61 protein-coding genes (1 of these 61 running past the window's edge) are annotated in these 54,755 nt (G+C 64.8%); 39 read left to right on the top strand and 22 right to left on the bottom strand.

What is annotated here, in order from left to right; all coding sequences use genetic code 11:
* The 3 genes in view from AB0P23_RS17880 to AB0P23_RS17870 are tightly spaced (at most 4 nt apart) and all read left to right on the top strand, a layout consistent with a single transcriptional unit that may run on beyond the window.
* Positions 1 to 455, top strand: the 3' portion of a protein-coding gene (locus tag AB0P23_RS17880) for an OsmC family protein (RefSeq protein WP_027498074.1). 58 nt of this gene lie to the left of the window's left edge; the window shows 455 of its 513 coding nt (coding positions 59–513); its start codon lies beyond the left edge, outside the window; the stop codon is at positions 453 to 455.
* A gap of 4 nt (positions 456 to 459) precedes the next feature.
* On the top strand, positions 460 to 1,758 hold the full coding sequence (locus AB0P23_RS17875) for an O-acetylhomoserine aminocarboxypropyltransferase/cysteine synthase family protein (protein ID WP_363798624.1): 1,299 nt from the start codon (positions 460 to 462) through the stop codon (positions 1,756 to 1,758).
* A complete protein-coding gene (locus tag AB0P23_RS17870) occupies positions 1,755 to 2,240 on the top strand; it encodes a CoA-binding protein (RefSeq protein ID WP_032400869.1) in 486 nt (161 codons plus the stop codon). The genes AB0P23_RS17875 and AB0P23_RS17870 overlap by 4 nt, the downstream gene beginning before the upstream one ends.
* Positions 2,241 to 2,243: 3 nt before the next feature.
* Here the strand turns inward: AB0P23_RS17870 and AB0P23_RS17865 are convergent, their stop codons facing one another.
* Positions 2,244 to 3,005, bottom strand: coding sequence for an SDR family oxidoreductase (locus tag AB0P23_RS17865; RefSeq protein WP_306905428.1), 762 nt, complete (start codon positions 3,003 to 3,005; stop codon positions 2,244 to 2,246).
* A 61-nt stretch (positions 3,006 to 3,066) separates the two neighbouring features.
* Between AB0P23_RS17865 and AB0P23_RS17860 the strand changes: the two genes are divergently transcribed.
* The 5 genes from AB0P23_RS17860 (at position 3,067) to AB0P23_RS17840 (ending at position 6,619) form a co-directional block, all read left to right on the top strand.
* Positions 3,067 to 3,651 (top strand): TetR/AcrR family transcriptional regulator, encoded by a 585-nt coding sequence (locus tag AB0P23_RS17860; RefSeq protein WP_032390519.1) that lies wholly within the window; start codon positions 3,067 to 3,069, stop codon positions 3,649 to 3,651.
* A gap of 140 nt (positions 3,652 to 3,791) precedes the next feature.
* Positions 3,792 to 4,223, top strand: a complete 432-nt coding sequence (locus tag AB0P23_RS17855) for a DUF1810 domain-containing protein (protein WP_032375462.1) — start codon at positions 3,792 to 3,794, stop codon at positions 4,221 to 4,223.
* A gap of 10 nt (positions 4,224 to 4,233) precedes the next feature.
* Positions 4,234 to 4,689: a 6,7-dimethyl-8-ribityllumazine synthase gene (locus AB0P23_RS17850; RefSeq protein ID WP_363798620.1), complete on the top strand. Its 456-nt coding sequence runs from the start codon at positions 4,234 to 4,236 to the stop codon at positions 4,687 to 4,689.
* Between the two features lie 13 nt (positions 4,690 to 4,702).
* A complete protein-coding gene (locus tag AB0P23_RS17845) occupies positions 4,703 to 5,080 on the top strand; it encodes a DUF4440 domain-containing protein (RefSeq protein ID WP_032375464.1) in 378 nt (125 codons plus the stop codon).
* A gap of 117 nt (positions 5,081 to 5,197) precedes the next feature.
* Positions 5,198 to 6,619, top strand: a complete 1,422-nt coding sequence (locus AB0P23_RS17840) for a DUF222 domain-containing protein (protein ID WP_363798617.1) — start codon at positions 5,198 to 5,200, stop codon at positions 6,617 to 6,619.
* A 110-nt stretch (positions 6,620 to 6,729) separates the two neighbouring features.
* Here AB0P23_RS17840 and dapD read toward each other — a convergent pair whose 3' ends face one another.
* A complete protein-coding gene (gene dapD / locus AB0P23_RS17835; RefSeq protein ID WP_032375480.1) occupies positions 6,730 to 7,683 on the bottom strand; it encodes a 2,3,4,5-tetrahydropyridine-2,6-dicarboxylate N-succinyltransferase in 954 nt (317 codons plus the stop codon).
* Positions 7,684 to 7,887: 204 nt separating this feature from the next.
* On the opposite strand from dapD, the gene AB0P23_RS17830 reads away from it, so the two are divergent.
* The 6 genes from AB0P23_RS17830 to AB0P23_RS17805 all read left to right on the top strand — a co-directional run bounded on the left by AB0P23_RS17830 (position 7,888) and on the right by AB0P23_RS17805 (position 13,325).
* Positions 7,888 to 8,031 (top strand): hypothetical protein, encoded by a 144-nt coding sequence (locus tag AB0P23_RS17830; RefSeq protein ID WP_155289653.1) that lies wholly within the window; start codon positions 7,888 to 7,890, stop codon positions 8,029 to 8,031.
* A gap of 45 nt (positions 8,032 to 8,076) precedes the next feature.
* Complete coding sequence (locus AB0P23_RS17825; RefSeq protein ID WP_032375482.1) at positions 8,077 to 9,021, top strand: NHL repeat containing protein; 945 nt, start codon at positions 8,077 to 8,079, stop codon at positions 9,019 to 9,021.
* Positions 9,022 to 9,031: 10 nt separating this feature from the next.
* A complete protein-coding gene (dapE, locus tag AB0P23_RS17820; protein WP_032365377.1) occupies positions 9,032 to 10,117 on the top strand; it encodes a succinyl-diaminopimelate desuccinylase in 1,086 nt (361 codons plus the stop codon).
* Positions 10,118 to 10,127: 10 nt separating this feature from the next.
* A complete protein-coding gene (locus AB0P23_RS17815) occupies positions 10,128 to 10,898 on the top strand; it encodes a TIGR00730 family Rossman fold protein (RefSeq protein ID WP_051365252.1) in 771 nt (256 codons plus the stop codon).
* Complete coding sequence (locus tag AB0P23_RS17810; protein ID WP_230074810.1) at positions 10,895 to 11,458, top strand: TIGR00730 family Rossman fold protein; 564 nt, start codon at positions 10,895 to 10,897, stop codon at positions 11,456 to 11,458. Before AB0P23_RS17815 ends, AB0P23_RS17810 begins: the two co-directional genes overlap by 4 nt.
* A gap of 91 nt (positions 11,459 to 11,549) precedes the next feature.
* Entirely contained in the window at positions 11,550 to 13,325 is a 1,776-nt protein-coding gene (locus AB0P23_RS17805) for a long-chain-acyl-CoA synthetase (protein WP_032400861.1), read from the top strand.
* On the opposite strand, the gene AB0P23_RS17800 is transcribed toward AB0P23_RS17805, so the two are convergent.
* Complete coding sequence (locus AB0P23_RS17800) at positions 13,315 to 13,959, bottom strand: TetR/AcrR family transcriptional regulator (protein ID WP_051365251.1); 645 nt, start codon at positions 13,957 to 13,959, stop codon at positions 13,315 to 13,317. The two genes, AB0P23_RS17805 and AB0P23_RS17800, sit on opposite strands and share 11 nt — an antisense overlap.
* A 54-nt stretch (positions 13,960 to 14,013) precedes the next feature.
* Between AB0P23_RS17800 and AB0P23_RS17795 the strand changes: the two genes are divergently transcribed.
* The 7 genes from AB0P23_RS17795 (at position 14,014) to AB0P23_RS17765 (ending at position 18,593) form a co-directional block, all read left to right on the top strand.
* A complete protein-coding gene (locus AB0P23_RS17795; protein WP_032375485.1) occupies positions 14,014 to 14,451 on the top strand; it encodes an ester cyclase in 438 nt (145 codons plus the stop codon).
* The gene (gene folP / locus AB0P23_RS17790) at positions 14,448 to 15,308 is read left to right on the top strand and encodes a dihydropteroate synthase (RefSeq protein WP_032375486.1); all 861 of its coding nucleotides are present in this window, start codon (positions 14,448 to 14,450) and stop codon (positions 15,306 to 15,308) included. Before AB0P23_RS17795 ends, folP begins: the two co-directional genes overlap by 4 nt.
* Positions 15,305 to 16,234 carry a glucosyl-3-phosphoglycerate synthase gene (locus AB0P23_RS17785; RefSeq protein WP_027498057.1) on the top strand — a complete coding sequence of 310 codons (930 nt, stop codon included), beginning with the start codon at positions 15,305 to 15,307 and terminating at the stop codon, positions 16,232 to 16,234. Before folP ends, AB0P23_RS17785 begins: the two co-directional genes overlap by 4 nt.
* A gap of 55 nt (positions 16,235 to 16,289) precedes the next feature.
* Positions 16,290 to 16,703: a DivIVA domain-containing protein gene (locus tag AB0P23_RS17780; RefSeq protein WP_052055088.1), complete on the top strand. Its 414-nt coding sequence runs from the start codon at positions 16,290 to 16,292 to the stop codon at positions 16,701 to 16,703.
* Between the two features lie 26 nt (positions 16,704 to 16,729).
* Complete coding sequence (locus AB0P23_RS17775) at positions 16,730 to 17,308, top strand: DNA-3-methyladenine glycosylase I (RefSeq protein ID WP_205913228.1); 579 nt, start codon at positions 16,730 to 16,732, stop codon at positions 17,306 to 17,308.
* A gap of 96 nt (positions 17,309 to 17,404) precedes the next feature.
* On the top strand, positions 17,405 to 17,572 hold the full coding sequence (locus tag AB0P23_RS17770; protein WP_008714277.1) for a DUF3117 domain-containing protein: 168 nt from the start codon (positions 17,405 to 17,407) through the stop codon (positions 17,570 to 17,572).
* 142 nt (positions 17,573 to 17,714) lie between these two features.
* Complete coding sequence (locus AB0P23_RS17765) at positions 17,715 to 18,593, top strand: putative RNA methyltransferase (RefSeq protein WP_032400860.1); 879 nt, start codon at positions 17,715 to 17,717, stop codon at positions 18,591 to 18,593.
* On the opposite strand, the gene glgA is transcribed toward AB0P23_RS17765, so the two are convergent.
* Positions 18,563 to 19,726, bottom strand: a complete 1,164-nt coding sequence (gene glgA, locus AB0P23_RS17760) for a glycogen synthase (RefSeq protein WP_027498054.1) — start codon at positions 19,724 to 19,726, stop codon at positions 18,563 to 18,565. The genes AB0P23_RS17765 and glgA overlap by 31 nt on opposite strands.
* A 76-nt stretch (positions 19,727 to 19,802) precedes the next feature.
* Between glgA and glgC the strand changes: the two genes are divergently transcribed.
* Positions 19,803 to 21,017 (top strand): glucose-1-phosphate adenylyltransferase, encoded by a 1,215-nt coding sequence (gene glgC, locus AB0P23_RS17755; RefSeq protein ID WP_027498053.1) that lies wholly within the window; start codon positions 19,803 to 19,805, stop codon positions 21,015 to 21,017.
* A gap of 57 nt (positions 21,018 to 21,074) precedes the next feature.
* Here the strand turns inward: glgC and AB0P23_RS17750 are convergent, their stop codons facing one another.
* Positions 21,075 to 21,686 carry an O-methyltransferase gene (locus AB0P23_RS17750; RefSeq protein ID WP_032365496.1) on the bottom strand — a complete coding sequence of 204 codons (612 nt, stop codon included), beginning with the start codon at positions 21,684 to 21,686 and terminating at the stop codon, positions 21,075 to 21,077.
* A gap of 257 nt (positions 21,687 to 21,943) precedes the next feature.
* On the opposite strand from AB0P23_RS17750, the gene sigE reads away from it, so the two are divergent.
* The 4 genes from sigE to tatB all read left to right on the top strand — a co-directional run bounded on the left by sigE (position 21,944) and on the right by tatB (position 24,968).
* A complete protein-coding gene (sigE, locus tag AB0P23_RS17745; RefSeq protein ID WP_174557314.1) occupies positions 21,944 to 22,552 on the top strand; it encodes an RNA polymerase sigma factor SigE in 609 nt (202 codons plus the stop codon).
* Positions 22,553 to 22,568: 16 nt separating this feature from the next.
* On the top strand, positions 22,569 to 22,895 hold the full coding sequence (locus tag AB0P23_RS17740) for a hypothetical protein (RefSeq protein WP_032365497.1): 327 nt from the start codon (positions 22,569 to 22,571) through the stop codon (positions 22,893 to 22,895).
* 84 nt (positions 22,896 to 22,979) lie between these two features.
* Positions 22,980 to 24,485, top strand: coding sequence for a trypsin-like peptidase domain-containing protein (locus tag AB0P23_RS17735; RefSeq protein WP_363798609.1), 1,506 nt, complete (start codon positions 22,980 to 22,982; stop codon positions 24,483 to 24,485).
* A gap of 18 nt (positions 24,486 to 24,503) precedes the next feature.
* A complete protein-coding gene (tatB, locus tag AB0P23_RS17730; protein ID WP_032390319.1) occupies positions 24,504 to 24,968 on the top strand; it encodes a Sec-independent protein translocase protein TatB in 465 nt (154 codons plus the stop codon).
* Positions 24,969 to 25,128: 160 nt separating this feature from the next.
* On the opposite strand, the gene AB0P23_RS17725 is transcribed toward tatB, so the two are convergent.
* The 6 genes from AB0P23_RS17725 to AB0P23_RS17700 all read right to left on the bottom strand — a co-directional run bounded on the left by AB0P23_RS17725 (position 25,129) and on the right by AB0P23_RS17700 (position 31,478).
* Complete coding sequence (locus AB0P23_RS17725; protein ID WP_045840754.1) at positions 25,129 to 25,902, bottom strand: amino acid ABC transporter ATP-binding protein; 774 nt, start codon at positions 25,900 to 25,902, stop codon at positions 25,129 to 25,131.
* Positions 25,899 to 27,356 carry an amino acid ABC transporter substrate-binding protein/permease gene (locus tag AB0P23_RS17720; protein ID WP_363798606.1) on the bottom strand — a complete coding sequence of 486 codons (1,458 nt, stop codon included), beginning with the start codon at positions 27,354 to 27,356 and terminating at the stop codon, positions 25,899 to 25,901. Before AB0P23_RS17720 ends, AB0P23_RS17725 begins: the two co-directional genes overlap by 4 nt.
* A gap of 91 nt (positions 27,357 to 27,447) precedes the next feature.
* On the bottom strand, positions 27,448 to 28,584 hold the full coding sequence (locus AB0P23_RS17715) for an Mrp/NBP35 family ATP-binding protein (protein ID WP_032365383.1): 1,137 nt from the start codon (positions 28,582 to 28,584) through the stop codon (positions 27,448 to 27,450).
* Positions 28,585 to 28,654: 70 nt separating this feature from the next.
* Positions 28,655 to 29,527, bottom strand: a complete 873-nt coding sequence (locus AB0P23_RS17710; RefSeq protein ID WP_032365384.1) for a murein transglycosylase — start codon at positions 29,525 to 29,527, stop codon at positions 28,655 to 28,657.
* A 125-nt stretch (positions 29,528 to 29,652) separates the two neighbouring features.
* Positions 29,653 to 30,183 (bottom strand): DUF1003 domain-containing protein, encoded by a 531-nt coding sequence (locus AB0P23_RS17705; protein ID WP_045840756.1) that lies wholly within the window; start codon positions 30,181 to 30,183, stop codon positions 29,653 to 29,655.
* 20 nt (positions 30,184 to 30,203) lie between these two features.
* Positions 30,204 to 31,478 (bottom strand): CBS domain-containing protein, encoded by a 1,275-nt coding sequence (locus AB0P23_RS17700; RefSeq protein WP_027498042.1) that lies wholly within the window; start codon positions 31,476 to 31,478, stop codon positions 30,204 to 30,206.
* A 60-nt stretch (positions 31,479 to 31,538) separates the two neighbouring features.
* On the opposite strand from AB0P23_RS17700, the gene AB0P23_RS17695 reads away from it, so the two are divergent.
* From AB0P23_RS17695 to ugpC, 6 genes are all read left to right on the top strand, one after another.
* The gene (locus tag AB0P23_RS17695; RefSeq protein ID WP_363798602.1) at positions 31,539 to 32,495 is read left to right on the top strand and encodes a CoA ester lyase; all 957 of its coding nucleotides are present in this window, start codon (positions 31,539 to 31,541) and stop codon (positions 32,493 to 32,495) included.
* 97 nt (positions 32,496 to 32,592) lie between these two features.
* On the top strand, positions 32,593 to 33,081 hold the full coding sequence (locus AB0P23_RS17690) for a general stress protein (protein ID WP_027498040.1): 489 nt from the start codon (positions 32,593 to 32,595) through the stop codon (positions 33,079 to 33,081).
* 196 nt (positions 33,082 to 33,277) lie between these two features.
* Positions 33,278 to 34,600, top strand: a complete 1,323-nt coding sequence (locus AB0P23_RS17685; protein WP_027498039.1) for an ABC transporter substrate-binding protein — start codon at positions 33,278 to 33,280, stop codon at positions 34,598 to 34,600.
* A complete protein-coding gene (locus AB0P23_RS17680; protein WP_027498038.1) occupies positions 34,597 to 35,541 on the top strand; it encodes a sugar ABC transporter permease in 945 nt (314 codons plus the stop codon). Before AB0P23_RS17685 ends, AB0P23_RS17680 begins: the two co-directional genes overlap by 4 nt.
* Positions 35,541 to 36,374, top strand: coding sequence for a carbohydrate ABC transporter permease (locus tag AB0P23_RS17675; protein WP_027498037.1), 834 nt, complete (start codon positions 35,541 to 35,543; stop codon positions 36,372 to 36,374). Before AB0P23_RS17680 ends, AB0P23_RS17675 begins: the two co-directional genes overlap by 1 nt.
* A 5-nt stretch (positions 36,375 to 36,379) precedes the next feature.
* Entirely contained in the window at positions 36,380 to 37,549 is a 1,170-nt protein-coding gene (ugpC, locus tag AB0P23_RS17670; RefSeq protein WP_032375493.1) for a sn-glycerol-3-phosphate ABC transporter ATP-binding protein UgpC, read from the top strand.
* 66 nt (positions 37,550 to 37,615) lie between these two features.
* On the opposite strand, the gene AB0P23_RS17665 is transcribed toward ugpC, so the two are convergent.
* The 3 genes from AB0P23_RS17665 to AB0P23_RS17655 form a co-directional block, all read right to left on the bottom strand.
* Positions 37,616 to 39,052: an MFS transporter gene (locus tag AB0P23_RS17665; RefSeq protein WP_051365247.1), complete on the bottom strand. Its 1,437-nt coding sequence runs from the start codon at positions 39,050 to 39,052 to the stop codon at positions 37,616 to 37,618.
* Positions 39,053 to 39,176: 124 nt separating this feature from the next.
* Entirely contained in the window at positions 39,177 to 40,040 is an 864-nt protein-coding gene (locus AB0P23_RS17660; protein ID WP_032371672.1) for a hypothetical protein, read from the bottom strand.
* Complete coding sequence (locus AB0P23_RS17655; RefSeq protein WP_027498034.1) at positions 40,030 to 40,746, bottom strand: metallophosphoesterase; 717 nt, start codon at positions 40,744 to 40,746, stop codon at positions 40,030 to 40,032. Before AB0P23_RS17655 ends, AB0P23_RS17660 begins: the two co-directional genes overlap by 11 nt.
* A 79-nt stretch (positions 40,747 to 40,825) precedes the next feature.
* Between AB0P23_RS17655 and AB0P23_RS17650 the strand changes: the two genes are divergently transcribed.
* On the top strand, positions 40,826 to 41,410 hold the full coding sequence (locus AB0P23_RS17650; protein WP_032375548.1) for a suppressor of fused domain protein: 585 nt from the start codon (positions 40,826 to 40,828) through the stop codon (positions 41,408 to 41,410).
* A gap of 88 nt (positions 41,411 to 41,498) precedes the next feature.
* Here AB0P23_RS17650 and AB0P23_RS17645 read toward each other — a convergent pair whose 3' ends face one another.
* A complete protein-coding gene (locus AB0P23_RS17645) occupies positions 41,499 to 42,587 on the bottom strand; it encodes a magnesium and cobalt transport protein CorA (protein ID WP_027498032.1) in 1,089 nt (362 codons plus the stop codon).
* 79 nt (positions 42,588 to 42,666) lie between these two features.
* Here AB0P23_RS17645 and AB0P23_RS17640 point away from each other — a divergent pair, with 79 nt between their 5' ends.
* From AB0P23_RS17640 to AB0P23_RS17625, 4 genes are all read left to right on the top strand, one after another.
* Positions 42,667 to 43,503, top strand: a complete 837-nt coding sequence (locus AB0P23_RS17640) for a PHP domain-containing protein (protein WP_032375495.1) — start codon at positions 42,667 to 42,669, stop codon at positions 43,501 to 43,503.
* Positions 43,500 to 44,114, top strand: a complete 615-nt coding sequence (locus tag AB0P23_RS17635; RefSeq protein WP_027498030.1) for a MarC family protein — start codon at positions 43,500 to 43,502, stop codon at positions 44,112 to 44,114. Before AB0P23_RS17640 ends, AB0P23_RS17635 begins: the two co-directional genes overlap by 4 nt.
* On the top strand, positions 44,111 to 44,404 hold the full coding sequence (locus tag AB0P23_RS17630; protein ID WP_045840758.1) for a hypothetical protein: 294 nt from the start codon (positions 44,111 to 44,113) through the stop codon (positions 44,402 to 44,404). Before AB0P23_RS17635 ends, AB0P23_RS17630 begins: the two co-directional genes overlap by 4 nt.
* A 245-nt stretch (positions 44,405 to 44,649) precedes the next feature.
* Complete coding sequence (locus tag AB0P23_RS17625; protein ID WP_032375496.1) at positions 44,650 to 45,849, top strand: NADP-dependent malic enzyme; 1,200 nt, start codon at positions 44,650 to 44,652, stop codon at positions 45,847 to 45,849.
* A 78-nt stretch (positions 45,850 to 45,927) separates the two neighbouring features.
* Here the strand turns inward: AB0P23_RS17625 and AB0P23_RS17620 are convergent, their stop codons facing one another.
* The 4 genes from AB0P23_RS17620 to AB0P23_RS17605 are packed head-to-tail and all read right to left on the bottom strand — an operon-like array spanning position 45,928 to position 49,401.
* The gene (locus tag AB0P23_RS17620) at positions 45,928 to 46,620 is read right to left on the bottom strand and encodes an ABC transporter permease (protein WP_027498027.1); all 693 of its coding nucleotides are present in this window, start codon (positions 46,618 to 46,620) and stop codon (positions 45,928 to 45,930) included.
* Positions 46,617 to 47,279 (bottom strand): ABC transporter permease, encoded by a 663-nt coding sequence (locus AB0P23_RS17615; RefSeq protein ID WP_032365390.1) that lies wholly within the window; start codon positions 47,277 to 47,279, stop codon positions 46,617 to 46,619. The genes AB0P23_RS17620 and AB0P23_RS17615 overlap by 4 nt, the downstream gene beginning before the upstream one ends.
* Positions 47,276 to 48,427: an ATP-binding cassette domain-containing protein gene (locus tag AB0P23_RS17610; protein ID WP_032390505.1), complete on the bottom strand. Its 1,152-nt coding sequence runs from the start codon at positions 48,425 to 48,427 to the stop codon at positions 47,276 to 47,278. Before AB0P23_RS17610 ends, AB0P23_RS17615 begins: the two co-directional genes overlap by 4 nt.
* On the bottom strand, positions 48,427 to 49,401 hold the full coding sequence (locus AB0P23_RS17605) for an ABC transporter substrate-binding protein (RefSeq protein WP_032371945.1): 975 nt from the start codon (positions 49,399 to 49,401) through the stop codon (positions 48,427 to 48,429). Before AB0P23_RS17605 ends, AB0P23_RS17610 begins: the two co-directional genes overlap by 1 nt.
* 210 nt (positions 49,402 to 49,611) lie before the next feature.
* Here AB0P23_RS17605 and AB0P23_RS17600 point away from each other — a divergent pair, with 210 nt between their 5' ends.
* Positions 49,612 to 50,505 (top strand): glycine betaine ABC transporter substrate-binding protein, encoded by an 894-nt coding sequence (locus AB0P23_RS17600; RefSeq protein ID WP_206497981.1) that lies wholly within the window; start codon positions 49,612 to 49,614, stop codon positions 50,503 to 50,505.
* Here the strand turns inward: AB0P23_RS17600 and AB0P23_RS17595 are convergent.
* From AB0P23_RS17595 to AB0P23_RS17585, 3 genes are read right to left on the bottom strand one after another with little or no spacing between them, the layout of a single operon-like run.
* Positions 50,461 to 51,417 carry an alpha/beta hydrolase gene (locus AB0P23_RS17595; protein WP_032375498.1) on the bottom strand — a complete coding sequence of 319 codons (957 nt, stop codon included), beginning with the start codon at positions 51,415 to 51,417 and terminating at the stop codon, positions 50,461 to 50,463. The genes AB0P23_RS17600 and AB0P23_RS17595 overlap by 45 nt on opposite strands.
* Before the next feature lie 12 nt (positions 51,418 to 51,429).
* The gene (locus tag AB0P23_RS17590; protein ID WP_032365394.1) at positions 51,430 to 52,263 is read right to left on the bottom strand and encodes an SDR family NAD(P)-dependent oxidoreductase; all 834 of its coding nucleotides are present in this window, start codon (positions 52,261 to 52,263) and stop codon (positions 51,430 to 51,432) included.
* Positions 52,260 to 53,828 (bottom strand): NAD(P)/FAD-dependent oxidoreductase, encoded by a 1,569-nt coding sequence (locus tag AB0P23_RS17585; protein ID WP_032375499.1) that lies wholly within the window; start codon positions 53,826 to 53,828, stop codon positions 52,260 to 52,262. The genes AB0P23_RS17590 and AB0P23_RS17585 overlap by 4 nt, the downstream gene beginning before the upstream one ends.
* Before the next feature lie 69 nt (positions 53,829 to 53,897).
* Between AB0P23_RS17585 and AB0P23_RS17580 the strand changes: the two genes are divergently transcribed.
* Entirely contained in the window at positions 53,898 to 54,545 is a 648-nt protein-coding gene (locus tag AB0P23_RS17580) for a TetR/AcrR family transcriptional regulator (protein WP_032375500.1), read from the top strand.
* Positions 54,546 to 54,755: the final 210 nt, after the last annotated feature.

The raw sequence follows: 54,755 nt of genomic DNA, 5'->3' as shown, positions 1-54,755 counted from the left end.
GCGCGGACGCGAAGAACGCTCACGCTGTATTCCGTGCCTCCGCCACCGCGCACGATGCCGTCGCCAGCACCGTCACACTCGGCAAGTTCAGCGTCGAGGTCGACGAGCCGCCGGCCCTCGGCGGTGAGAACACGGCCGCCAATCCCGTGGAGTACTACCTCGCGTCGCTGCTGTCCTGCCAGGTGGTCACCTACCGCGTCTGGGCCGAGAAGCTCGGTATCGTCGTCGACGACATCAAGGCGAAGGCCGAGGGCGACCTCGACGTACGTGGCTTCTTCGGGTTCGACGACGACGTGCGGCCGGGATTCGGTGAGGTGCGCGTCGTCGTGACGGTCACCGGGCCCGAGACCCGTGAGCGGTACGAGGAATTGCAGCAGGCCGTGGACGATCACTGCCCGGTACTGGATCTCACGCGTAACCCCACGCCGATCCACACCGTCCTCGAAACGGCCTGACGTCATGAGCGAGCGAACATTCGGCCTGCGTACCAGAGCAATTCACGCCGGCGCGCGGCCCGACTCGGCAACCGGTTCGCGTGCGGTGCCGATCTATCAAACGGCGAGCTACGTGTTCGAGGATTCTGCTGACGCAGGGGATCTGTTCGCTCTGCAGAAGTACGGCAACGTCTACAGCCGCATCGGTAATCCGACGGTCGCCGCCTTCGAGGAGCGCATCGCGAGCCTCGAAGGCGGCATCGGGGCGGTCGCGTTCGCCAGCGGGCTCGCGGCCGAGTTCGCGGTGTTCGCCGCGCTGGGCGGCACCGGTGATCACATCGTCGCGGCAGCCGGACTCTACGGCGGAACCGTGACGCAACTCGACGTCACACTGCGGCGCTTCGGCGTCGAGACCACCTTCGTTCCCGGCACGGACCCGGCCGATTATGCGGCGGCGGTAACAGATTCGACCAAGTTGATCTACGCGGAGGTCATCGGGAACCCCTCCGGTGAGATCGCCGATCTCGAGGGTCTCGCCGCGGTCGCGCACGATCATGGGATCCCGCTGGTGGTCGACGCGACGATGGCGACACCGTGGTTGAGCCGGCCGATCGAGTTCGGAGCCGACCTCGTCATCCACTCGGCAACGAAGTTCCTCGGCGGTCACGGCTCCACGCTCGGCGGCGTCGTGGTGGAATCCGGTCGATTCGATTGGGGCCGAGGCAAGTTCCCGCAGATGACCGAGCCGGTGGCCTCGTACGGGGGCCTGTCGTGGTGGGGCAACTTCGGGGAGTACGGATTTCTCACCAAACTGCGCAGTGAGCAACTGCGCGACATCGGTGCAGCACTGGCTCCGCACTCTGCCTTCACGCTGATCCAGGGCGTCGAGACGTTGCCGCAGCGCATGGACGCGCACGTGGCCAATGCGCGCGTCGTCGCCGAGTGGCTCGAGTCGGACCCACGCATCGAGTACGTGAGATGGGCTGGATTGCAGAGTCATTCGCACCACGATCGCGCCGCGAAATATCTGCCCTCGGGTCCGGGCGCGGTGTTCGCATTCGGCATCGAAGGTGGTCGCGACGCCGGCCGAACGTTTGTCGAGAGCGTCCAGGTGGCCAGTCACGTCGCGAACATCGGCGACGTACGCACCCTGGTCATCCACCCGGCCAGCACCACCCACCGACAGCTCAGCGATGATCAACTGGCCGGCGCGGGGGTGGGGCCCGAACTCATTCGGATCAGTGTCGGCCTCGAAGACGGTGAGGACCTGCTGTGGGATCTCGATCAGGCCTTGACGCTGGCAACCGGGAAGGCGCGGTCATGAGCGAACGAACCTGGCAGGGACCCTCCGCTCAGGACCGTCAGCGGATCTTGCGTGAGACGAAAACCGTCGCGATCGTCGGTGCGTCCAAGAACCCGTCGCGAGCAAGCTATTTCGTCAATCGGTATCTGTCCTCGACAAGCAACTACGAAATATTTCTCGTCAATCCGACGGTCTCGGACATCGAAGGAACGACCGTCTATCCGACTCTCGCGGATCTACCGAAGAGTCCGGACCTGGTCGACGTCTTTCGCAAGTACGACGATCTCCCGGAGGTGTTGAGCGAAACCATTGCCGCGCAGGCGAAGACGATCTGGTTGCAGCTCGGGTTGTGGCACGAGCAGGTGGCCCACGACGCCGAGGCGGCGGGACTGAACGTCGTCATGGACCGGTGCCTCAAGATCGAACACGCCCGCTTCCACGGCGGACTGCATTTGGCCGGATTCGACACGGGAGTGATCGATTCGCGTCGACCGCGGGGTTAGGGGTCAGGCCTTCAGTAGGCGACCGCTGATTATCGCGGCCAACGATCGTGGCGCGAGACGCACACTGCCGGCGCTGATCTTGTTGGAAAGACCGGACACGACGCTGGCAGGGGTACGGCGAGAGTCCAAGGCGCGCATAGCCGTCGAGACCACCTGCTCGGAGGTCTGGAAGTTGCCCACTGCGGCATCCTCGGATCCGACGACGTCGAAGAACTCGGTGCGCGTCGGGCCGGGGGAGAGAGCGAGGATCTTCAGCGGTGACGTGCGGTACTCGTAGGCGAGCGCCTCGGTGAAGTTCAGTACGAACGCCTTCGTCGCCCCGTATACCGCCATGTTCGGAGTGGGCTGGTACGCAGCGGTACTCGCGATGTTGATCAACGCTCCGGTCAGATTCGGCAGAAACGCATGTGTCAGATCCACCAGCGCGCTGACGTTCAATGCGATTTCCGACGCCACCCGCGCCGGATCCTCGTCGCGAAAGCGCCCGTGGGTCCCGAATCCTGCATTGTTGATCAGCGTCGTGGGTGTTATCCCTTTGTCGGCCAGTTTCTTTCGTAGTGACTCGCCGATGCCCGGTACGCCCAGGTCCATGGCGACGGCGGTCGCGGTGACGCCGTGGTCTGCTTCGATGCGGCGGGCAAGTGCCTCGAGTCGGTCCGCCCGGCGTGCCACGAGGACGACGTTCTCGCCGCGTGCGGCAAAGCGATGTGCGAATTCCTCGCCGAGGCCGGAGCTCGCCCCGGTGATGAGTGCTGTGGATGTCATGCGAGCAAATGTAGGCACTGTCAGCATTGTTGTCAACGCCAACATCGCCTAAGGTGAGTCCATGGCAACGGAGCGCTACCACCACGGTGATCTGCGCGCGGTGCTCCTGGAGGAGGCCGAGCGGAGCATCGCCCGCGACGGCGTAGATGCGCTGTCGCTGCGGCAGTTGGCCCGAGACGTGGGTGTCAGTCACGCAGCGCCCGCGCGCCACTTCCGCGACAAGCAAGCACTGCTGGATGCGTTGGCGCTGCACGGCTTTCAGGAAATGAATCGCCGAATGGTCGACGCGGCCACCGGGCCGGGAGAGCTGCTGGCCAAGTTTCGTGGTGTCGCCCGCGCCTACCTGGGTTTTGCAGTCGAACACCCGCAGCTCTTGGACGTCATGTACAGCACCAAGCATCACCCCGAGGCCAGCGAACAACTCAAAGACGTTGCGCACGAAAGCATGGCGGCGACGGAATCCTTGCTGCACGCTGCGATGGACGCGGGAGTCATCACCGAAGCATCGCCTGCCGTCCTCGCCCGCGTCGCGTTCGCGAGCGTCCACGGACTCGCCGTGCTCGCCGCCGGCGACCTCCTCGACGGCATGCCTGCCGATGACCTACTCGACGCCACGGTCGACACCCTGCTCCGCGGATTCACCTGACCGGGTCGTTCCGCAGGCTCCACTCCCAACCATCGGGTCATTCCGCAGGCTCCACTCCCGCCATCGGGTCATTCCGCGGGATCCACTCCCACCATCGGGTCATTCCGCGGGCTCCACTCCTGTGTCGCTAAGTTGTCGGTATGACCGAATACGACCTGCAACGCTTCGTCGACGCCCAGGATCCCGTCTGGAACGTCGTGGTCAAGGAGTTGAAGGCAGGTCGGAAGCAGACGCACTGGATGTGGTTCGTGTTTCCGCAGTTGGCCGGCCTGGGCCGTAGTGCCACCGCTCAGCACTTCGGCATCGCAGACCTGACCGAGGCCGAGCTGTACCTGTCCCACGAAGTTCTCGGGCCACGCCTGAAGAAAGCCGCGCAGCTCACTGTTGCGGTCGAGGGCAGCACGGTCGACAAGATCTTCGGTTACCCGGACAATCTGAAGCTGCACTCGTCCATGACGCTTTTCGCCGAAGCTACCAAGGGGCAGTCCGTTTTCGTCGAAGTGTTGCAGAAGTATTTCTCCGGCGAATTCGATGGCGCAACACTCGACTTGCTCGACGAGCGATACCGCTAGCATCGCATCCATGACCACTCCACTCGCCGGATCCATTGCCTTCGTCCATGCCACCTGGCATCTGGACATCGTCGATCGTGCGCGGGTGGGTTTCTCCGCCGAACTCGGGCAGTTGGGCCATGCCGACACCGCGGTCGACGTCTTCGAGGTGCCCGGAGCATTCGAGATCCCGCTGCACGCGCAGCGGCTCGCCAGAACCGGAAAGTATGCGGCGATCGTCGCTGCAGCGCTCGTCGTGGACGGCGGAATCTACCGACACGACTTCGTCGAAACGGCGGTGATCGACGGGCTGATGCGGGTGCAGCTCGACACCGACGTCCCCGTGTTCTCGGTGGTCCTGACTCCACATCACTTCCACGAACACGCCGATCACAACGCCTTCTTCACCGCGCACCTCGAAACCAAGGGTGCCGAGGCCGCGCGCGCCGTGGTCAAGACACTGGCTTCGCTCCGAAACATCGGCTGACGACCGGCAGCCGATGGTCGACGTGCGATCCGTGCTCGCGGAGCTCGAACGGCGTGAACCCATTTTCCACCGCCGTGAGTACGGCATCACGCGTGAAGATTTCGATCGTCTGACCGATGTCGATTTCTGGGAGGTCGGTGCGTCCGGTACCCGATACGACCGTGACGAGGTGTGGGCCGTTCTCGAAAAGCGCTATCGGGAGGACCCGTTCGGCGACCGCGATATCGACTGGGAAGCCAGTGAATTCGAGGTCCGTGAGATCGCCTCGGACACGTACCTGTTGACGTACTCGCTGCTGCAGATGGACAGACGCACCCGGCGAGCGACACTCTGGCAGCGACGGGCAGGGGAGTGGACGATTCTGTATCACCAGGGGTCCCTCGTGCAGTAGGTCATCCCTCTTAGCATGTACCACCGACAGGTTCCGGCTCGCGAATCCTTATGCACAGCAATAGTTTTCGATTGCACTATGGTTGCCAGTCGAACACTTGTTCGATACACTTGGTCCATGACGACGGAGATCTGGCAACTGAGCGAGAGCGAACTCCTCGCCGACGCTGCTGATGTCTCCCACAAGATCCAGTTGTTGGAGGCCCGGCGGATCGCCCTCGTCGCCGACATCGACACCCGCGTCAGCCGGGAGAAGCTCGGCTTCCCCGGACCCGCAGGGTGGCTGACCTCCACCACCCTCCTCACCCCGAGCAAAGCGAACAAGATCGTGGCCCTCGCTCGCGGGTTGAAGAACTTCCCCGACATCGCCGACGCCGTGAACACCGGCGTCATGTCCGTCGACCACGCCGCCTTGATCCTCACCTTCGCCGAAACCCCACCGAAAAACCTCCCCCAAGAGGGCCGCGATCTCGCTCGTAAAGCCATGATCACCGCAGCAACCGGGCCCGGGGCACGCACCGACCGCATCCGCGAAGCGATCACCAAACTCGAGGACACCTACGGTGGCAACAAGCCACCACCGGAAGACACCGACCGCAACGAACTCTTCGCCTCGAAAACCCTCAACGGACGTCTCGTGGCGAAGATGGATTTCGATGCGATCACCGGAGAAAAGCTGCTCACCGCGCTTTCACCGTTGACCGAACCCCGCCCTGCCGCCGACGGCACCCAAGACGAACGCAGTCCCGCACGGCGACGCGCCGACGCCTTCGGGCACATCCTCGACCGATACCTCGCCTCCAGTAACCGCCCCATCGAAGGCGGTGAAAAACCCCACGTCAACCTGCACATCCGGTTGCAGGACCTCACCGACCTCCGCGACAGTGCCGACGACATAACAGACGACGAAACCTCACGCGCAGCAACAGAATCCGACACCGAGACCGACGCAGCAGATCCGGTCGACATCAACACCGGCAATCCCATCGACACCGACGCAGCAACCGAACCGGACCACGAAAACGGCAGCGGCAGTGGTGATCGCGGTGGAGGTGATGCTGCAGCGGATCGCGGCGCGTATCGCGACTTGTTCGGTGACGGCACGTCGGTCGGGTGGCTGCCCTGGATGGGCCCCCTCTCCCGCAACACCTCTCGCCAACTGGCCTGCGATTGCCTTCTCACCGCCATCGTCATGGACGAGAACGGCAACCCACTCAACCTCGCCCGCACCGCCCGTACCGTCACCGCGAAACAAAAACGCGCCTTGACTGCACGCGATCACGGGTGCGCGTTCCCGGGCTGCGGCAAACCCGCCGCCTGGACCGAAGGTCACCACATCTGGCACTGGGCCGATGGTGGCCCCACCGACATGAACAACCTCGTCCTCCTGTGCGGATTCCACCACCGACTCGTCCACCACTCCGATTGGGAAGTGTTCATCGGAACCGATCAACACCCCTGGTTCGTACCGCCGGCATCCGTCGACCCCTACCGACAACCCGGACAATCCCACGCCCGAGCAGGCCCCCACATCGCATAGGTCCGCGCAAACACGCACCAGCCCCACACAAATACACCAGCCCCGCACCGAAAACACGGTGCGGGGCTGGAAGAGATTGTCCGACTAATCGATTGGAGTCGATCAGGCTCTCAGTCGTTGGCGTGCAACGCAGCGTTCAGCTCGACGCCGGTGCCCTTCCACGGCACAACCTCGACCGCACCCGAGAGCGAGTTACGACGGAACAGGAGGTTGGACTTGCCGCTCAGCGTCGCCGCCTTCACCACAGTTCCATCCGGTCCACTGACCTTCGTTCCGGCGGTGATGTACAGCCCCGCCTCGACGACGCAGTCGTCACCGAGTGAAATGCCGAGTCCGGAGTTGGCACCGAGCAGGCAGCTCTTGCCGACGGAGATGACGTTCTTGCCGCCACCGGACAGCGTGCCCATGATCGACGCACCGCCGCCCACGTCGGAACCGTCACCCACCACGACGCCCGCGGAGATGCGTCCCTCGACCATCGAGTTACCGAGCGTGCCTGCATTGAAGTTGACGAAGCCCTCGTGCATGACCGTCGTTCCACTGGCCAGATGAGCACCGAGGCGCACACGGTCGGCGTCGGCGATGCGGACGCCGGTGGGAACGACGTAATCGACCAGACGTGGGAACTTGTCCACGCCGTACACCGTCACCTGGCCGCGGGCACGTAGCTTCGCACGCACAGTCTCGAAGCCCTCGACCGCTGCGGGTCCGAAGTTGGTCCAGACGACGTTGGCGAGCAGTCCGAACAGTCCGTCGAGATTCTGACCGTGCGGCTCGACCAGGCGATGCGACAACAGATGCAGTCGTAGGTACGCGTCGTGGGCGTCGATCGGAGCATCGTCCAGAGATGCGATGTTGGTGCGCACTGCGACGACCTCGACGCCGCGCGCCTCGTCCGCACCGACCAGCGCGGCCAGCTCCGCGGGGATGTCCGATCCTTCGAGTCGAGTCGTGCCGGCCTCGAGTCCCGACCCGAACTCCGGGCTCGGAAACCAGGTGTCGAGAACTACGCCCGACGTCGTGATGTTGGCAATACCTACTGCTGTTGCTCCCTGTGCACTCACGGCTCGAAGAATACGCGGTGGTGCGTCGTGCGTGGTTCGGTGACTGGGTGCCGCAGGTTCCCAGGTGATTTCCGGGCACACCGACCGGCGGTAGTCGCCGGTTCGGTCACGACGGCGGTTCGTTATCCGTTCGACTGACGAGCGTGACCACATCGGGATTCGCGGAGACCGGCCCGGGGCCGGTGGGCTGACAGAGTGACGACAATGACCACCCGCAGGATTTCGCTCGGAAGAGGAGCAGTGTCGATGATGGCCGACGGGATGTCGTTCACCGGGTTGGTGGCAACCTTCGCTTCGACCATCATTCTTGGAGTCGCTTTCGGCTTGGCTGTCGCCGAGGCGTGGTAAAAATGCCCATCGGCTGACAGGGGGTCGCCGTAGGCGGGGGATTCCATGAGTTCGAGCAGGTCAATAGCTATGCGTTCGATAATTTCGGTGGTCGCTGCTTCACTCCTGGCGGTGACCGGCGTAGTTGCCGGTTCCGGCACCGCCACTGCCGCACCCAACTGCGCCGGAGTCGGCGGGAAGTCGGCAGAGGTCGCGAAAATTCCGGGGGCTGCGCTGGAGGGCCTTGCCGTCGATGGGTCGGGCCGCGCGTATGTCACCGATATTGTCTCGGGCCGGGTGTACCGCATCGACGCACCTGGACAGCCCGCGTATCCCATTGCGAAGGTGCCCAGCGGCGGCGGCGGAGCTCTGGCGTGGATGCCCGACGGGACGCTCCTGGTCGGCTACGGTGCCGATCCCCGTGTATTCGTCGGAGACGTCGTCAAGGCCGCCGGCATCGTTCGACTCGACACCGACACACTTGCCGTCACTCCCTTTGCGAAGGGACTCAGTGCTGCCAATGGACTCGCCGTTGCTGCGGACGGAACCGTCTACGCCACCAACGACTTCGGTGCGCTCATCGGCCGCATCAGCCCCGACGGTTCTGTCGACCCGAGCTGGGCGCGCTTGCCGAGCGCCAACGGCGCGGTGCTCGATGCCGCTGGGAAATATCTCTACGTCTCTCGGACGTTCGTGAACGCGGGCGTCAGTCGAATCCCGATTGCGAATCCGTCGGCACCGGAAGACCTGCTCGATCTGAAGGGGCTCGATTCGTTGGCTGCCCCGGACGGTCTCACTCTCGACGCCGCCGGCCGTCCGGTGGTGCCGCTCAATGCAGGCGGTTCCGTCGTCCGCATCGATGCACCGGGGGTCACCTGCGTGATCGGTACCGGTACTCGGTTGACCAGTGTCGTCTCCTACGGTCGCTCCGAGCAGGGCTTTTCGAGCGGAAGATTGTTCGGCGCAGGCTTCGACGGCGTGGTCCGCGAGATTCCGGGGGCCAAAGCCTAGGGTTGTCGCCGTGACGCTCGATTTGCATGCCGACCCGATAGACCTCACCGCAGCGCTGGTGGACATCCCCAGCGTCAGTGAGGACGAGGCGCGTATCGCCGACGAGGTGGAGCAAGCACTCCGCGAGCAGACCACTGGCTTCGAGATCATTCGCAGCGGCAACGCCGTCCTGGCGAGAACCAACCGCGGGCTGGGTTCACGGGTGATGCTCGCCGGTCATCTCGACACCGTGCCGATTGCCGACAACGTCCCGTCGAGGCGCGAGCACGAGAGCGCCGAGGGAGACATCCTGCACGGCTGCGGGACCGTCGACATGAAGTCGGGCGATGCGGTGTTTCTTCACCTCGCCGCAACGATCGACAACCCGGCACACGACCTGACTCTGGTGTTCTACGACTGCGAGGAGATTGCTGCCTCACGCAACGGTCTCGGTCGCATCGAGCGTGAGCTACCCGAATGGCTGAACGCCGATGTCGCGATTCTGGGCGAACCGTCCGGAGGGTTCATCGAAGCCGGTTGCCAAGGGACACTGCGTGTTCGGCTGACGGCGTCGGGAACCCGAGCGCACAGTGCCCGGTCCTGGCTGGGCGACAACGCTATTCACAAGTTCGGCGCGGTGCTCAATCGCCTGGCGGCCTACCACGCTCGCAGTGTCGATATCGATGGATGTGTGTATCGCGAAGGGCTGCAAGCTGTTCGGATCGCCGGCGGGGTGGCGGGCAACGTCGTCCCCGATGCCGCCGAGCTCGACGTCAATTTCCGCTTCGCGCCGGACCGCAGCGTCGACGAGGCCGTCGAGCATGTTCGTGAGGTGGTCGACGGACTCGATCTCGGGTTCGAGGTGACCGACTCGTCACCGGGTGCGCTGCCCGGGCTGAACCAGCCCGCTGCCGCTGCCCTCATCGAGGCAGCGGGAGGACAGTTCCGGGCCAAGTACGGCTGGACCGACGTCTCCCGGTTCTCCGCCCTCGGCATACCCGCGGTCAACTACGGACCGGGCGATCCCAACCTCGCCCACAAGCGCGACGAGCGCGTCCCGGTCGAACAGATCACCCACGTCACACAGGTTCTACGGAGCTACCTCTCCGCCGGATAGCCTGAACGCCATGAACAGCGTCGAGGGTCCCAGTGGTTTCGAACAGATCGGCAGCGAAAAGCCTGCCAAACACAAGGGATCCGTCGTACTTCGCCGCGGTCGAAACACCGAGACGTCCACGTCGGACCAACGATTGCTCGACGAACGCGGATCCGGCAATTGGATCCACTCGGACACCTGGCGCGTGCTGCGCATTCAGAGCGAATTCGTCGAAGGCTTCGGTGCTCTGGCCGAGGTGCCGCGAGCGGTGACGGTGTTCGGTTCGGCGCGCACACCCGTCGACCATCCCGAATACGAGCGGGCGCGTGAACTCGGAGCTGCTCTGGCACGCGAAGGCTTCGCCGTGATCACCGGCGGCGGTCCCGGTGTGATGGAGGGCGCGAACCGCGGCGCGAGCGAGGCCGACGGGTACTCCATCGGACTGGGCATCGAGCTGCCGTTCGAGCAGGGCCTCAACGACTGGGTCGATCTCGGTGTCAATTTTCGATACTTCTTCGTACGCAAGACCATGTTCGTCAAGTACTCCCAAGCGTTCGTGTGCCTGCCCGGAGGCTTCGGTACTCTCGACGAACTCTTCGAGGCGCTCACACTCGTGCAGACCGCGAAGGTCACACGATTCCCGATCGTGTTGCTGGGCAAGGACTTCTGGTCGGGATTGCTCGACTGGATCAAGACCACTCTCGTGAAAGAAGGCAAGGTGTCCGAGAAGGACCTCGACCTCATCCATTGCACCGACAGCGTCGACGAGGCCGTCCGCATCGTCCGGGAGGCCCAGCAGTGAGCGTGCAGCCGGTCGGCGTTTCGGGGATCAGCGTGTGTGTCTACTGCGCATCGGGACCGGTCGACGCGTCGTTCATCGATCTGGCGCGTGAGGTCGGTACCGAGATCGGTCGACGTGGTTGGCAGCTGGTATCGGGCGGCGGCAACGTCTCGATGATGGGCGCGGTGGCCGCGGCGACACGCGCAGCCGGAGGCAACACCGTCGGTGTCATCCCGAAAGCGCTCGTGCACCGCGAGGTCGCCGACGTCGATGCCGACGAGTTGATCGTCACCGACACGATGCGTGAGCGGAAGAAGATCATGGAGGACCGAGCCGACGCGTTCATCACGTTGCCCGGCGGCATCGGAACGCTCGAAGAACTGTTCGAGACGTGGACGGCCGGCTATTTGGGCATGCACAGCAAGCCGATGGTGATGCTCGATCCGTTCGGGCACTTCGACGGCCTGATGCAGTGGATCGACGGTCTGAGCTCCACCGGGTTCGTGCAGCAACGAGCCCTCGACGCGCTCGTGCGCACCACTTCTGTCGACGAGGCCCTGGACGTGTGCGGCGCGTTGTGAAAGTTCACCAACCGAGCCCGCCTGACGAAGTGCTGGAAGTTGTTACTCTCTAGTAGGGTTAGTTATCTCACATCGTCTCAAAGGGGAGCTCATGGCTGTCGATGCCCGTCAGAAAATCGGAGTGACCGACCTCGCGGTCGCGTTGCCGAAAATGGTGACGGAGGTGCCGAGCCTGCTCAAGGGGCTGGCGGGCTTCACCCGCAAGCCCGACCACAAGGTCTCCATCGGACTGATTTTCCAGGACGCGGCAGCCAAGAACAGCACTCGACCGTTCGTCCGTTTCGAGGGTGAGTCGATCTCCTACAAGGACGCGAACGCGCTGGTCAATCAGTACGCCGCAGTGTTCACCGACCGGGGTGTCGTACGCGGCGACGTCGTCGGTGTGCTGAGCAAGAACCGCCCCGAGGCGCTGTTCGCGGCGCTGGCTGCCGTGAAGCTCGGTGCCACCGCAGGCATGCTCAACTACAACCAGCGCGGCGACGTGCTCGAGCACAGCCTCGGAATTCTCGAAGCGAAGGTGCTGGTCCTCGACGAGAACGCGCAGGAAGCGCTGGATTCTCTGGACAGCGAGCCCAAGGTCGGGTCGGTGTTGCCGCTGAAGGAGCTCGGCGAGCTGGCCGCGAAGGCGTCGACGGCCAACCCGTCGGTCACCGCGGAGATCCAGGCCAAGGAGAAGGCGTTCTACATCTTCACCTCGGGAACGACGGGCATGCCCAAGGCCAGCCTGATGAGCCACTTCCGTTGGCTCAAGTCGATGTCGGGCCTGGGCAACATGGGCGTGCGACTGCGCGGCGACGACGTCATCTACTGCTGCCTTCCGCTTTATCACAACAACGCGCTGACGGTGACGCTGTCCTCGGTGCTCGCCGGCGGCGCGACGATGGCCATCGGTAAGCAGTTCTCGGTGAGCAACTTCTGGGAAGACATTCGCGTCAACAAGGCCACGGCGTTCACCTACATCGGTGAGCTCTGCCGGTACCTGCTCACGCAGCCGAAGAAGGATTCCGACCGGGACAACTCGGTCAAGCTGATCGTCGGCAACGGACTGCGACCGGAGATCTGGGAGGAGTTCACCGAGCGATTCGGTATCTCCCGCGTCGCGGAGTTCTACGGTGCCAGCGAATGCAACATCGCCTTCATCAACGCACTGAACATGAAGAAGACTGCCGGAATCTGCCCGTTGCCGTATGCCGTGGTGCAGTACGACGAAGAGTCGGGCAAGGCCAAGCGCGGCCACGACGGCAAGCTCCGCAAGGTCGGCAACGGTGAAGTGGGCCTGCTGCTGTCCAAGATCACCGACCGGGCTCCGTTCGACGGGTATTCCGACGACAAGGCCACCGAGAAGAAGATGGTGCGCGACGGGTTCAAGGACGGTGACGCGTGGTTCGACACCGGCGACCTCGTTCGCAAGCAGGGCTGGATGCACGTCGCCTTCGTCGACCGGCTCGGAGACACGTTCCGGTGGAAGGGCGAGAACGTCGCCACGACCCAGGTCGAGGGTGCACTCGGTAGCCACCCGGCAGTGGACGGGGCCGTCGTCTACGGCGTCGATATCGAGGGTGCCGACGGCAAGGCCGGTATGGCTGCGGTGACACTGCGCGACGGTGAGTCCTTCGACGGTAAGTCGTTCGCCGAGCACCTCTACGGCAAGCTGCCGACCTACGCGGTGCCGCTGTTCGTACGCATCGTCGACAGCCTCGAGCAAACCTCGACGTTCAAGAGCCAGAAGGTCGCTCTACGCAAGCTGGGGTTCCAGGAAGACGGTGACAGCGAACTCCACGTGCTGCGCGGCAAGTCCGGTGGCTACGAGAAGTTCTACGACGGCTACGTCGACGAGGTTGCCGCCGGCAAGGCCCCTATGGGGTAACCAGCAAGCTCGAGGCGAGGGTGGCCTCGAGCCATCGTGCGTAGCGGTCGGTCGTCCAGCCCGACCGCTCGCACAACATTCGGTGCATTTCGGGGCTGGTCAGGGCCCAGATGGTGGTTCCTGCCGTTTCGAGGTCAACGGCCAGATCTCCACGTGCCCCGATCCACTCGGCGATCTGCATCATCGCCGATCTGCGTTGTCGGTCCTGGATATCGCGTCGTAGTGCTGCGATGTCCTCGTCGACGGCAGCCGCGCTGAGCAAGATGTCGTCGACCGCTCTGATTCGCGCGACCTGTTCGGCGATTCCTGACGCGAACATGCGGAGCTGCGTGCGTTGATCGAGTTCGTCGCGCACGGCCGATGCTGATGAGCGCTGCATGATCGGCGTCGGGTCGGTGTCTCCGCCGATGTCCAGATCCACCATTTCTCTGAGCAGCGTGCGCTTGTTCTTGAAGACGTGGAAGACGGTGTCCGCCGAGACACCTGCCGCGGCGGCGATCGACGGGACCGAGGTTGTGCCGTATCCGTGGGCGAGGAAGAGTCCGCGCGCGGCCTCGATGATGCGGAGTCGGGTGCCTTCGGCCTGCTGTTGCCGCACGGCGGAGTTGTAGGTCCTCTTGACGTTTTCGGTCATCGGGTCGAGTATATGCATATTGATCCGAGTGCCACTTGAACGAATTGGGGCGTCATGGATATCCAACAGGCGAAAGATCGAGTGGGACGGGTCTTCGAGGACGGATTCGGGCGGGGTGATCTCTCGACGGTGGATGCAGCACTCGCGCCGAGCGCTGTCGACCGGCACGCTTTCGGACAGGACGAACCGGATATGGCGGCACACCTCAAAGGCGCGATCGCGATGTTCCGTTCTGCGATGCCGGACCTGCGCGTGACGATCGGTGATCTCTTCGGGGAAGGAGACCGCATCGCCGCGCGGGTCGAGATGGAGGGAACCCACACGGGCTCGCCTCTGTTCGGCGTGCCATCCTCGGGGCTGCCCGTTGCGCTCGAACAGTTCCACGTCATCGAGCTCGACGCCGACGGACGTGGTGCCCGGCACTGGGCGAATGTGGGTGCCGACACCATCGCGCTCGGGCACCTCCGCCGAAATGCCACTATGGATGAATGAGCACTCTGTGCGGTAAGCCGGTCGCCGACGATCGAGCTCTGGTCATGGCGATCGTCAATCGCACCCCCGACTCGTTCTACGACGGGGGCGCGAATTTCTCCGACGATGCAGCGATGGCGTCCGTGCACAGGGCTGTTGCCGAGGGTGCCGACATGGTCGATATCGGCGGCGTCAAAGCAGGCCCCGGTGATCTCGTCGACGCGGCGGAGGAGATCCGCCGCGTCGTGCCGTTCGTCGAAGCGATCCGGGGTGCGTATCCGGATCTGCTGATCAGTGTCGATACCTGGCGTAGCGAGGTTGCTCGCCTGGCCTGCGGTGTGGGAGCCGATCTGATCAACGACACCTGGGCCGGAGCCGATCCCGAGTTGGTGCGCGTCGCCGCTGCCGAGGGAGTCGGGATCGTCTGCTCGCACACCGGCGGTGCCGTTCCGCGGACCCGTCCGCACCGGGTTCGGTACACCGACGTCGTGGCCGATGTGGTCGCGGAAGTCACCGCAGCTGCCGACAATGCCGTCGCGGAGGGGGTGAAGAAAGATTCGATTCTGATCGATCCGACCCACGATTTCGGGAAAAACACCTATCACGGGCTCGAGTTGTTGCGTCGCGTGGACGTTCTTGTAAACACCGGGTGGCCTGTGCTCATGGCGCTGAGCAACAAGGACTTCGTAGGCGAGACTCTAGGGGTAGAGCTCGCCGACCGGTTGGAGGGAACATTGGCAGCGACAGCATTGGCCGCAGCAGGCGGAGCCCGGATGTTCCGGGTGCACGAGGTTGCGTCGACCAGAAGAGTCGTCGACATGGTGGCAGCGATCCAGGGACGACGAACCCCGGCGCGGACGGTCAGGGGGCTGGCATGACACTGGCCGATCGAACGGACGTGACCCGAATGTGGTCCGAGACCAACAGCTGGGACACCCCCGAATGGACCATCGCCGAGCTCGAGGCCGCCAAGGCGGGCCGCACGGTGTCGGTGGTGCTTCCGGCGCTGAACGAGGAACAGACGGTGGCCGCCGTCATCGACACCATCCACCCGTTGCTCGGTGGCCTCGTCGACGAACTGATCGTGCTCGACTCGGGCTCGACGGACGAGACGGCAGTGCGCGCGAGAGCGGCCGGTGCCCGTGTCATCAGTCGCGAGGAGGCAGTACCAGGGCTCGATCCGGTACCGGGCAAGGGCGAGGTGCTGTGGCGATCGGTCGCGGCGTCGACGGGTGATCTCATCGCCTTCGTCGATTCCGATCTGATCAATCCCGACCCCGCGTTCGTGCCGAAACTGCTCGGACCACTACTGATGGGCGACGGTATCCATCTCGTCAAGGGCTACTACCGACGTCCACTTCGAGTCAGTGGCACCGAGGACGCCAACGGCGGTGGACGCGTCACCGAGTTGGTGGCTCGACCCTTGCTCGCGGCGCTGCGCCCGGAGTTGACCGGCGTGATTCAGCCGCTGGGCGGGGAGTACGCGGGCACTCGTGAGTTGTTGTCCGCGGTGCCCTTCGCGCCCGGTTACGGCGTCGAGATCGGCCTGCTTCTCGACACGTACGACCGGCTCGGTCTGCAGGCCATCGGACAGGTGAACCTGGGAGTGCGAAAGCATCGCAATCGGCCGCTGGTCGAACTCGGGGCAATGAGTCGGCAGATCGTCGGAACGATGCTGAACCGGTGCGGCATGGTCGATTCCGGTGCCGGACTGATGCAGTTCCGCGTGGCAGGGGATTCGTTCGAGCCGTTCTCGACCGAAGTGTCGTTGGCCGATCGACCGGCGATGAACTCGCTGATCTGACCGACCACCAGGTGCGTCCGGCCGACGTGTCGGACAGCCGTGACAAGATCGTGGCATGTTGACGCTGTTGATCTACATCATCGTCATTGCAGTCGTCGCTGCGGCGTTGTTCTTCATCGCCGCAGCGGTGTTCGGTCGCGGTGAAGAGCTGGGGCCGTTGCCCGAGGGAACCACCGCAACAGTGCTGCCGGCCGAAGGAGTCACTGGTGCCGATGTGCGCGCGTTGAAGTTCCAGCAGACGTTGCGGGGTTACAAGCCCAGCGAAGTCGACTGGGCTCTCGAGCGCCTGGGCGGCGAGATAGACATGCTGCGGTCACGGCTGTCCGCGGCGCAGGAGTCAGGTTCTCGATCCCCGCTGTCGGGGCAGCCCGGCAGTGCGGGCTTCACGGATAGTTCTGGCCTCACCGACAGTGCCGGCCTCACGGATAGTTCGGGCGTCACAGGCACGGTCGAGTCGGACGAACGGTGAGCGCAGTCGCGGGGCCGGACGGCAAGCTGCGCTGCCCGTGGGGTGCCACCGACGACGAGCTGTATCGCACCTATCACGACACGGAGTGGGGGCAGCCGCTGCACGGCCGCAATGAGCTCTACGAGCGCCTGTGTCTGGAAGCGTTTCAGTCGGGCCTGGCGTGGATCACGATCCTGCGCAAGCGGGAAAGCTTCCGCACTGCTTTCGCCGGATTCGATCCCGACGCAGTGGCCCGCTTCGACGACGCCGATGTGGAGCGATTGATGAGCGACGCGTCGATCGTGCGGAATCGGCTCAAGATCGAGGCGGCGGTGAGCAACGCTCGCGCGATCGTCGACCTCGACGACACCGATCTCGACACTCTGCTGTGGTCTTTCGCGCCGGAGCCCAGGTCACAGCGGCTCACGGAGTTCACCGACGTGCCCGCGTCGACACCCGAATCGACGGCGTTGGCCAAAGAGCTCAAACGCCGCGGGCTACGGTTCGTCGGTCCGACTACCGCCTACGCATTGATGCAGGCCACCGGAATGGTCGACGATCACCTGTCGAGGTGTTGGGTGCAGGTCACGAATACCGACTCAGGTTCCCCCCATCGACGGCGATAGGGAAGAATGGCACAGGACACTCCGTCGCCCCGCGACGAATTTATCTTTTAGGCCGAGGCGCCGAGCAGGTGGGCGCAGATCTGGAGGGAGCAGAGGATGGCGGCGATGAAGCCCCGGACCGGGGACGGTCCCCTCGAAGCAACCAAAGAGGGACGAGGAATCGTCATGCGTGTCCCGCTCGAGGGGGGCGGCCGTTTGGTCGTCGAATTGACCCCCGACGAGGCCGCGGCACTCGGTGACGAATTGAAGGGCGTCACCGGCTGATCGCCACGTCGATCGATCATCGCTCAGCCCCGCTCGCCGCACCGGCCAGCGGGGCTTTGTGTTGTCATCAGCGGTGTTGTGATCGGCAGGTCGTTTCCGGGGGAGTGCCGGAGAATCTGTCTCGATGTGAAAGAGGTGCTCGATGCTGACCGACGTCGTCGATCTGCTGGTCTGCCCACAGTGCCGCGTCCGTGAGGTCGAGTCGGGCCTGGGTCTCGGTGAGACCGATCGAAGTCTGTGGTGCGATCGTGGTCATTCGTTCGACGTGGCTCGGCAGGGGTACGTCAGCCTGTTGACAGGCGACGGCGGCAAGTTCGCCGGTGATTCGGCCGAGATGGTCACAGCCCGTGAGAAGTTTCTCGGTGGCGGTCATTTCGAGCCCATCGCGGCGGCGGTGTCGGCGGCTGTTCCGCCCGAGTCGGACGTGGTCCTCGATGTCGGGGTCGGCACCGGGTATTACCTCGCAGGTGTCCTGGACGCGCGTCCGGCCGCGCTGGGGGTCGGGGTGGACGTGTCCAAGTTCGCGGCGCGCCGAGCCGCGCGGTCGCATCCGCGGCTCGGGTGCGTCGTCGCGGACATCTGGAGCGGGCTACCGATTCGGGCGGGTGCCGTGTCTGCGGTGACGTGTGTGTTCTCGCCGCGCAACGCCGGTGAACTGCATCGAGTTCTCGGCGACGACGGCACGTTGGTGGTCGTCACGCCGACGTCGCGGCATCAGCGAGAACTGCGCGGGCCGCTGGGGCTGATCGGCGTCGAAGAGGACAAGACCCGTCGGCTCGGTGAGTCGTTGTCGGGTCTCTTCGAGTCGGTGGCCGAGACCCCGCTCGAGTACTCGATGATGCTCTCGCACAACGACATCGAGGAACTCATCGGTATGGGGCCGTCGATTCGGCACGGTGACCCCCACGCGCGGTCCGCGGCGTTGAAGGATTTGCCCGACACCGTCCCGGTCACCGCGTCGGTGACGGTGTCGACCTACCGAAAGATCTCTCAGCCCCGACGCGCCAGCGCGTCGTTGTAGACGGCGAGGGTCTGTTTCGCGATCGACGCCCACGAGAATTCGGCAACGGCCCGCTCGCGGCCGGCCTTGCCCATCGCCGTCGCCAGTGCGGGGTCGAGAGCGACCTCGTTGACGGTGTCGGCGAGGGTTCGCTCGAAGACGTCGGGCTCGTACGAGTTGTAGTGCACCAGCCGTCCCGTGCGGCCGTCGTCGACGACCTCGGGGATGCCGCCGACGTCCGACGCCACGACCGCGGTCTCGCAGGCCATCGCCTCGAGGTTGACGATGCCGAGTGGCTCGTACACCGATGGGCAGACAAATACTGCTGCGGCGGAAAGGATCTGGCGAATCTTGTCGGTGGGGAGCATGTCCTTGACCCAGAAGACCCCGCTGCGTTGCTCGGCCAATAACGCCACTGCGCGTTCGGTTTCTGCGGCGATCTCCGGAGTGTCGGGCGCGCCCGCGCACAGGACGAGCTGAATCGACGGATCGAAATGGTGCGCCGCGGCGATGAGGTGACCCACGCCCTTCTGCCGAGTGATGCGGCCGACGAACGCGACGATCGGCTTGCTGGGATCCACCCCGATCTCGTCGAGAGTCGACGTGCCGTGATCTGCGTACCACCGCTCGGTGTCGATCCCGTTGCGCACCACGTGGACTCGACTCGGGTCGAGGCGCGGATAAGCGTCGAGCACGTCCTTGGCCATGCCCTCGCTGACGGCGATGACGGCGTCGGCGTATTCCACCGCGTTCTTTTCCGACCACGACGAGATCCGGTAACCGCCGCCCAGCTGCTCGGCCTTCCACGGCCGCCGGGGCTCGAGCGAGTGCGCGGTGAGAATGTGCGGTACGCCGTACAGTTCGGCCGCGAGGTGGCCGGCGAGCCCGGTGTACCAGGTGTGCGAATGCACCACGTCCGCTCCGGCGGCCGCGTTGGCCATCCGCAGCTCCGCTGACAACGTCGTCAGTGCTGCGTTGGCTCCGGCGAGTGCAGGATCGGGATCGTGCACCTGTGCGGTGTCGCGCGGAGCTCCCATGCAGTGGATGTCCACCTCGCACAGCGACTTCAGCTGCGCAGTCAACTCCGTGACATGAACTCCTGCGCCACCGTAGATCTCCGGCGGGTATTCCTTGGTCATCATCGCTACTCGCACGTGAACGAACCTACATTCCCCGGCAGTTGTGCGTGTACTGGTAGCAAGGTTCTCTCGGTGCGGATAGGTTGGGTGGGTGAGGACACAACCGCACGTACTAGGGATTGTGCTTGCCGGCGGAGAGGGTAAGCGCCTTTACCCGATGACCGCGGACCGAGCCAAGCCAGCCGTTCCCTTCGGGGGCGCCTACCGACTCATCGACTTCGTGCTGAGCAATCTCGTGAATGCCGGTTACCTCCGGCTCTGCGTGCTGACTCAGTACAAGTCCCATTCCCTGGACCGCCACATCTCGCAGACGTGGCGACTGTCCGGTTTCGCCGGGGAGTACATCACTCCGGTCCCGGCACAGCAGCGTCTCGGCCCCCGGTGGTACACCGGCAGCGCCGACGCCATCTTCCAGTCGCTGAACCTGGTGTACGACGAGGACCCGGAGTACATCGTCGTCTTCGGTGCAGACCACGTGTACCGAATGGATCCGGAGCAGATGGTGCAGCAGCACATCGACTCCGGCGCGGGTGTCACCGTCGCGGGTATCCGGGTTCCGCGTAGCGAGGCATTCGCGTTCGGCTGCATCGACTCGGACGAGAACGGCAAGATCACCCAGTTCCTGGAGAAGCCGGCGCAGCCGCCCGGTACCCCCGACGACCCGGACGTCACGTATGCGTCGATGGGCAACTACGTGTTCACCACCAAGGTGCTCGTCGATGCCATCAAGGCGGACTCCGAGAACTCCGACTCCGACCACGACATGGGCGGCGACATCATCCCGGCGCTCGTCGAAGCAGGCGTGGCCTCGGTCTACGACTTCAACGACAACGTCGTTCCCGGTGCCACCGAACGCGATCGCGGCTACTGGCGAGACGTCGGCACCATCGACGCCTTCTACGACGCCCACATGGACCTCGTGTCGGTGCATCCCATCTTCAATCTCTACAACCGCCGCTGGCCCATCCGCGGATCGGCCGAGAACCTGCCGCCCGCCAAGTTCGTGCAAGGCGGCCTCGCTCAGGAATCCGTCGTCGGTGCCGGCTGCATTCTCAGCGCCGCCACCGTCCGTAACTCGGTACTGAGCTCGAACGTCATGATCGACAGCGGCGCGACCGTCGAAGGCAGCGTCCTGATGCCCGGAGTCCGGATCGGCAAGGGTGCCGTCGTTCGGCACGCGATCCTGGACAAGAACGTGGTCGTCGGTGACGGCGAAATCGTCGGAGTCGATCTCGAACGCGACCGGGAACGCTTCAACGTCAGTGCCGGGGGAGTCGTCTCCGTCGGTAAGGGCGTCTGGATCTGAGTGCCGGCGGCATGTGAGTGGAAGTTCGTAGCGTGCTACGGATTTCCACTCACATGGTCATGCGCGCGACGCGCAGATCAACCCGTCGCCCAGAGGGAGCAGCACCGTCGTCAGGCGCTCGTCCTCGGCGATGGCTCGCGCGGCCGATCGAACGGCCACCGCAGTCGCGTCGCGCTGAGTCGGGTCGGCAACCCGGCCACCCAGCAATGCGTTGTGCAGCACCAGAACTCCGCCGGGGCGTAGCAGCCGCACGCTCTCGGCGACGAAGTGCGGATGGTCCGCAGGGCTGGCGTCGATGAAGACCAGATCGTAGGTGTCGTCGGCCAATCGGGGGAGCACGTCCAACGCCCAGCCGTTGATCAGCCGAGTGCGGGACGGCGCAATTCCCCCTGCCCGGAATGCTTCTCGCGCTGCCCGCTGGTGCTCGGGCTCGGTGTCGATGGTGGTCAGCACACCGTCCGCACGCATACCGTCGAGCAACCACAGGCCACTGATTCCCGCGCCCGTTCCGATTTCGACGACCGTCTTCGCGCCGAGCATCTGAGTGAAGATGCTCAGGATGGCACCGACGGACGGCGGCACCGGAGCGGCACCGAGGTCGACGGCTCGCTCTCTGGCTGCGATCAGAACCTCGTCCTCCTGAGCGGAGTCTTCGGCATAAGCGAGCATCTTCTCGGCGTTGGTCGGCACGTCCCGAGGTTATCGTGCCCGGGGCTCGATCTCACGCACACATTCTCAGGTGGGCCTCAGGTGATTCATACCGGACCCACACGCGGGTCGGTCAGGCTATGGAGGAATCGCAGGTCCGTCTCGATTGCGAAGTGTGAGCTGGAACATCCGAGGGTAGTCGTCGGTTGCATCAGAAGGACGTACGCAGTCCTGAGCAGGAGGATCCAACTATTTACAAGATCAACGGCGATCGCGACATCGCTCGTCTACCCGAGTCCGTGCCCACCCCCGACGACCTCAGCGGCACCGCAGTGTTCGATGCGACCGGCGAGAACTCCACCATGCCGTCCTGGGACGAGCTCGTTCGCGAACACGGCGACCGCGTCTACCGACTCGCGTACCGCCTCTCCGGCAATGCCCAGGACGCCGAGGACCTGACTCAGGACACCTTCATCCGCGTGTTCCGCTCCCTGTCGAACTACCAGCCGGGAACGTTCGAGGGCTGGCTGCACCGCATCACGACCAACCTGTTCCTCGACATGGTTCGTCGCCGCAGCCGTATCCGCATGGAAGCACTGCCCGAGGACTACGACCGCGTTCCGTCGGACCGGCCCAACCCCGAGCAGATCTACCACGACGCTCGCCTCGACCCGGATCTGCAGTCTGCGCTCGATTCGCTGGCACCCGAGTTTCGCGCCGCAATCGTGTTGTGCGACATCGAAGGACTGTCGTACGAAGAGATCGGTGCGACACTGGGCGTCAAGCTCGGAACGGTTCGTAGTCGCATTCACCGTGGCCGTCACGCGCTACGGGAGTACCTTCGAGTGCACGGGAAGGTCGACTCGGGTCACGCAAGTGTCCACTAGCTACGAGGAGGGTTGGATGACGCAGGCACGCAAGCCTCGGCAATTCAGCTCCACCGAACATCTGGCCAGTGAAGCCGTCGCAGCCTACGTCGATGGTGAACTACGAATGCCCGCCCACCTCCGCGCCGCTCACCACCTCTCCGAATGCCCGGAATGCTCGGCCGAGGTCGAGGCGCAGCAGCAGGCGCGTCGAGCGCTCCGCGGAGCAGGCGAGATGTCGATGCCACATTCGCTCCTCGGTTTGCTGAGCCAGATTCCGTCCTGTGCAGGCGAAGACGGGCCCGCTCGATCCAAGCGGTCGTTCATGGCGTCCGTCGAGGCCGTGCGCCGTCGTCGACGCTGACCGCCGCGTTTTCTGCCCGACGAGTCCTCACCTGCATCGAGCTGCCCCGACCGCTCGAGTGATACTGAACTCTCACACCGACGTATGCGAGGGGTAACCGGACGCGTGACATCGAATTCGACCAGCACCGAGACCACAGGCACAGCAGACGAGGGTCCACGGTTGCCGCCGCGTCCGGTCCATCGACCCACCGTCGATCCGGTGTCGGCCTCGGTGTTCGGACGTCCCGATGACGTCGGCGGTTCGTTCTCCCCACGTCGCCCCGACGAACAACTGCCTTCCCGGCTGTCGGTCCGGCCGCCGGACCCCGTCTTGGCCGAGGCCTTCGGACGTCCCGACGACGCCACCGAGTCATTGCAGCGCGACCCCGACGCCGCCGACGAGTCCGACGCCGGCCCCCAGGTTCCGGCTGATCCGTGGCGTGATCCCGCGTCCCGAGTGTCGCTGGGCGGCGCGGCCCTCGACACCCCACCACCTCCTGTACTCCCTCCTGGAACCAAGCTCGGCGTGCGCGACGTCTTGTTCGGGCGATCGGTATCCGTGCGGGCGCTCGTCGTACTCGGTGTCCTTGCCCTCGTCATCGGCTTGGTCGGAGGACTGTTCGGCCGCCTGACCGCCGAAGTGACCGGCGCACTGACCAGCCAGAAAGTGACACTGACCCAGTCCAGTGGCGACGACGTCCCACGCGGCCAGATCAGCAAGGTGGCCGACGCGGTCCTGCCGTCGGTCGTCTCCATTCAGGTGACCCTCGGCGAGACCGGAGGCACCGGCTCGGGCGTCGTGATCGACGCCGACGAGGGCTACATCGTCACGAACAACCACGTGATCTCGCTCGCCGCATCCGACGAGGACAAGTCGACCCTCGAAGTCACCTTCTCCGACGGCACCAAAGGGCCCGGACGCATCGTCGGCCGCGACACCAAGACCGACCTCGCCGTACTCAAGACCGACGTCGGCAACCTCACCGAGGCTCAGCTCGGACGCTCCGACGACGTCCGCGTCGGCCAGGACGTCATCGCCGTCGGGTCACCGCTCGGTCTGAACAAGACGGTCACCTCGGGCATCGTCAGTGCTCTCGACCGCCCCGTCGCGCTGTCGGGGGAGGGCACCGACACCAACGCCGTCATCGACGCGGTTCAGACCGACGCAGCCATCAACCCGGGTAACTCCGGTGGCCCCCTCATCGACTTCGAAGGTCGCGTCATCGGCATCAACTCCGCCATCCGAAGCGAGAGCGGCGGATCGGTGGGACTGGGCTTCGCGATACCCGTCGACGAGGTCACCGAGGTGGCGCAGGCCCTGATTCGGGACGGCGTCATGCGGCACCCGGATTTCGGGATCAACGCGCGTTCGGTGATCAACGAAACCTCGGCCGGCGCAGAAGTCGCCAACGTCCGGGCCGGTGGGCCGGCCCAGCAAGCCGGAATCGTCGAAGGGGACGTCATCACCAAGGTCGGCGACCGCTCGGTGGGGGACGCGGACGAGCTCGTCGTCGCGGTGCAGGAAACCACGATCGGCCAGGCGGTGCCGGTGCAACTCGTCCGCTCCGGACGGCTGGTGGACCTGTCCGTCACGCCGGTTTCCGACTGACGACGTAGGCTGGCACCCGTGTTCGGCAACATCGGTTGGGGAGAGCTCGTCATTCTCCTCGTAGCAGCTCTGGTCATCCTCGGCCCGGATCGTCTCCCCGGTGCCATCAGCTGGGTGTCCAAATCCCTCCGCCAGGTCAAGGACTACGCCAACGGCGCGAGCCAACAACTCAAGGACGAGCTCGGCACCGACTTCGAGGACCTGCGTAAGCCCCTCGCCGACCTCAACCAACTCCGCGGTATGACACCCCGAGCCGTGATCACCAAACACCTGCTCGACGGCGACGACTCGGTCTTCAAGAACCCGCTGGACGACACCTTCAAAGGCAAGCCCTTCGACACCAAGCCCAAGAACATGGGCGGACCGACGCCGCAGAACGGCGTGTCCTCGGGCGGTGCGTCCGGGGGTGCCGTGTCGATGAGCAAGAACGAACCGAAACTCGCGGCGGGCGATACCCCGCCCATCGACGCGGACGCCACGTAGGCATAGCCCCAACCGGCCCGACGAACCACCCAGTCTGCAGGCTGCGCCCGCCCGACCGCTGCGCCCCCCGTCGGATGAATGTGGGATTCAGTCGCTCTGAGTGCAACAAAGGCGCATTGATCCGCGGCGGGGCGGGCGGCGGGAGCGGGCGGGCCAGTGGCTAGAGCACCTTGTTCAGGAAGTCCTGGGTGCGTGGGTTCTGGGGGTTCCCGAACAGCTCGTCGGGTGTTCCCTCTTCGACGATGACGCCCTCGGCCATGAAGATCACTCGATCCGCGACTTCACGCGCGAAGCCCATTTCGTGGGTGACGACCACCATCGTCATGCCGCCCTTGGCGAGGTCGCGCAGTACCTGCAGAACTTCGCCGACCATTTCGGGGTCCAGGGCGCTGGTGGCTTCGTCGAACAGCATGATCGACGGGTTCATGGCCAGTGCTCGCGCGATGGCGACGCGCTGCTTCTGTCCACCGGAGAGGTTGGCCGGCTTGTAATCGGCCCGCTCGGACAGTCCTACCTGTTCGAGCAGCTGCAGGGCAGCGTCCTTGGCCTGCGACTTCGACATCTTCTTGGTCTCGACGGGTGCGAGCATGACGTTTTCGAGGGCTGTCATGTGTGGGAAGAGGTTGAAGTGTTGGAACACCATGCCGATGTTCTGGCGCACCTTGTCCAGGTCCACGTTCTTCGCCGTCAGGTCGGTTCCGTCGACGACGACCGATCCGGCGGTGATGTCTTCCAGCTTGTTCAGGCAGCGTAGGAACGTGCTCTTGCCGGAGCCGGACGGCCCGATCACGCAGACCACTTCACCGTTGGCGATCTCGGCGTCGATGCCCTTGAGAACCGTGTTGTCGCCGAACGCCTTCTGCAGGGCCTTGATCGAGATCTTCGTTCCCGGACCTTTGTCGACCGGCAGGTCCTTGGTCAGTTCGGTGCTCATTTGTTGATCCTCTTCTCGAGCCGGTTCGACAGCTTGGTGAGAGCCATGATGATGATGAAGTACAGGACGCCGACGATGAGCCACATGTTGAACGACTCGAAGTTGCGAGCGATGATCAGACGACCGGTCTGCGTCAGCTCGGCGAGGCCGATGACCGAGAGCAGCGAGGTGTCCTTGAGCGTGATGACGAACTGATTGATGTACGACGGGATCATCGTGCGAATTGCCTGGGGCATCACCACTTTTCGCATCGACTTGAGGTAGCTGATGCCGAGGCTGCGCGACGCCTCCATCTGGCCCTTGTCGACGGCGAGGATGCCGCCGCGGACGATCTCGGCCATGTACGCACCGGCGTTGAGCGAGAGTGTGATGTTGCCTGCGGTGAACGCGGACATCTGGAAGTTCAGTGCCGCGGGTACGCCGAAGTAGATGAAGAATGCCTGCACCAGAAGCGGTGTGCCACGGAAGATGTCGACGTAGGTGGTTCCGATGCCGCGGAGCACGATGTTGGTCGAGACGCGAAACAGGCCGAAGATGCCGCCGAGTACCAACGCGATGGCGATGGAGATGACGGTCAGCACGATCGTGAGCCACAGACCCTTGAGCAGCAACTGCCAGCTGCTGGCGATCAGGCCGGGGATCGAGGTGTCGGCGGTGGACGCGTCGGCGTTGAGGTAGGTGTCGAGAATTTCGTCGTACTGGCCGTTGGCGCGCAGGTTTTCGAGGCCGGTGTTGAACTGGTCGAGCAACTGGGCGTTGGTGCCCTTGGCGACGGCGAATCCGTAACTGGCACCGGCTTCTTTCTCGGTGACCGTTTTGAAGCCGTTGCCCTGGGTGATGCCGTAGGCGAGCACCGGGTAGTCCTCGAAGGCCGCTGCGGAGTTTCCGGTACGCACTTCCTCGAACATGGTCGCGGAGTCGTCGAAGCTGCGGATGGTGAAGCCGTACTGATCGGCGATCGACGTCGCGAACGTTGCACCCTCGGTGCCGTTCTTGACCGCGACGGACTTACCGCGCAGGTCTTCGTAGCCCTTGATCTCGTCGTTCGAATCCAGAATTGCCATCTGGACACCGGAATCGAAGTACGGATCGGAGAAGTCGAAGGTGGCCTTGCGCTCGTCGGTGATCGACATGCCGGCGATCATTCCGTTGAACTGGCCGCTCGTGACGCCCTGGAGTGCGGTGTCGAATCCGACCTGCTCGACGGTGTAGTCGAAGCCCTGGTCGACGGCGATGGCCGCGAGCAGGTCCATGTCGATTCCGACGAGTTTGCCTGTCTCGTCCTGGAATTCGAAGGGCGCGAACGTGGTGTCTGTCGCGATCGAATAATTCTGGGCAGGCGGGGCAGGTTGTGCCGACGCCAGCGCGGGACCGAGTACGGATCCCAGCAGGGTCATCAGCAGTGCGATCAGTACCGGAACGACGACCGGCCTGACCCGATGCGGCTTCTTCATGAAGGCCACTCTCTATCGACAGTAGGATTGAAGGCAAATCATAAGGCTCCAACCCTGTTCCCCGCGTCGTTTGTCGGGTATAAGCGCCTGCTTACAGTTTCCGAGTGGTGTCGATTCCCAGCGACATTCCCACCAGTCCGCGCTCGCGCACCGCAAGTTTTCCGGCGACGGCCTCGAGCGCTTGTGCCGCAGGCGAATCCGGGTGGCCCAACACGATCGGAGTGCCGGCGTCGCCGCCTTCACGGACGGCGGTGTCGAGCGGAATCTGGCCCAGCAGAGGCACCTTGGCACCCACGGCCTTGGTGAGGCGATCCGATACGTCCTGTCCGCCACCGGATCCGAAGATATCCATCCGGGTACCGTCGGGCAGCTCGAGCCATGACATGTTCTCCACGACGCCCGCGACGCGCTGACGCGTCTGCAGTGCGATCGCTCCGGCGCGCTCGGCGACCTCGGCAGCGGCTTGCTGCGGGGTGGTGACCACGAGGATCTCTGCGTTCGGAATCAGTTGTGCAACAGAGATTGCCACGTCGCCGGTGCCGGGCGGAAGGTCGAGGAGCAGCACGTCCAGGTCGCCCCAGAACACGTCGGCGAGGAATTGCTGCAAGGCCCGGTGCAGCATGGGTCCGCGCCAGACGACCGGGGTGTTGCCCTCGGTGAACTGAGCGATCGAGATGAACTTCACGCCGTGCGCCTGCGGCGGCATGATCATCTTCTCCACCTGCGTGGGTCGCGCGTCGTTGCCGAGCATGCGGGGAACGGAATGGCCGTAGATGTCGGCGTCGAGCACACCCACCGACAGGCCGCGGGCGGAAAGGGACGCGGCAAGGTTGACCGTCACGCTGGACTTGCCCACGCCGCCCTTGCCCGACGCCACCGCGTACACGCGCGTCAGCGATCCGGGTTGCGCAAAGGGAATGACCGGCTCGGCGGAATCGCCGCGCAGGGACTTGCGCAGTGCGGTGCGTTGCTCGTCGTTCATCACGTCGAGTTCGACCGTCACGGTGCCGACTCCGGCGACGTCGGCGACGGCGTTCTTCACGCGATCGCTGATCTCGGTCTTCATCGGGCAACCGGAGGTCGTCAAGTAGATGCCGACGCCGACGGCTCCGTCGGGGGCGATGTCGATGCTCTTGACCATGCCGAGGTCGGTGATGGGTTTACGGATCTCGGGGTCGATGACCTTCGTCAGCGCGGTCCGAACGTCGGATTCGGTCAGTACAGCCATTGCTTCATGCTATGCGGTGCACCGAGTCCCGATGAACAGCAGGGCAGCTCGATCTAGTGCTGCGTTGAATTCAGTGAATCCGCGGCAGCTGGTCCGAGGAGGGCACGATGCCGGTGGCGTAACCGGCCGACCATGCGAGCACGTTCGCCACGTAGGCCATCGAATTGTTGTAGCGCAGGATTGCCCGGGTGGTCGAGGCCAGGTCGCGGGCGTTGGTGCCGTCGTCGCACAGGTACATGCCGGTGGCCAGGGCCGCGTCGTACAGGTTCTGTGGGTCGGAGACTCCGTCGCCGTTGCCGTCGGCGTGGTAGAGGTTCCACGTAGAGGGCAGGAACTGCATCGGGCCGACTGCGCGGTCGTACTGGGTGTCGCCGTCGAGCGCGCCGCCGTCGGTGTCGCGAATCACCTGATTGCCGGCGAGGGTGCCGTTGAGAACCGGTCCGAGAATGGGCTCGTGCAGTTCGCCCGAGTCGTCGACCTTGCCGTTGTTGGCGTGGGTGGATTCGACGCGGCCGATGCCGGCGATGACGGTCCAGCTGATGCCGCAGCCGGGCTGCTGCTGGGCCAGGATGCGTTCGGCGTTCTTGTAGGCGGAGACGTTGACGACCGGGATCGCGATCGGGCTGACCGCAAGGTTGGTGGGCAGCTCGGGTGTGGGCGGGATCTCGGGAGCCGGGGCGGGCGCGGGGACCGGGGCGGGTGTCGGCAGCTCGGCCTGAGCCACCGGCTGCGCCTGCTGGTCCTGGGCGATCGCCTGCGGGGTCTCGACCACGGAGTTCGATTCCTGTGCGGCCGGGGCCGTCTTGGCGGTGACGAACGGGATGTATTCGGTGGCTCCGGCGCTGGTCGCGGCCGTGACGAGTCCTGCGGGGACGAGGCCTGCCAGAGCAATCACCGAGTTCCGTCGAACCTTGGAATTCGATGCTTTTCTGTGACGACCCACGCGCGCTGTACCTCCTGATTTCCCCGGATGATCTCCGGGGCCCGACCTGATGACCGGGATCGAGGGTACCTGATTCGAGACTGTTCCGTTATCGGGCCGTTACCAGGCGCGGAGGGGTGCGCGGTTTATTGCGGGTCGGTCTCGCCCGACGCGTCGTCGGCCAGGCGTGCGGCCGCTTTCTTGCGCGCCTTCTTCGGTGCGTTGGCGGGTTGACCCGTCGCTTGTTCCAGCAACGCCCTGATGTCGTCGAGTTCGCGGCGCAGATAGTCACGGGTGGCGACTTCACCGACGGCGATACGCAGAGCTGCGAGCTCCCGCGCGAGGAACTCGGTGTCGGCCTTGGTCTGCTGAGCCCGCGACCGATCCTCTTCGAGAGAGACGCGGTCGCGATCGTCCTGCCGATTCTGGGCGAGCAGGATCAACGGCGCGGCGTACGCGGCCTGCGTCGAGAAGGCGAGGTTGAGAAGGATGAAGGGATACGGGTCCCACTGCAGATTGACGGCCACGACGTTGAGGAAGATCCAGACGATGACGATGCCGGTCTGAATCGCCAGATAGCGTCCGGTGCCCAAGAACCTGGCGGCTTTCTCACCCGACTTGCCGAGATCGAAGTCGAAGTTGACGTTGAACAGCCGCGAACCGCGCGGCGTGTCCATTCTTTGGCGTGCTGTTTCTTTCACTGTCCGGCCACTTCCTGATCTCGCCAGTCCTCGGGCAGCAGGTGATCGAGGACGTCGTCCACGGTCACGGCCCCGACCAGGTGGTCCTCGTCGTCGACCACCGGGCCGCAGACGAGGTTGTACGTCGCGAAGTACCGCGTCACCGCGGTCAGGCTGTCCTCGGGGGACAGCCGCGGGAGTGCGCTGTCCACGACTCCGCCCACCAGACTCGCCGGGGGTTCTCGCAACAGTTGCTGCAGGTGAACACAGCCCAGATATGGGCCGGTCGGTGTTGCGGTCGGCGGCCGCACCACGAACACGAGTGAGGCCAGCGCAGGCGTCAGGTCGGGGTTGCGTACCCGAGCGAGGGCCTCGGCCACCGTCGTCGACGCGGTGAGGATCACGGGCTCGGGCGTCATCAGACCGCCGGCGGTGTCGGGGGAGTGCTCGAGCAGGCGGCGGACCGGCGCGGAGTCTTCTGGATCCATCAGTCGCAGAAGTGATTCCGCTTCGGTCTCGGGTAGCTCGCCGAGGAGGTCGGCGGCGTCGTCGGGGTCCATGGCCTCGAGCACGTCGGCACCGCGGTCGACTCCGAGGTAGTGCATCAGCTCCACCTGATCGTCGTCGGGCAATTCCTGGACGACGTCGGCGAGGCGCTCGTCGTCCAACGCCCGCGCAACTTCCATGCGGCGCTTGACGGGCAGCTCGCGCATCGCATTCGCCACGTCGGCGGCGCGCAGGTCCTCGAACTGCATCAGCAGCTGCGCCACACCCTGGTCGGGCATCGACAGTTCGTTCTGCGTGAGCCCCTGCACGTGCTGCCAGTCGACGACGTGGATGGCACCGCGTCGCGCAAGGCGTTGGCGCTGCTTACGCACCGCCACGCGTGCGACCTTCCAGTCTCGAGTTCGGGTGAGCTCGATGCCGAGATCGACGACGACGGAATCGGTGTCGTGCAACTCGTCGAGCTCGGGATCGTCGACGCGCACCTTGGAGTCGAGTATCTGCGCGAACACCAGAATCTCGTTCGCGCGCTGAGTGAATCGGCGCAGACTGACGTTTCCGGTGGTGAGCTGAACGGAGTTGGGCTCGATGCTGGTCACTCGCAGCATTGGGACGAAAATTCTTCGGCGCGTTGCCAATTCGACCACGAGTCCGAGGACTCGCGGCTGTGCCCTGCCCACGCGCATGGAGACCACCACGTCGCGCACTCGCCCGATCGATTCGCCGTCGGGGCCCAGGACGCCGAGGCCGGCGAGCCTGGCCGCGAATACCTTGCTCAGTGCTGCCATGATGGCAAGGTTAGAGGCAGGGCAATACAGCGGGTGAATCAGACAGGGGTAGTGCTTTCGATGGGTGCTTCGGGATTGCGTCGATCGGTACTGGCCGTTCCGGGCAGTTCGGACAAGATGATCGCCAAGGCCAAGGGCTTGCCTGCCGACGCGATCTTCCTCGATCTCGAGGACGCCGTCGCGCCGATCGCCAAGGTCGAGGCCCGCGCACGCATCGTCGACGCGTTGAACTCCGACGGGTGGGGCGATCAGCTCAAGGTCGTGCGCGTGAACGACTGGACGACGCAGTGGACGTACGGCGACGTCATCGACGTCGTCTCCGGGGCGGGTGGAAATCTCGACGCCATCCTGTTGCCGAAGGTCGAGTGCGCGGCGCACGTACAGGCGTTGGATCTGTTGCTCACTCAGCTCGAGAAGGAGCACGGTCTCGACCTCGGGGCCATCGGCATCGAGCCGCAGATCGAGAGCGCGCGCAGCCTGCGCAACATCGACGAGATCGCAACCGCGAGCCCCCGGGTGCAGACGTTGGTGTTCGGGCCGGCCGACCTGATGGCGAGCGTCAACATGCGCACCCTCGTCGTCGGGGAACAGCCGGTGGGATACGACACCGGCGACGCCTATCACCACATTCTGATGACGATCCTGCTGGCGGCTCGGACGCACGGATTGCAGGCAATCGACGGACCGTACCTGCAGATACGCGATCTCGATGCGTTTCGCCGGGCCGCGGGACGGACGGCCGGCCTCGGGTTCGACGGCAAGTGGGTGCTGCATCCGACGCAGATCGAGGCGGCCAACGAGATCTTCGCGCCACGACAGGACGATTACGACAAGGCCGAGATGATTCTCGACGCGTACGAGTTCCATACCTCCGCAGCAGGTGGCGCTCGCGGTGCGGTGATGCTCGGCGACGAGATGATCGACGAGGCGAGTCGCAAGATGGCACTGGTCGTCTCGGCGAAGGGCCGCGCGGCCGGTCTGACACGCACGACGACGTTCGAGCCGCCCACCTCCTGATCCAACCAGTGTTCGCGACAGAACAATGGGTGTGACGGTGCCGGAGCGGAGCCTGCAGAAGCGACCAGAAAAGTCCGTTTCGGGGCACAATGGAGTCATGACCAATCCCCTCTCACAGCCGGGCCGCCCAGGGCAAGGACTACCGACGCCGCCGTCCGGTTGGCCCATCGGTTCCTACCCCACCTATGCCGAGGCGCAGCGCGCCGTCGATTTCCTCTCCGACGAGGAATTCTCGGTACAGGACGTCACCATCGTCGGCGTCGATCTGATGCAGGTCGAACGCGTCCTCGGCCGCCTCACCTGGCCCAAAGTTATTGGTGGAGGCATTGTTTCGGGAGCGTGGCTCGGGGTTTTCCTCGGCCTGGTCCTCGGCATCTTCAGCGAGAACATCTTCGGAGCTCTGCTCATCGGCGTCGGCGGCGGCATCATCTTCGGTTTGATCTCGGCGTCCATTCCGTACGCGGCCACCAAGGGACAGCGTGATTTCGCGTCGAGCATGCAGTTGGTCGCCGGACGCTACGACGTCATCTGCGAGCCCCGGACGGCAGAGAAAGCACGCGACCTGCTCGCCAAACTGTCGATTTGATCACAGCGGGTGGACGACCAGGCAACCGACAGGTAACGGAATAGCCCCAAATCGCCCTCGAGGCCAGTGAGTTCGGTTACGTTTCTCTCGTGCACGGCAGTGCCGACACAAGGGCTGCGCGAGTAACCGAACGTACGGAGGCGGGACAGTGCCGAGACATCGTGGTCGTAGGCGTGGAAAAGCAACGAGGATAGGGGTGTTGGCGGCAGCGGCTCTGGTGACGAGTCCGTTGCTCGCAGCGTGTGGTTCGTCGGACAGTTCGGTTCCGGTTCTGAGTTTCTACACTGCCGCAGACGGCGCAGAGCAGTACGCCGCTGCGGCACAGGTGTGTTCGGACGCCTCCAACGGCCGGTATCGAGTGGAGCAGCGGACACTGCCCAAAAGTGCCAACGATCAGCGCCTGCAGCTCGCGAGGCGTCTCGCCGGAAACGACAAGACGTTGGATCTGATGACGCTCGACGTGGTCTGGACCGCCGAATTCGCCGAGGCCGGATGGGCATTGCCCGTCCCCGACGACCTCTCGGCGAAGCTGCGCGACGGGTCCACCCTGGAAGGCCCGCTCGCCACCGCGGAATGGCAGGACCAGCTCTACGCCGTTCCGCTCAACTCCAACACCCAGTTGCTCTGGTACCGACCCGACGAGGTGCCGGGCGGCACCCCGCCGCAGACGTGGGATCAGCTGATCGACGTGGCCGAGGCCAACGCGGCCGCCGGTAAGCCCGCTCAGATCGGTGTGCAGGCCAAGCAGTACGAGGGCTTCATGGTCTGGTTCAATTCGCTGCTCGAGAGCGCGGGTGGGTCGGTGGTCGCCGAAGACGGAACGACGGTGACACTCAACGACACTCCCGAGCATCGCGCCGCCACCGAGAAGGCCCTCGAGATCATCAAGCGGGTGGCCACGGCCGACGGCCGCGATCCATCGGTCTCGCAGAGCGACGAGGCGACAGCTCGACTCGGCATGGAGTCGGGACGGATGGCCTTCCAGGTCAACTACCCGTTCGTGCTTCCCGGCCTGAAGGAGAACGCCGTCGCCGGGGCAGTGTCGTTCCTCGATCTGGCGAATGTGCCTGCCGATCAGCAGGATGCACGCATCGCCGAGGTCTTCCGCAGTGCTCCGTACCCCGAGGTGAACGCGGGGGAGCCCGCCAAGGTCACCATCGGCGGCTTCAACATCGGCGTCGCGAAGACCACTCAGCACGAGGACCTCGCCTGGGAAGCCGTCGAGTGCCTCACCAACCAGGAGAATCAGCGCAACAACGCCGTCAACGGCGGCGTGCCCCCGGTGCTGAAGTCGCTGTACTCCGATCCGGAGTTCCAGGCCGTCTATCCCGCATGGGAAGGGGTGCTCGGTTCCATCGAGTCCGCGGCAGTGCGGCCCGTTTCGCCTGCCTACCAGAGCATTTCGATTCTGTTGACCGATGCCCTCAACCCGCCGCAGAACATCGATCCGGTTGCCGACGTGGACAAGCTCGCAGAACTGGTCAGCAAGGCCGTCAATTCCGAAGGGTTGATTCCATGAGCGATCCCACCGAATCGCAGCCGCAGCCCGCCGATCGGCAGGCGGCTCTGAAGAACATCTCCGACGGTAAGAAAGCCGAACGACGCCTGGGATTGCTCCTCGTCGCACCCGCGGCGATCCTGATGCTCGCGGTCACCGGCTACCCGATCGTCTACGCCTTCTGGCTCAGTCTGCAGAAGTACAACCTCGCGTTCCCCGAGGATCGCCAATTCGTCGGCATCTCCAACTACGTGACCGTGCTGTCCGACGGCTACTGGTGGACGGCATTCGGCGTCACCGCCGGCATCACGATCATCTCGGTGATCATCGAGTTCATCCTCGGTCTGGCAGTGGCTCTGGTCATGCACCGCACCATCTTCGGCCGCGGACTCGTCCGCACCGTGGTGCTCATTCCGTACGGCATCGTGACCGTCGCCGCCGCGTACAGCTGGTACTACGCCTGGACCCCGGGCACCGGTTATCTCGCCAACCTGTTGCCCGACGGCAGCGCGCCGCTCACCGAGCAGTTCCCGTCGCTCGCGATCGTGGTTCTGGCCGAGGTGTGGAAGACGACCCCGTTCATGGCTCTGCTGCTGCTGGCAGGCCTGGCTCTGGTGCCCGACGATCTGCTCAAGGCCGCCGAGGTGGACGGAGCGGGTGGCTGGACGCGGCTGATGCGGATCACCATTCCGTTGATGAAGCCGGCAATTCTCGTCGCGGTGCTCTTCCGCACGCTCGACGCGTTCCGCATCTTCGACAACATCTACGTCCTCACCCGAGGGAGCAACGAGACAGGATCGGTGTCGATTCTCGGTTACAACAACCTGTTCGGCGCGTTCAACCTCGGACTCGGGTCGGCGATCAGCATCCTGATCTTCTTCTGCGTCGCGATCATCGCGTTCGTGTTCATCAAGTTGTTCGGTGCCTCGGCACCGGGATCCGACGACGGAGGCCGCAAGTAATGACCACTGTTACGCCTCGCAAGAAGGTCGGTTGGACGGTCGTCAACGTCCTCGTCCTCCTCTACGCGCTCGTTCCGTTGGCGTGGATCATCAGCCTGTCGTTCAAATCGACGGCCACGATCGCCGACGGAAAGTTCATCCCGCAGTCGTTCACTCTGGAGAACTACAAGGGCATCTTCTCCACCAACCAGTTCACCTCGGCGCTGGTGAACTCCATCGGAATCGGGTTGATCACCACGGTGATCGCCGTCGTGATCGGCACCATGGCCGCGTATGCCGTTGCCCGGCTGGACTTTCCGGGCAAGAAGCTCCTGGTCGGTGCGGCTCTGCTGATCGCGATGTTCCCCCAGATCTCGCTGGTGACACCGCTGTTCGACATCTCGCGCTCGCTCGGTCTGTTCGACACCTGGCCGGGTCTGATCATCCCGTACATCACCTTCGCGTTGCCGTTGGCGATCTACACCCTCTCCGCGTTCTTCCGCGAGATCCCGTGGGAGCTGGAGAAGGCGGCGAAGATGGACGGAGCAACGCCTGCACAGGCTTTCCGCAAGGTCATCGCCCCGCTGGCAGCACCCGGCATCGTCACCGCGTCGATCCTGGTGTTCATCTTCGCCTGGAACGACCTCCTGCTCGCCATCTCGCTGACGGCGACGGAACGTTCGGTCACCGTCCCGGCGGCCATCTCGCAGTTCACCGGTAGCTCTCAGTTCGAGGAGCCCACGGGATCGATCGCGGCAGCCGCCGTCGTCATCACCATCCCGATCATCATTTTCGTGCTCTTCTTCCAACGACGTATCGTGGCGGGCTTGACGTCCGGCGCAGTGAAGGGATAACCGTCATGGCCGAAATCGTTCTCGACAAAGTCACCAAGCTCTACCCGGACGGCGCCGCTGCCGTCAGCGACGTCGACATCACCATCGCCGACGGCGAATTCATCATCCTCGTCGGACCGTCCGGCTGCGGAAAGTCCACCACGCTCAACATGATCGCCGGGCTGGAGGACATCTCGTCGGGTGAGCTGCGGATCGCGGGGGAGCGCGTCAACGAGAAGGCACCGAAGGATCGCGACATCGCGATGGTGTTCCAGTCCTACGCGCTGTACCCGCACATGACGGTCCGGCAGAACATCGCCTTCCCGCTGACGCTCGCCAAGCTCTCGAAGACCGAGATCAACGACAAGGTCGAAGAGGCTGCCAAGATCCTCGATCTCAGTCAGCACCTCGACCGGAAGCCCGCCAACCTCTCCGGTGGTCAGCGACAGCGAGTTGCGATGGGCCGCGCCATCGTTCGCACCCCCAAGGCCTTCCTGATGGACGAGCCGCTGTCCAACCTCGACGCCAAGCTGCGAGTCCAGACGCGCGCCGAGATCTCGCGGCTGCAGAAGCGTCTGGGCACCACCACCGTCTACGTCACGCACGATCAGACCGAGGCCATGACCCTCGGCGACCGCGTCGTGGTGTTGCGCGGTGGGCTCGTGCAGCAGATCGGTTCTCCGCAGGAGCTCTACGACAAGCCGCGAAACCTGTTCGTGGGCGGCTTCATAGGATCGCCCTCGATGAATTTCGTTCCGGGACAGCTCACCTCGAACGGAGTGTCCACGGCCCTCGGCGACATCGAGATCCCGCTCGAGCGAATGGACGCGATCAAGGCCAAGAACCCGGGCCGCGAGGTGGTCGTCGGTATCCGTCCCGAGCACTTCGAGGACGCGGCACTGATCGACGGCTACCAGAAGATGAGCGGTGCCACCTTCACCGCAACCGTCGACGTGCTCGAGTCCATGGGCAGCGACAAGTACGTCTACTTCACGCTGAAGGGTGCCAAGGTCGAGTCCAGCGAACTCCAGGAGCTGGCCGCCGATGCCGGCATCGCCGATCTCGGTGGCGCACAGGTGGTTGCGCGTCTGGCAGCCGAATCCAAGGCCGCCGAGGGTGGTCAGGTGGAACTGTGGTTCGACCCGGGCAAGATCTCGGTGTTCGACCAGGCGTCGGGTGCGAACCTGACGTTGTAGAGCGCTAAGCCCATGTGAGCGGAACTTCGTAGCCCACTACGAAGTTCCACTCACATGCCGCGGGCTCTACAGTGGCACGTTCGACGTGGTGTTCGGTTCGGACTCGGCGACCCGCACCGATTGCCGCGCTGCCGGGGTGCTTCTGATGGCCAGGGCTGCCGCAGCGACGACGGCGCAGGCCACGGCACCGGCGACGAAGGCTGCGGTGTACGCGCTCTCGCGGGCCACGTTTGTGCCGTCGATGGTGAACATCGCCAGCACGGTGGACAATGACGCACTCGCGATCGACGTGCCGACGGTGCGCACGATCGAGTTGACGCTGTTGGCCACGCCGGTGTCCGCTGCGCTGACCTCGGCCATGAGCAGGTTGGGCAGGGCCGCGAACGCGAGGCTGACGAACGTGTTGATGACGATGCCCGCGGTGATGAGCTGCCAGGTGTGATCGTGGGCCACCGCGACGAACGCAAATCCGAGAACGCCGATCACTGCGCCGCCGACGAGAACTCGGCGCGGCCCGAACGATCCGATGAGGCGACCGCTGATCACCGCGGCCACCACTCCTACCGCTGCACCGGGTAGCAGGTACACGACACTCGCTTCGAGAACGTTGGCGGTGAATCCGTAGCCGGCGACGGCACGTGGGGTCTGTACGAAGTAGGAGCAGGCCAGGAAGTTGGCGAACATTCCGACGCCGACGAACAGGGTGGCGACGTTGGTGGCAAGCAGTGGCCCGTGAGTGAGCATGCGGGGTGCGACGAGCGGGGCATCGATGCGTTTCTCGAAGATCCACCAGACGGTTCCCAGCAGCACGCCCGCGACAGCGCATCCGATGGTGGCCACCGAACCCCAGCCCCACGTGCGGCCCTGGGTGAGGGCCAGGAACAACAGCAGGAGTGTGCCCGCCAGCAGCACGGCACCCCACCAGTCGACCGACCCGCTGCCGCTACGCGGTCGGGCCGGGACACCGAACCACGCGATGCCGAGTGCAACCACGACGATGGCGACGGTGAGCCAGAAGACGCGGTGGTAGTCGGCGCCGTTGGCCGTGAGCAGCCCCGTCAGCACCAATCCGAATCCGCCGCCCACGCCGAGAGTGCCGGACAGGATCGACATCGAGCCGACGAGTGCGCGCGGTGGCATCTCGTCGCGCAACACCGCCAGGGCGATGGGGAACAGGGCGTACGAGACGCCCTGCAGAATGCGGCCGACCAGCAGCCAGGTCAGTGAATCGGTCAACGCTGCCAGCAGCGACCCGGCCAGCACGACGGTCAGGACGCCGATGAGCACGGGGCGTTTGCCGTGCAGGTCGGCGAGTCGGCCGATGACGGGGGTGGCGATGACCGCGGCCAACAGGTTCGCCGTCAGCACCCACCCGGCAGCGGTGGTGCTGACGCCCAGTTGGGTGCCGATGGTGCCCACGATGGGAACGACCATCGTCTGCAGGACGGCGAGGGTCATGACGATGAAACAGAGTCCTGGCAGCAGTGTGCGGCGGGTGGACATGGAAGAGCTACCTCGTTACCTATGACAACCGAAAATACGAACCGATCGAACTAAAATGTTGAACGCATCTAATTAATTATCGGGTACCGGTTTCCCCGGTGTGAGCCGAGGTGCCTCGGATGAGCTACTGGGCCCGGTTGGGCTTCCCCAGGGCCTTCTGCCGGAGTTCACTGACGATCTCGTCGTTCCAGACGTGCTCGCGCACCAACCGATAGCGCTCACGGCTCATCCACAGATAGGCCTCGGCATCGGTGCGGTCTTCGAGAATCTCGGCCGCCCGGACCATGCGGACCACCGGCAGGTACTCCTCACCGAACCAACGTCGCGCGACCGTTCCGCGGTCGACGAACTCCCCGAGTTCCTGCATCAGCCGAAATCCCCAGGCCTCCACCGACTCGCTCAGTTGCGCGTAATCGAACGGGTCGGTGACCTGTACCGCCTCGCGCGCGCGTCCCACCAGGGGCACCCGACTCAGGAAGATGCGGCGATGATCCTTGATCAACAGATCGCCGCGCCGGGTGATGCCCTCGGGAGAGATACGCGTGATGATCTCGGTGACGACGGCGTCGATCGTCGTGCGATGCATCGCGAACGCAATCGACACCCGATGATGCCCGTCGACGACGAAGTGCATGCCGCCGATGCGATACACCTGGATCGGCGGCATCGCTTCACCGCGGCGCTGCGCCGCCGCCAACCGCTGCCAGCGTTCCCTGATCCGCGCCGAGGTCGGCCTGAAGAATCTGTCGAAGTCCCGGGTGCGGTCGACGCTGCCGACGATGGTCTCGACGCGAATGACCTGCAGACCCAGGTGCCGTTCCCCGACCTTGCCGAGGGCAGCGACCACCTCGTCGAACGGCAGGATGGTGTTGACGTCGTCGGGTTGACGCCGCAGCCACCCGACGAGTCTCGCCACGTCGGCGCGTCGACGCTGGCGGGTGAAGTCGTTCTCCGCGTCGGCGGCCGGAAATCCGGTGTCACGTGCCATGTCTGCGCCTCACGATCCTCGGTGCTTCGACGTGCTGTCGCTGCCCACCCGGTTCGACGTCGAGCAGGGTGTATCCGACGGTGTTGATCACCGCCGCCCCGTGCAGGGCCAGATCGTCCGGGGTGTGGCCGTGTGGATGAATGTGGCCGTGCAACAACAACTGTGGGGAGAGTCGACGCGTCACCTCGTCCAGGCAGTCGAAGCCGACGTGTGCCGGGTCGGTGTCGTCGCCGACTCCGAGGGGTGGGCTGTGAGTGAGCAGAATGTCCACCGGCCGTACGTCCTTGCGGACGTTGCGATTCCACGCGAACGTTCGAGTGAGGGTGCGTGAGCGTCTGCGCTGCTGACGTTGCGTCCATTGATTGGGGCCGCCGTTGTAGCGGATCGACCCGCCGAGACCGGCGATACGCAGACCGGCAGCGGACACGATCCGCCGGTCGACGTTGATCGCACCCACCGGCCCCGGCCAGGTGGCAGGCAGCCCGGCGCGCATCCAGCCGGCCTTCCCGGCCGAATAACCCGTCAGGTCCGCGTCGTGATTGCCGGGCACGAACACGCACGGAGCGTTCAACGCATCGGTCAGGTACTCGAGGTAATCGAACGGAAGGTCACCCGCGCCGAGAATCAGATCGACGCCGAGCGACTTCACCTGCGGACTCCACAGAGATTCGATCGTTTCGTCGGACACAGCGAGAACGGATACCACGGGTACGACGGTACCCACCTCGTCCGCGGTGGCACCTCCGAACGGACTTCTCGGGCACCGGTGGTGTTGGATGGGTCTCGTGAGCGAGAGTGTCATTACCGCGGTACGCGCACATCTGCTGACCGAGATCGGCGACGACAACCCGTCGTCCGCGTCCGTGACGTTCCTCGGCCTGGAGTCACTGGACGTGCTGCGATTCGGAGCGGACTCCGAGGTGGTGCGGTACGTCAGCCTCGGCTGCTCGCGTCATCCCATGGCAGACCCGAACGACATGGTCGCCGATCCGTCCCGTGGCCCTCGCGCCGAACTGGTACTGACCCTTCGCGGTGGCGCAGGCGTGGCGTCGGGCGTCCACAAGAGCTTGGCCGTGCTCGCGGCCTCGCCCGCGGTGGAGGGCGTCGTGCTGGTGGAGGACGCCCTGCTCGATCTCGGTGAGCCGCTGTGGACAAATGCCCCGTTCACGGCCGTGCTGCTCGGGCCGAGCGACATCGCGGACCTGCCGCTGCCGGAGCCTTTCGATCCGGTTCATTTCTTCGCCGCGGTGCCGTTGACCGGAACCGAGGCCGCCTGGGTGCGGTTACGCGGGGCGGATGCGTTGCGCGAGGCCTGGAAGGAAGCGGGGATCGACGTTCGAGACCCCAACCGGTCCGCAGCCAGCCTCTGATCGGACTCCTACGCACAGGGTGTCGACTTCCGGTTGCTACCCGTTTCTGTCCCATTTCGTCCCTGGCTGTAGATCTCCGGCGCAGGATCTACAGCCAGTTGTTCTTGTGGAACGTTCGCCACAGACCGACGCACACGCAGGCGACGATCGCGACGATCGTGTGATACCCATAGGTCCAGTGCAGCTCGGGCATGTTGTCGAAGTTCATGCCGTAGATGCCGGCCACCATGGTCGGCACCGCCGCGATCGCCACCCAGGACGAGATCTTGCGCATGTCGAGGTTCTGCTGCATCGTCACCCGAGCCAGGGCGGCGTCGACGAGCGAGCTGAGTACCTCGTCGTATTCGGAGATACGTTCGGCGACAGTGGTGTGATGGTCCTGCACGTCGCGCAGGTACCGCCGGACGGACTTCGGAACACTGGGCTCCTGGACCAGCCGTGCGAGAGGCGTCGACAGCGGAGTCACCGACCGGCGTAGTTCCACGACCTCTCGCTTGAGCAGATAGATGTTCTCGATCGGCACGTGGTGATGCGGAGAGAACACCTCCTCCTCCATGCCGTCGACGTCCCTCTCGATCGAGTCGGTGACGGCCAGGTACTCGTCGACGACGTGGTCGGCCACCGCATGCAGCACCGCCGACGGGCCGAGCGCGAGCTGCTCCGGATTGTCCTCGAGGCGCTGGCGCACGCCGGCCAATCCGGAGTGTTCGCCGTGTCGGACGGTGATGACGAAATCTCGACCGACCATCACCATGATCTCGCCGCTCTCGACGATCTCGTTCGCCGTCGTCACCGATTCGTGTTCGACGTACTTGACCGTGCGTAGGACGAGGAATGCGACGTCGTCGTATCGCTCGAGCTTGGGCCGCTGATGCGCGTGCACGGTGTCCTCGACCATCAACTCGTGCAGGTCGTAACACTGAGCGATCGCGTTCATCTGACGGTCGTCCGGCGCATGCAGGCCCACCCAGACGAACCCCTCGCCGCGGGCTCGTACTTCGGCGATCGCGGACGTGTGAGTGAACCGGCCGGGTAGCCGGGAGCCGTCGACGTACACAGCGCAGTCGACGATGGCACGCGCCGTTGGCACCGGTATTCGTGGACTCGAATCGGGAACGGCCTTGTTTCCTCGTCGGTGCAGCGAGGGCAGTGAGGGACGCGGTGGAAGGGACGGCATGGCGGGCAATCGTACGCCAGGAAAACGACAGAACAGTGGGCCCGGAACATCACGGCGGTACGCCTGGGACACTGTTCTGGTGCTCATCGATCTCCACACCCACTCGACAGCGTCCGACGGTACCGACAGCCCGGCCGAGCTGGTTCGCGCTGCGTCGGCAGCGGGCCTGTCGGTGGTGGCGCTCACCGATCACGACACCACGGCCGGATGGGACGAGGCCGCTGCCGCATCGCCTGCCGGCCTGACGCTCGTGCGCGGCATGGAACTGTCGTGCACCGGTCGTGGGGAGGACGGCACGCCCGTCCCGGTGCACCTGCTGGCGTACCTGTTCGACCCCGAGAACGAGGCATTCGCCGCCGAGCGTGCACGACTGCGCGGTGAGCGGGTGACCCGGCTGCGGGCCATCGCTGAGAAAATGGCCGCGGACGGCCTGCCCATCGATCCCGACGCGGTTCTCGCCTCGGCCGGGGAGGCCGCCGGTCGTCCCCATCTGGGCCAGGCTCTGATCGAGGCCGGCTACGTCTCGGACATGGACGCGGCGTTCGCCGGTCCGCTGGCAACGGGTGGCAAGTATTACGTGGGCAAGGTCGACACTCCACTCGACGTCGCCGTCGAGATGATCGCCGCCGCAGGCGGCGTCAGCGTGCTCGCGCATGCCCGGGCCCGCAAGCGCGGACGCATCCTGGATCTGGACCACATCCGAGAACTCACCCCGCTCGGGCTCGGCGGTGTGGAAGTCCACCACATGGACCACTCGCCGGAGGACACCGTGGTGATGGCCGAGTTGGCCGCGGAGTTGGACCTCATCGTCACCGGGTCCTCGGATTATCACGGCACCAACAAGACCGTGAAGCTGGGCGAGTACACCACTGACCCGGAGCAGTACGACCGACTGATCGCGGCGGCCCGGTCATGAACTTCGACGTGACGCTGTACCTGACGGTTCTGATCACGCTGTTTGTGATCATGGATCCACCGGGCGCGATTCCGGTGTTCCTGTCCCTGGTGGGACGCAAGAGCAAGGAAGTGCGCAACAAGGCCGCATGGCAGGCACCCGCGGTCTCGCTCACCGTCATCTCGGTGTTCGCGATCGGCGGCCAGGCCATTCTGAGCTACCTGCACATCGGCATTCCGGCACTGCAGGGCGCGGGTGGACTTCTGCTCCTGCTCATCGCGCTGTCGTTGCTCACCGGTAAGGGCGCGGGCGGCGACGCGGCGGCCGAGGACGTCAACGTCGCACTCGTGCCGCTGGGAACGCCGTTGATGGCGGGCCCCGGAGCCATCGCCGCGGTGATCGTCTACGTCAGTCAGGCCGACGGCAACGCGAGCTCGTTGCTCGCAATCGCCTTGGGCATCATCACGATTCACGTCCTGTTCTTCGTGATTCTGCGCTTCTCCACCGTCCTTATCCGGCTGCTCGGCGAGGGCGGCATCTCGCTGCTGGCACGCATCGCAGGCCTGTTGCTCGCCGCCATCGCGGTGCAGTTGATCGCGGACTCCGTCCGCGGATTCGTGGCCGGAGCATGAGCGGGGCCGGAGCGGGTGCAGGGCTGCGCTTCCTGCGCGGTCTCAGCGGCATCGTCACCGCCGGACTGGTGGTGCTGGCGATCGGCGTCGGCGTCACCCAATATCTCGGTCAGTCCCGCGGCTACCCGGGACCGGGCGCGCTGTCGGTCACCGTGCACATCGTTGCCGCTGTCGTCGCCATCGTCGCGCAGCGCATTGCCGATCATCGACGCGGATTCGCCGCCTTCCTCGGAGCGATCGTGGTCTTCGTGGTCACCGGTCTCGTCCTGTGGACCCAATGGTGGCAGTAGTTCACGCTGGTTTCTGACTCTATGGTCAGTTCGGTGGGCGGTATGGCACACTTGGGCCGTTGCAGCGATGCGGCTACAGCCCATCGTTGACTGTGCAGGCACACCCGCCGCACGTGCGAGACACGCTTTTCGGCAGTCGGCAGCCAGTACTGGCGCCCTCCGGTAGTCCGCGACCCTTTCGAGCATCAATCACTTCGTAGACACGTGTTGCCTCGTCGAGGCCGACAGTGCGAGGAGCTTTCACCGTGACGGCAGTCGAAGACACCACAGGAACACCATCGGCAGTTGCGGCCGCGATCACCGACGACGAGATCTTCGCCGGGCATCTCGGCGGCAAGCTTTCGGTCCAGTTGGCCGCGCCGCTCGAGACCCAGCGCGATCTCTCGATCGCCTACACCCCGGGGGTCGCCCAGGTCAGCCGTGCCATCGCCGCCGACCCGGCACTGGCCAAGCGCTACACCTGGACCGACCGACTGGTCGCCGTCATCTCCGACGGTTCCGCGGTGCTCGGCCTGGGCGATATCGGTCCGCGCGCGTCGTTGCCGGTGATGGAGGGCAAGGCGGCGCTGTTCAAGAAGTTCGCCGGCCTCGATTCCATCCCGATCGTGCTCGATACCCACGATGTCGACGAGATCGTCGAGACGATCGTGCGGATGCGACACAGTTTCGGAGCCGTCAACCTCGAAGACATCTCCGCCCCGCGGTGTTTCGAGGTGGAACGACGCGTCGTCGAGGCACTGGACTGCCCCGTGATGCACGACGACCAACACGGCACGGCCATCGTCGTCCTTGCGGCGCTGACGGGTGCTGCACGGGTACAGGGCCGGGACCTGGCCGGGCTCCGAGTGGTCGTCTCGGGCGCAGGCGCTGCAGGCGTTGCGTGCGCGAACATGCTGCTCGCCGCCGGCATCTCCGACGTCGTGGTCCTCGACTCCAAGGGCGTCGTCTCGGCCGATCGCGGTGACCTCACCGGCGTCAAGGCCGACCTCGCTGCGCGAACCAACCCTCGTGGACTGAGCGGGGGACCGGGCGATGCGCTGGCCGGAGCCGACGTGTTCCTCGGACTGTCCGCAGGCAAGGTGGACGAGAACGTCATCGCCTCGATGGCCCCCGAGTCCATCGTGTTCGCGCTCTCGAACCCGGATCCGGAGATCCACCCCGAGGTGGCCAGGAAGTACGCGGCCATCGTCGCGACCGGACGCAGCGATTTCCCCAATCAGATCAACAACGTTCTGGCCTTCCCCGGTGTGTTCAAGGGCGCGCTCGACGCCGGCGCACGCCGCATCACCGAAGGCATGAAGCTCGCCGCTGCCGAGGCAATCCTCTCGGTTCTCGGCGACGAGTTGGCCGCGGACAGAATCGTCCCGAGCCCGCTCGATCCTCGCGTCGCCCCGGCCGTTGCGGACGCAGTTGCGGCAGCAGCGCGAGCCGAGGGCGTCGCGTAGGAAAACAGAAAAAGCACCCCGAACCCCGCCCTATCCGGGCCGGTGGTTCGGGGTGCTTTTAGTTTGCGTGAGTCGTCGTCAGACTTTTGCCAGTCCGGTCGGCATGCGCCGGAGGCGACCGGTTCCCGGCACCGACGTCCACACCGCTAGGGCGAGAAGGCCGTCGACGACGAGTGTGAGCAGCGCGACGAGGATCGCCCCGACCAGAACCCGGCCGTAGTCGTAGAGCGCGAGACCGTCGAAGATGTAGCGACCCAGCCCGCCCAGGTTGACGTACGCCGCAACGGTCGCGGTCGCGATGATCTGCAGGGTGGTGTTCCGTAGTCCGCCGAGGATCAGTGGCAGTGCATTGGGGATCTCTACCCGCAGCAGCACCTGTGATTCGGTCATTCCCATTGCCCGGGCGGCGTCGACCACGTGAGCATCGACGTTGGCTATTCCCGAGTAGGTGCCCGCCAGCAGCGGTGGTATCCCGAGCAGGACCAGCGCGATGATCGGCGGGATCAGACCCAACCCGATCACCAGGACCAGGAACACCAACACACCCAGAGTCGGCAGTGAGCGCAGAGCGTTGACCAGTCCGACGACCACCGCTTCGCCGCGGCGCAGGTGACCGATGATCAGTCCGATGGGAATCGCGACAGCGGCCGAAAGCACAACGGCCAACAGCGAATACCACATGTGCTCGAGCAGTCGAGCACCGATTCCCGTCGGCCCGGCCCAGTTGGCACCGTCGAGGATGTACGAGAACGCTTCGGAGAACAGATTCATGCGCGCGCCTTCCTCGTCGACGAGCTGCCCTGCCGGGTCCAGGGCGTGAGTCGACGGCCCACCAGGTACAGGGCGGCGTCGAAGATCAACGCCAAGAACACGATCGAGATGATGCCGGCGAAGATCTGATCGGGATAGTCACGTTGGTAGCCCTGGGTGAACAGCTGGCCGAGACCACCGATACCGATCACCGAACCCACCGAGACCAACGAGATGTTGGTGACCGTGACAACTCGAATATTGGCGATGAGCACCGGCAAGGACAGGGGTAGCTCGACGGTCACCGCCCGGCGTAACGACGAAAAGCCCATGGCCTGAGCCGAATCGACGACGGCGAACGGAACCGAATCGAGTGCCTCCGGAACCGCGCGAACGAGCAGGGCCGTGGAGTACACCGTCAGTGCGATCACCACGTTCAGCGGATCGAGCACGGGCAGTCCCACGACCGCAGGAATGGTGACGAACAGTGCCAGGGACGGCAACGTGAACGCAATGCTGGCCACCGTCAACGTGATTCGGCGGACCCACCGCGTGTTGCGAATCAGAGTGCCGACCGGAACGGCGATGAGCAGGCCGATGAGTAGAGGCACGAGCGAAAGATACAGATGTGTCTTCGTGTACCCCAGTACGACGCCGAAGTTGTCGAACAGCCAGGTCACTGTGCGTCGTTCCCGGCCGCGCCGAAGTGGTGGCGATTGCGCTCCTCGTCCTCCGACTTGCGCTGTACGGCCAGGTTTTCGAGAATCTCCGCACCGTCGACGCTGCCCACGGCGGCACCGGTCGAATCGACGGCGACGCCGATTCCCGACGGAGACGAGATCGCCGAGTCGAGCGCCTGCCGTAGATCGCCGCCCTCGAGGAACAGCGACCCACCGGCCGCGGTGCTCTCGTCCAGGCTGCCGCCGCCGCGTACCTTCTCGACGCCGGTGGCGTCGATCCAGCCGAGGGGACGACGCTGGGAGTCCACGACCAGAACCCACTGCCCTTGGTCGAGTCGCAGGGTGCTCATCTCGTCCTCGGTCGCGGTATGGATCGGATGCATCGTCACCGACTGCGCCGAGCGGAAAGACAGGCCTCGGTAGCCGCGGTCGCGGCCGACGAACGACGCCACGAACGACGTCGCCGGTGCCGCGAGCACGGTCTCGGGCTTGTCGTATTGCTGCAGACGACCCTGCGGTCCGAAGACCGCGATGTGGTCGCCCAGCCGCACGGCCTCGTCGATGTCGTGCGTGACGAACACGATCGTCTTCTTCAGATCGGCCTGCAGCCTCAGCATCTCGGTCTGCAGATCCTCACGCACCACCGGATCGACGGCGCTGAAGGGTTCGTCCATCAACAGAATCGGTGGGTCCGCGGCGAGCGCGCGGGCCACCCCGACGCGCTGTTGCTGCCCGCCGGACAGCTGTGCCGGGTAGCGGGACGCGAGAGCCGGATCCAGGCCCACTCGTTCCAGTACCTCGAGCGCCGCCTTGCGGGCCGCGCGCCGGGACTGACCGTTGAGGACCGGAACCGTCGCGACATTGTCGACGACGGAACGATGGGGCAGCAGCCCGGCACTCTGGATGACGTAGCCGATTCCCCGGCGCAGCTTCACCGCGTCGGTGTCGGCGATGTTGCGGCCGTCGACCGTGATGACGCCCGAGGTGGGAGCGATCATCCGGTTGATCATGCGCATCGACGTCGTCTTGCCGCAGCCGGACGGCCCCACGAACACGGTGAACGAGTGTGGCTGGATCACCAGGTCCAACGAGTCGACTGCCGTGGTGCCGTCCGGGTACGTCTTGGTGATGTTCTCGAAGGTGATCATCAGCTGACCGGCTGGTCCAGACCCTTGTCCTTGACCCACGCCGTTGCCGCCGCAGCCGGTTCGACCTTCTGGTCTCCGGACACCGAGGTGTTCAGTGCGATGAGCTCTTCGGTGGTGATCTGCGCCGAGACGGCGTCGAGAACCTGAGTGAGCTTGTCGGACTGCTTGGACGTCCGCAGCACCGGGATGACGTTCTGAGCGGCGAAATTGTTCTCCGGGTCTTCGAGAACCACGAGATCGTTCTGCGCGATGGCCGGCGAGGTGGTGAAGATGTCCGCCGCGACGACCTGGCCCGACACGAGTGCCTCGACCGTGGCCGGTCCGCCGCCGTCGGAGATGGGCACGTAGTTACCGGGGGAGATGTCCAGGCCGTACTTCGCTTTCAGGCCCGGCAGTCCGCCGACGCGCTCCTGGAATTCCGGCGTGCCTGCGAACGTCACCTCCGAGGAGAACGGTGCGAGATCCCCGACGGTCTTCAGATTGCGCTCGGTTGCGGTCGCGCGGGTGACGACGACGGCATCCTTGTCCTCGCCGGGTGCCTGGGCCGTCACCGCGAGGTCGTCGCCGAGTGCAGCGGGCAGTGCCGCCAGCACGTCCTCGGACGAGGTGGCCGTGGCAGATTCGTCCAAGTACTGGAGCAGGTTGCCCGTGTAATCGGGGATCAGGTCGATCGAGCCGTCGCGGACGGCGGGAATGTACGCCTCGCGGCTACCGATGTTCAGCTTGGTGCTCACCTCGAAACCGTTGGCGCGCAATGCTTCTGCGTAAATGTTCGCGACGGTCTCGGACTCCGGGAAGTTGGCCGAGCCGACGATGATCGAGTTCGTGTCGTCGTTGCTCTCGCCGCCTCCGCTCGAGAGCGGATCCGAATTTCCGCCGCAGGCGGTCAGTGCGGTGACCGACAGGGCGAGCGCGGCAACGGCCGCCACTGCCTTCGGGGCGGAGAACGCGCGCGTGATTCGGGAGGTGGTCATGGTGTCCTTCCATCGGTTCGGGCACAGACGAAGCCCCAACTCCGACAGGTGCCGCCCGATCACCGGGGACACCGCCGAACCAGGACTCGGGCTGCTCGGGATGGTAGTCGACGTCGCCGTGCCCATAAGGTTGGTTCGAACTACCCTCTCGTTCGCATCTGTGCCCCGCGGTCGGGATCGGTAAACCCCACGGGCAGTGAACAGGAGAAAATGAGAGTGCGTTCGTCGATTCTGGCAGCGGCCCTCGCGGTCACTATTGCAGGTTCCGTCGGTGGGTGCAGTGCGGCCGACCGGGCCGAACCCGGGCACGTGCCCGTCGTCGTCGGAGCCGGGAATTCCGACCTCTCCCGGTTGCTCGCACAGATCTACGCAGGAGGACTCCGGTCGACGGGAGCCGAGGTCTCCGTCGCCGAGAACCTGGGGGATCGGACGGCGTACCTCGCGGCGCTGGACCGCGGCGAGGTATCGATGATTCCCGACCTGACCGGGGACCTGTTGCGCACCTTCGACACCCTGGCCGGGGCAACCGAAGCAGAGGACGTGTTCACCGAACTGAACCGATCGCTGCCCGCCGGACTGTCGGTGGGAGACTACGCAACTGCCGAGGATCGATTGGCTCTTGCTCTCGCTCCAGACGCGATCTTGGACGAGGGCGCGACGGTGACCGAATTTCTTCGTCGGGACGACGTGACAGTCGGAACGGTCGAGGGGGAGGTCGATCCGATGGACGTGAGGATGGAGGGTGTGGGCAGTCCCAGCTTCACCGGGGCCCGTTTCTCCGAGTTCATGGTGTACCCGGATGCGCAGTTCGCCGTCGACGACCTGAATTCCGGTGCGGTGGATGCTCTCGCGATTCGGACGGCGTCGTTCGGTCCGCTGGCCAAGGATCTGACGACTCTGCCCGACGACGATCATGTGTATCCGGCGCAGAACGTCGTTCCGCTGTACCGCACCGGTGTGCTGGACGAGAGTGCGGTGAAGTCGTTCTCGGTGGTGGCGGGGGAGCTGACGACAGCGGACCTCGCCGACATGATCGGCGAGGTCCGCGGCGGTGCTGCGTCAGGCGATGTCGCCGGCCGCTGGCTCGGCGAGCACAGCCTCTGACACGTCGGACTTCTGCTCTGCTCTGAGCTTGCGGCCCAGATAGGAACCCATGTGCTGGACGGCTTCGGCTGCTTCCCGCAGGATCGACGCCTGCAGATGCGCCACGTGCCAGAGTTTCTTGTACTCGATGTACTCGAGTTCGACGCCGGACAGGCGCAGCTTGTCCGCGAACGCGGTGATCTGTGGATAGAGCACCTCGTCCGTCCCGACGTGCATGACGACCGGAGGCAGCTCGTCGAGGTTGCCCTGGAGCGGCGCGAAGCCTTGATCCAGCGGGTCGCCCGCCCCGAGATACGCGTCGGCCGAGGAGTTCGACCACCCGGTGTTGACGACCAGGTCGCGCGGTTTGACCGCGTCGCGTGCGCCCGGATCGACCCACGGTGAGATCAATCCGAGTGCTGCCGGCCTCGCGCCGTCGTCCACCAGCCGTCTCGTCGTCGCGACGGTCAGTCCGCCGCCGGCCGAATCACCGGCGATGGCGATGCGATCCGGGGTGAAGCCGTGCGAACGCACGAGTTCACGGAACGCCGCCACGGCGTCGTCGAGCGCGGCCGGGTACGGGTTCTCCGGGGCGAGGCGGTAGTCGAGTACGTACACGGCGCTGGCCGACTCTCGGGCCAGATGGGCGGCGAGCGATCGGTGGGTGTTGATCGAACCGATCGTGAACGCGCCCCCGTGGAGGTACAGGATCGCGGTGTCGCGTTCGGTGGCTCCGACGGTGATGCGCTCGGCCCGCCTGCCCGCAAGCGTCAGTTTCTGCGCGACGGTCCCGTGCGGGAGCGTCTGCACGGGAGCCGCGGCCTCGAGGACCGCCCGCTGCGCCCGGAAGGACAGACGCGGATTCAGCGCGAGGCGGTAGAAGGGCTTGAGCGCCGCCGCAACGATCGGCAGAGGAACGTAGAAGGCTTTCACGACGCGACCCGCCTACTTCTTCGACCGTGGCATGGCACGCTTGGACACCGCAGCGATCAGACCCTGGTACCGCGAGCCGGTGATGCGTTGCAGCAGATCGAGCGCGATGGCGTCGGAACCGATGAGCACGCGACCCCGGCCTTTCTCGACGCCCTTGAGAATGGTCTTGGCCGCGTCGATCGGGGTGGTCTTCGCCAACTTGCTGTCGAAGAATTTCGCCACGTCGGCCTGGTCGAAATTCTCGGCGACGGTGGCATTGCGGGCGATGGCAGTCTTGATGCCGCCGGGGTGCACCACGGTCACCTTCACCGGAGCCTTCGCGATCAACATCTCCATGCGCAGCGACTCGCTGAATCCGCGGACGGCGAACTTCGCAGCGTTGTACGCGGACTGGGACGGCATCGCCAACAGGCCGAACAGGCTGGAGATGTTGACGATGTGGCCGTCACCGGAGGCCTTGATGTGCGGCAGAAATGCCTTGGTGCCGTTGACGACGCCCCAGAAATCGACGTCGACGATGCGCTCGATGTCCTTGAACGAGGACTTCTCCACGTCACCGTGGTAGGCGATGCCCGCGTTGTTGTAGATCTGGTTGACCTTGCCGAAATGCGCGACGACGGCCTCGGCATAGTCCAGCACGGTCTCGCGCTGCGAGACGTCGAGGAAATCGGACTTCACCTCGGCACCGAGTGCTTCGACGCGGCGCACCGTCTCGTCGAGTCCGGCAGTGTCGACGTCGGACAGTGCGAGCTTGGCTCCGCGTCCGGCCAGCTCGAGGGCCAGGGCCCGGCCGATTCCCGAACCCGCGCCGGTGACGACGGCCACCTTGCCTGTGAATGTGCTCATCGTGCGGACACCTTGTCTGTGTTGTTGCCGGCGGCCGTGCTCGCCGACGCGGAGGTCAGATCTGCGGTTGCGACGCTACGGTACGCATCGAGATCGAAATGCTTGGTCTGACGACGGAACTCGAACGTGAACCCGGGCCACAGGGTGGTGTTGTTTCCGTGCTTGTCCAGATACCAGCTGGCGCAGCCACCGTTCATCCAGACGCTCTTGGCGAGCTGGTCCTGCAGAGTCACGTTGTACTCGTCCTGCACGTCCTTGCGCACTTCGATGGTCCCGATGTCGTGCTTGTCGATGGTGTTCAAGGCGTCGACCAGGTAGTTGATCTGCGACTCGATCATGAAGACCATCGAGGTGTGCCCGAGGCCGGTGTTGGGGCCGACGAGGAAGAACATGTTCGGGAAGTTCGCCACCGCGGCGCCCTTGTAGCCCTGCTGTCCGCCGTCGTCGAACGTCTGCGCCAGCGTCCGGCCGTCCTTGCCGACGATGGCCTGGTAGGCAGGCGAATCGGTGACGTGGAAGCCGGTGGCGACGACGAGTGCGTCGATCGGGCGCTCGGTGCCGTCTTTGGTGACGATCGATCCCGTGCGGATCTCGGCGATGCCGTCGGTCACGAGGTCGACGTTGCTCTGCGCGAGAGCCGGGTAGTACGCGTTGGAGATCAACATGCGCTTGCATCCGATGCGGAAGTTCGGGGTCACCTTCGCGCGCAGTGCCTTGTCCTTGATCTGCGTGCGCAGATGATTCTCGGACGCCCACTGCAGCGGCTTCATGAACGCGGGGTTCTTCGCCAGTCCGACGACCTGGGTCTCACGCATCGCGTAGATGCCGGCGCGGGCGAGGCGCTGGAAGCCGGGCACGTGCTTGAAAGCGAAGCGCTCGAGCTTGGTGTACGGGCGATCGGCGCGAGGGAGGATCCACGGCGCGGTGCGCTGGTAGACGTCGAGGTGCTCGACCTGGCCTGCGATGGCGGGAACGATCTGGATCGCCGACGCGCCGGTCCCGATGACGGCGACGCGCTTACCGGCGAGCGAGACGTCGTGGTTCCACTGAGCGGAGTGGAAGACGTCGCCCTCGAAGTCGTGAATTCCCTTGATGTCGGGCAGGTTCGGCTCACACAGTGCGCCGACGGCCGAGACGACGATCTTGGCGGTGTAGTTGCCGGTGGTCGTCTCGACGTCCCAGCGGCTGGTGGAGGCGTTCCATCGCGCCGACGTCACGTCCGTGCCGAAGACGTGCTTGTCCATGACGCCGTACTTGCGCGCAACTCCGGCGATGTACTTCTGGATCTCGGGCTGGGTGGAGAACGAACGAGTCCACTCCGGGTTCAGCGCGAACGAGTACGAGTACAGGTGCGAGGGCACGTCGCAGGCTGCACCGGGGTAGGTGTTGTCGCGCCAGGTACCGCCCACATCGTGGCCGCGTTCGACGACGACGAAGTTCTTCTTGCCTGCCTTGGTCAGCTTGATCGCCGCTCCGAGCCCGGCGAAACCACTGCCGATGATCAGCGTATCGACGTGACGCGGCGACGTTGCGCGGTCCGAAGTATCTGTTACGGGAAGACTCATGTAGAGCAGACTAGAAGCTTACTGAGTGTGAGTCAATAGTTATTGACTACTATTCAATAGGATGATTGCATGGCGGATGTGAACCGCGCTGGAGTATCGACGACGAAAAGGACCAGACTCAGTCCGCAGCAACGACGAGCGCAGCTGATCGAGCTCGGCACCGAGATGCTCGCCGATCGGCCACTCGAACAGATCTCCGTCGAGGACATCGCCGATCAGGCCGGAGTCTCCCGAGGTCTACTGTTCCACTACTTCGCGTCCAAGCAGGACTTTCACCTCGAAATAGTCCGCGAGGCGTCGCGGTCGATGATCGAACGGACTGCACCCGACCCCGACCTCGAACCCTTCGAGATTCTGCGCGACTCCATCGCCAACTACGTCGATTACGTCAGCGAGAAACGCGACACCTTCATCTCCCTGCTCCGCGGCACGGCAAGCGGAGACCCCCAGATGCGCGAGGTGTTCGAGCAGACCCGCACCACCATGGCCGATCGCACTCTCGTCCAACTCGCTCAACTCGACGTCGATGTCACCCCCACCATCGACCTCGCCGTCCGCGGGTGGATCGCCTTCGTCGAAGAAGCCACCATCACCTGGCTCAGAAATCCACAGATCACCCGCGACGAGTTGATCGACCTGAACGTCAACGCCCTACCTGCTGTCGCCCTGGCCCCGGGCATGATCTCCGCGCTGCTGGGAGCCGACGCCGGCGCCTGAGCCCCGCCCTAGTGTGCGTCCCCCCGGTTCGGGGTCCTCCCCGGTTGGACGTCCTCCCCGGTTGCAGGTCCTCCCCAGTTGGGATCAATGTCCCTTTGTTGCAGTCTGACCGACTTGCACAGCTCCCCGGAAGTTGGACTGAGTAATTCAGTTCCGACTACCGGGGAGTTTTGTATGCGTGCACGAAGTTCACTTACCGAGGATCAGCGG

The organism is Rhodococcus sp. NPDC077669 (assembly GCF_040686915.1).
GTDB lineage: Bacteria > Actinomycetota > Actinomycetes > Mycobacteriales > Mycobacteriaceae > Rhodococcoides > Rhodococcoides fascians.
The sequence above is the reverse complement of the archived record's forward strand: the minus strand, read 5'-3'. Positions and strand labels throughout refer to the sequence as shown.

Excerpts from the sequence above, each read along its gene's own strand:
- AB0P23_RS17875 (WP_363798624.1), top strand. The coding sequence starts at position 460 with ATGAGCGAGCGAACATTCGGCCTGCGTACCAGAGCAATTCACGCCGGC.
- AB0P23_RS17870 (WP_032400869.1), top strand. The coding sequence starts at position 1,755 with ATGAGCGAACGAACCTGGCAGGGACCCTCCGCTCAGGACCGTCAGCGG.
- AB0P23_RS17865 (WP_306905428.1), bottom strand. The coding sequence starts at position 3,005 with ATGACATCCACAGCACTCATCACCGGGGCGAGCTCCGGCCTCGGCGAG.
- AB0P23_RS17860 (WP_032390519.1), top strand. The coding sequence starts at position 3,067 with ATGGCAACGGAGCGCTACCACCACGGTGATCTGCGCGCGGTGCTCCTG.
- AB0P23_RS17855 (WP_032375462.1), top strand. The coding sequence starts at position 3,792 with ATGACCGAATACGACCTGCAACGCTTCGTCGACGCCCAGGATCCCGTC.
- AB0P23_RS17850 (WP_363798620.1), top strand. The coding sequence starts at position 4,234 with ATGACCACTCCACTCGCCGGATCCATTGCCTTCGTCCATGCCACCTGG.
- AB0P23_RS17845 (WP_032375464.1), top strand. The coding sequence starts at position 4,703 with ATGGTCGACGTGCGATCCGTGCTCGCGGAGCTCGAACGGCGTGAACCC.
- AB0P23_RS17840 (WP_363798617.1), top strand. The coding sequence starts at position 5,198 with ATGACGACGGAGATCTGGCAACTGAGCGAGAGCGAACTCCTCGCCGAC.
- AB0P23_RS17830 (WP_155289653.1), top strand. The coding sequence starts at position 7,888 with ATGACCACCCGCAGGATTTCGCTCGGAAGAGGAGCAGTGTCGATGATG.
- AB0P23_RS17825 (WP_032375482.1), top strand. The coding sequence starts at position 8,077 with ATGAGTTCGAGCAGGTCAATAGCTATGCGTTCGATAATTTCGGTGGTC.
- AB0P23_RS17815 (WP_051365252.1), top strand. The coding sequence starts at position 10,128 with ATGAACAGCGTCGAGGGTCCCAGTGGTTTCGAACAGATCGGCAGCGAA.
- AB0P23_RS17805 (WP_032400861.1), top strand. The coding sequence starts at position 11,550 with ATGGCTGTCGATGCCCGTCAGAAAATCGGAGTGACCGACCTCGCGGTC.
- AB0P23_RS17800 (WP_051365251.1), bottom strand. The coding sequence starts at position 13,959 with ATGACCGAAAACGTCAAGAGGACCTACAACTCCGCCGTGCGGCAACAG.
- AB0P23_RS17795 (WP_032375485.1), top strand. The coding sequence starts at position 14,014 with ATGGATATCCAACAGGCGAAAGATCGAGTGGGACGGGTCTTCGAGGAC.
- folP (WP_032375486.1), top strand. The coding sequence starts at position 14,448 with ATGAGCACTCTGTGCGGTAAGCCGGTCGCCGACGATCGAGCTCTGGTC.
- AB0P23_RS17785 (WP_027498057.1), top strand. The coding sequence starts at position 15,305 with ATGACACTGGCCGATCGAACGGACGTGACCCGAATGTGGTCCGAGACC.
- AB0P23_RS17780 (WP_052055088.1), top strand. The coding sequence starts at position 16,290 with ATGTTGACGCTGTTGATCTACATCATCGTCATTGCAGTCGTCGCTGCG.
- AB0P23_RS17770 (WP_008714277.1), top strand. The coding sequence starts at position 17,405 with ATGGCGGCGATGAAGCCCCGGACCGGGGACGGTCCCCTCGAAGCAACC.
- AB0P23_RS17765 (WP_032400860.1), top strand. The coding sequence starts at position 17,715 with ATGCTGACCGACGTCGTCGATCTGCTGGTCTGCCCACAGTGCCGCGTC.
- AB0P23_RS17750 (WP_032365496.1), bottom strand. The coding sequence starts at position 21,686 with ATGCTCGCTTATGCCGAAGACTCCGCTCAGGAGGACGAGGTTCTGATC.
- AB0P23_RS17740 (WP_032365497.1), top strand. The coding sequence starts at position 22,569 with ATGACGCAGGCACGCAAGCCTCGGCAATTCAGCTCCACCGAACATCTG.
- AB0P23_RS17735 (WP_363798609.1), top strand. The coding sequence starts at position 22,980 with ATGCGAGGGGTAACCGGACGCGTGACATCGAATTCGACCAGCACCGAG.
- AB0P23_RS17725 (WP_045840754.1), bottom strand. The coding sequence starts at position 25,902 with ATGAGCACCGAACTGACCAAGGACCTGCCGGTCGACAAAGGTCCGGGA.
- AB0P23_RS17720 (WP_363798606.1), bottom strand. The coding sequence starts at position 27,356 with ATGAAGAAGCCGCATCGGGTCAGGCCGGTCGTCGTTCCGGTACTGATC.
- AB0P23_RS17715 (WP_032365383.1), bottom strand. The coding sequence starts at position 28,584 with ATGGCTGTACTGACCGAATCCGACGTTCGGACCGCGCTGACGAAGGTC.
- AB0P23_RS17705 (WP_045840756.1), bottom strand. The coding sequence starts at position 30,183 with ATGGACACGCCGCGCGGTTCGCGGCTGTTCAACGTCAACTTCGACTTC.
- AB0P23_RS17700 (WP_027498042.1), bottom strand. The coding sequence starts at position 31,478 with ATGGCAGCACTGAGCAAGGTATTCGCGGCCAGGCTCGCCGGCCTCGGC.
- AB0P23_RS17695 (WP_363798602.1), top strand. The coding sequence starts at position 31,539 with ATGGGTGCTTCGGGATTGCGTCGATCGGTACTGGCCGTTCCGGGCAGT.
- AB0P23_RS17690 (WP_027498040.1), top strand. The coding sequence starts at position 32,593 with ATGACCAATCCCCTCTCACAGCCGGGCCGCCCAGGGCAAGGACTACCG.
- AB0P23_RS17680 (WP_027498038.1), top strand. The coding sequence starts at position 34,597 with ATGAGCGATCCCACCGAATCGCAGCCGCAGCCCGCCGATCGGCAGGCG.
- AB0P23_RS17675 (WP_027498037.1), top strand. The coding sequence starts at position 35,541 with ATGACCACTGTTACGCCTCGCAAGAAGGTCGGTTGGACGGTCGTCAAC.
- ugpC (WP_032375493.1), top strand. The coding sequence starts at position 36,380 with ATGGCCGAAATCGTTCTCGACAAAGTCACCAAGCTCTACCCGGACGGC.
- AB0P23_RS17665 (WP_051365247.1), bottom strand. The coding sequence starts at position 39,052 with ATGTCCACCCGCCGCACACTGCTGCCAGGACTCTGTTTCATCGTCATG.
- AB0P23_RS17660 (WP_032371672.1), bottom strand. The coding sequence starts at position 40,040 with ATGGCACGTGACACCGGATTTCCGGCCGCCGACGCGGAGAACGACTTC.
- AB0P23_RS17645 (WP_027498032.1), bottom strand. The coding sequence starts at position 42,587 with ATGCCGTCCCTTCCACCGCGTCCCTCACTGCCCTCGCTGCACCGACGA.
- AB0P23_RS17635 (WP_027498030.1), top strand. The coding sequence starts at position 43,500 with ATGAACTTCGACGTGACGCTGTACCTGACGGTTCTGATCACGCTGTTT.
- AB0P23_RS17630 (WP_045840758.1), top strand. The coding sequence starts at position 44,111 with ATGAGCGGGGCCGGAGCGGGTGCAGGGCTGCGCTTCCTGCGCGGTCTC.
- AB0P23_RS17620 (WP_027498027.1), bottom strand. The coding sequence starts at position 46,620 with ATGAATCTGTTCTCCGAAGCGTTCTCGTACATCCTCGACGGTGCCAAC.
- AB0P23_RS17610 (WP_032390505.1), bottom strand. The coding sequence starts at position 48,427 with ATGATCACCTTCGAGAACATCACCAAGACGTACCCGGACGGCACCACG.
- AB0P23_RS17605 (WP_032371945.1), bottom strand. The coding sequence starts at position 49,401 with ATGACCACCTCCCGAATCACGCGCGCGTTCTCCGCCCCGAAGGCAGTG.
- AB0P23_RS17600 (WP_206497981.1), top strand. The coding sequence starts at position 49,612 with ATGAGAGTGCGTTCGTCGATTCTGGCAGCGGCCCTCGCGGTCACTATT.
- AB0P23_RS17590 (WP_032365394.1), bottom strand. The coding sequence starts at position 52,263 with ATGAGCACATTCACAGGCAAGGTGGCCGTCGTCACCGGCGCGGGTTCG.
- AB0P23_RS17585 (WP_032375499.1), bottom strand. The coding sequence starts at position 53,828 with ATGAGTCTTCCCGTAACAGATACTTCGGACCGCGCAACGTCGCCGCGT.
- AB0P23_RS17580 (WP_032375500.1), top strand. The coding sequence starts at position 53,898 with ATGGCGGATGTGAACCGCGCTGGAGTATCGACGACGAAAAGGACCAGA.